Below are 44,923 nucleotides of genomic sequence, written 5' to 3'. Positions count from 1 at the left end.
TAATTAATAAATAAAAATTCTTCAATAAAAAAATAAAAATTAAGTTAATGTGTTTAACTTTCTACAATAATTCAAACTTTTTATTGTTTTTTTGCACTCACTGATTGTGTTAATTTTTTTATTTAATTTCAATTACTGTTCCATCATTAAGATCTTATTTGAATTCTCAATTTTTTCTATTATTAAAAAAATATATCCTTTTTTCTAACTATTACTCCCCTTTAAAATTCCTTCATGTGATTTCTCTCACAATAAGTGTTTTAATAAAAAACATCACGTTTAAGCGATGTTTTTTAAAGCTAGTTACTTATCGATCCGTTTCAGTATAAGTAATTCCTAAGTATCTTTCTGTTCTTGGTTCAAATTCTACATTTACATATACGCCGAATTCCCTGCTTCCATCTTTTAATCTTAACCATAACTTGAATTTTTCTACTGAGACTGTTGGTGTTTTTTGTTCTCTTCCTATGTGTAAATAATCTATTACATCCGATTGCGGGTATCTTTGGATTGTTTTTTCAACTGCAATTTTCCCCCATTTAGCATATGGAGGTTCATAAACAGGTTCTGCAGCAGCTGGGTTTACTTTGCAAAAAATACAAAATAAGAATGAGAAAATGAAAATGGCTCTAATTGTTCTTTTCATAATACCTCCTCCTTTATGCTCCTATCCTTACTATTCGACCCCTCTTCTCTATCTATCCGTTTCTGGTTTGTGTAATTTATATCAGTTTTTACGCTTTTTACTAATAAAAAGAAATTTTTTACAAATAGTAATCCTATATGTATTTGATTAAGGAGGATTTATTTTGCAAAAGAATTTTCACTTTAAAACTGCATTTATTATCTTATGCATAATATGTATTTCACTGATTACTTTAAATATTTACTTACCTAAAAAAGAAGTTGATGCTTTTAGTAGTCAAGTACTCAGCCGTGGTTCAACGGGCGACGATGTTAAGGAGCTTCAAGAGCGACTTATATTTATAGGGTTTCTAGACGATAAAGCTGATGGAGTTTTTGGCTGGAATACATACTGGGCTCTTCGTAATTTTCAAAAGGAATTTGGTATGAAAGTTGATGGTGTCGCAGGAACAAAATTAAAAGAAAAGTTAACAAAAGCAACTAAGAATTATAAAGGTAGTACAGCAAATAATAATACTTCCAATAATAACGGTTCAAATAATCCGCCGGCTAAACCGGATACAAATAAGCCTAATAATTCGAATTCAAAACCAAATAATAAACCAATTGCAAACGCACCAAATGGTTATACAGATAATGACATTAAATTAATGGCAAATGCAGTATATGGAGAATCACGTGGTGAGCCATATATTGGGCAAGTTGCAGTTGCTGCTGTTATTTTAAACCGTTTAACAAATGCATCTTTTCCAAATTCAATCGCTGGTGTCATATATCAACCAGGTGCTTTTACGGCAGTTGCTGACGGTCAAATTAATTTAACTCCTAATGCTCAGGCTAAAAAAGCAGTAATTGATGCAATAAATGGCTGGGATCCAACCACAGGATGTATTTATTACTACAATCCTAAAACAGCAACAAACCAATGGATTCGTGGCCGCCCTATTATTCTTACAATAGGACAACATATTTTTTGTAAATAATTGTAGTGAGGTGTAATTATGAAAGGTAGTTGGATTGTTGTAGGTGCTTTAACAGCCGCTCTAATCGGTACTGGCTATTGGGGATATACGCAAAATCGCGATCTGAAAGAAATGAATTTAAAAGCCGAAAATAATTATCAAAGAGCTTTTAATGAACTAACATTTGATATGGATTTATTACACGATAAAATCGGTACGACTTTAGCAATGAATTCAAGAACGTCTCTCTCCCCTGCTTTAGCAGATGTATGGCGTCTTTCCATTCAATCTAAATCGGATATTGCACAACTTCCACTAAAATTTGTGCCTTTTGATAAAACGCAGGCTTTTTTAACTGGAGTTGCAAACTTTAGCTATAAAACAGCGGTTCGAGATTTAAATAAAGAACCTTTAACTGCAAAGGAATATAATTCTTTACGTAATATTTATTCAACAGCTGAAAAAATTCAAGATGGTCTACGGAATGTACAAACAAACATCATGAATAAAAACTTAAGTTGGATTGACGTTGGTCAAATATCTGAAGAAAAAGAAGCACCTCGTGACAATAGTATCATAGATGGTTTTAAACATATTGAACAAGTAAAAGCGACTACAGACAATGATTTTGGTCCAACGTTTTCGAATGGTCAAGAGGAATCTAAAGGCTTAAAGAAACTAACTGGTAAAAAAATTGATGAAAATGAAGCTAAAAAAATTGCTGAAGACGCTGTACCGCTCAAAAATGTTACTAAAATTCAAGTTACTAGAAGTAAAACCGATAATGATCGATTTGAACCTTTTTACTCAGTTTCTATGGCTCACAATAACCCAGTAGCTGATACGTATATGGAAATAACTGAAACTGCTGGCTTGCCGATCTTCTTTATTACAAATAGACCAATAGCTAAACAGCAAATCAGTTTAGACGATGCAGTAAAAAAAGGTTTAAGTTATTTAAATTCAAAAAACTATAAGAACATGGAATTATATGATAGTTCACAATACGATACAATTGGTGTACTTCAAATGGTTAAATCAATTGATGACGTACGCATCTATCCAGAAGCAATTCAATTAAAAGTTGCATTAGATAACGGTCAAATAATTGGATTTAATGCTAAAAACTATATTACTTCAAACCATGTACGTAAAATCCCTACTCCTAAGCTTACACTTGAGCAAGCACGAGCAAAGCTTAATAAAAATGTTAAAGTTGAAGAAGAACGATTAGCTATCATTTTAAATGATTTTAATAAAGAAGTTCTCACTTATGAATTTTTAGGTACATATAATCACGATACATATGATATCTTTATAAATTCGACTACTGGTGATGAAGAAAAAGTTAAAAAACTTTGAGTAATAAAAAAGCACAGGATTATCACTCCTGTGCTTTTTTGTATACAAAACGATTAGTTATCATTTTGTATCAATTTTTATCGATTTACATTAAAATATCTTCAAATACTGAAGTACTACGATACTAACCCCTAAAAAAATAACATAATAGCCAAAAATATTCAGTGATTGTTTTTTTAATAAATTGATCATCCAACTGATTGCTAAATAACCGAATATAGCAGCAGCTAATGTTCCAAGAAATAGCGGGAAAAACGGAATTTGCTCCGTGTTTCCGCCAAGAAGATCTTTTCCTTGGAAGACGATTCCACCTAAAATTGCAGGAGTAGATAGTAAGAACGAAAAATAGGCAGCGCTTTTACGTTCCATTCCTTTAAATAATGCTGCAGCGATTGTTAATCCTGAACGAGAAACCGCTGGGAAAATGGCAAGTGCTTGAAATGAGCCGATGAATAAGGCATCAACCCACGTTAACTCCTCCATTGTTTTCTTACCTTGTCTCCGTTTATCAGCAATAAACAAAATAATACCAGTAAAAATGAACTCCCAACCGATCGTTTTACCTGAAACAGAGATTTCATCAAAAAAATCTTTAAATAATAAGCCTACAATTACAGCGGGTAATGTTCCTACAAATAGTAATAAAGTTAATTTTGAAAAAGGTTTTTTTATCAAACCTTTCCATTCTTTACTGTAAAAAACAAACACTGCTAATAAAGTACCAATATGCATTAACGTATCTAATAATAAGCCCGCCTCATCTAACCCGAATAAATGTCTACCAATATATAAATGACCAGTACTACTGATAGGGAGAAATTCAGTTAGCCCTTGAATGATGCCTAATATAATTGCTTCAATGTTAGACATAATCAATTCTCCTTTCATTCAAATTAGTAAATTATATGCAAAAATAATTCAATTCTTGTCCAAATTATTAAAAACAATATAAAAAAGCATCATGTTAGATGCTTTTTGGATGGTAATCTTGAAAATAATTTACTAGTAGGCTCTTCACTTAATTGGGTTGAAATATAGTTTGTAGCGTCTAGTAGTTTTACTTCATCAACATCAGTTGGAATCTCAAGTCGATGTAAAAATGAAATTAAATCTTCCGTTTCAATCATTCTATTTTGTTCATTAGATGGAAAACAGCCTCCGAATCCTCCATTTGCTGATTCAAACCGCTGAATCCCATACGAAAGTGAAGTATAGATGTTAGAAATGCCATTCCCAAAAGTATTATAAAATTGCATTGAACAACGTTCTTTCGGTATTTTTATTAATAAATCCTCCAAAAATAACTTAACTTGAAGAGGTGTTACTTTACCTATCGTATCAACAAATGATAAAGCCTCCACTCCATCATCTAATAATTGCAATGCCAGGTCGATTGCTTTTTGATGACTTACTTTTTCATCGTGACAGCCAAATACTGTCGTAATATAAGCACGCGTAAGCTTTTCATAATCTTTCGCTACTTTTGTCATCTCCTTTATATCTTTCAAAGATTGATTGATCGAGCAATTTTTAACTTTAACATTATATGACTCACTTGTTGAGATAAAAAAGTTAATTTCATCTGCATCTACAACAAATGCTCTCATTAAACTTCTTTTATTTGGCACTAATACTCCATATGTTATATGATGATCTCTTTTTAGCTTTAATACTAATTCGGTAGCTTCACTAAACTGTTGTTTATTCGGATAATTCATTAAAGTGGATACTTCGATATGATTTATTCCACTAGCAATCAGATGGTTAATCCATTGTAATTTTTGGTCAATAGATAATCGTGATCCATATTGAAAATTAATACGAGGTCCAATTTCTTTAATATATACAGACTGTGGCATGTTCAATATGATCGACTCCTATTCTACTTTTTATTTTTTTAAACAAGCTCCTCTGTAAATATCCTTGTATAAATTTTACTTGAGTCGAAAGTTATTTATGATAGATAGAGTAGAATCTTTAAAATAAAAAAGCTCTCGATAAAAATATCAAGAGCTTGTTTGAAATCATCGGCTTAAATTAATAACCAAAACAAATTTGTGAAACTTCCATTTTTTGCATAAATACCCATTTTAAAATATATAAACTCGGTATTTCCTGGAAGAATATACATTTATTTGGAAGTTTATACTTCTAAATCTTCGCCTTCTTCAATTACATGGAATAATAGATGAACTAAATGATGAATTGAACTAGTAGCATCCAGTTCAACTTCCTCTTCTTCAGAAGTTTCATCAACGAATTCTAAATCATTTAAATATAAAGCCATGAATTCATAAAAATCTTTCATTGCAAATGAATAGCATGCAACTGGTTCTTCATCTTCTTCATTATATTGTAGGACTAAATGAGATACATTACCTTCATTATCCTCTGAATCTAAAAACACAAAAAAGCCTATATTCGTATCGATTTCGAATAAATGTCTAGTTCCACCTTCAGTAGACTTATGGTATTCCTCATCATTCAATTTTTGGATTAACATATTATCTACATTATCTTCTTTGTGAAAAGTTACATTAAAAGATTTCATCATCATTCTCCTTTTAGTTCGATTAATCAACGCATGTCTTCATTATGTAACATTCCCTATTTTATAGCAATTATTTCCATAATTAAAAAAATCGATAAACGGGAAATCTACAACTAAAAGGAGTGGGTTTGATGAGTAGAAAAAATAAAATCTTAGTTCCTGAATCTAGAAAAGCACTAGATGCTTTAAAAGCTAAAGTCATGCATACATCTAATCCTGAAGATGCTAAATTCGAAGCTGCTGAGGAAGTTGGAGTTCCTTTAACGAAAGGATATAATGGCAATTTAACTTCCCATGAAAACGGTAAAGTAGGTGGACGGATTGGTGGGAATATGGTGAAGGAATTAGTTAGAATGGCGCAGGAGAATTTGAATAAACGTTGATGTAACGTGGTTTGATTAGTATTAAATTTTGTCATTCTCCCATAATATATAGTTTTACTATCTTATATTCGATCATTGGACTTTTCCTTATTGATAGATTTGATGACAAGATAAATAGAGCGAATATAAGAACTAAATAATGGGATTTTCATTTGTTTTGCATCGAAGAATTCATACCGTTTATTCATCACTATCTTATGAATAAAAGGCTAATTTAATAATTTTTTATTAAATTAGCCTTTTAATATAATGAACTTCATATTAAAACTAATGACTTATTCCTCACCAAGAATTTTAACTTCTGTTTCAATATCAATTTTATATTTTCTTTTCACTGTTTCTTGGATAGTTCGGATCAAATTGAGGTAATCCGTTGAAGTTGCATGGTCTATATTCACAATAAAACCTGCATGCTTTTTTGATACTTCAGCACCCCCGACTCTTTTACCCTGCAATCCGGAGTCAGAAATTAATTTTCCGGCAAAATGATTAATAGGTCGTTTAAAGACGCTACCACAAGAAGGGTATTCAAGAGGTTGCTTTTCTTGTCTAAGTGATGTATATCTATTCATTTTTTCTTGGATTAGTTCTTAACTAGCTTTCTCAAGTTGGAATTTTGCTTCCAACACAATATATTTTTCTTTCTCAAAAATACTTGTTCTGTATCCAAATTGAAAATCAGATTTATCAATTGTGAGTAAATCGCCAGACATCGTTAGGACTTTAGCTCTTTTTAGGACGAATGCAATTTCACCGCCATAGGCTCCCGCATTCATTATTAATGCTCCACCAACACTTCCAGGAATTCCGCAAGCAAATTCTAGCCCAGATAAATAATGAGTACGAGCAACTTTAGACACCTCGATGATACTTGCTCCACTTTCAGCAGTTATTTCATTTTCATGGACCTTTATTTTATTTAGTTCATCTAAATTTATTACAATTCCTCTAATACCGTTGTCTCGTATTATGACATTTGTTCCATAACCAAGAATCGTTAAACGAACTTTATTGTTAAATGCGTATCTGGTTATTTTTTGAAGTGCTTCTACATTTTCTGGCTTGATATAAATATCTGCAGTTCCACCTGTTTGGATGAAAGTATGATCTGCCATCGGTTCGTTAAGTCTAATAAATGTTTGAGGATAAATTGCTCTAATTTCATTTAGTAAAACCATTTCTTCCATAATAACTTTGGACTTCGAAAGTTTTTCACCAACAATGCCCATTTCTCCTCCTTATTTTAGAAAATGATTCTATTTTTATTAAAGAGTAGGTACTTAAATATCAGTCAAAATTATTTTATAAATTAAAATGTACATGCTACTTTAACAGCCTCTTCAAGGCCATTGGATATAATTTCATCTGCTTTATCTGGGAATTGGTTGTGACCTTCAATTACTACTTTGTCCAGAAATTTTACCCCAAAGAAATTCATCATTCTTGATACATATTTAACAGCCATTTCAACTTCAGCTGCTGGACCTTTAGAATATACACCACCACTTGCATTTAATAATGCAATTTTCTTGTCTCCAATTAGGCCTACTGGTCCTTCTGGTGTATATTTAAATGTTTTACCTACTCGATTTAAGTAATCAATATATGTGTGTAGTACTGCAGGGATCGTTAAATTCCATAAAGGAAAACCAAATACAACCTTATCTGCTTCAAGAAATTGATTTAAATATATATCAGAAATAGCAACTGCCTTAGCTTCATCTGATGTTAACTCATGTCCCCTACTACTTTTAAGAGTACCATTGATCATATCTACTCCTACATAGGGCAATTCTTCCTTATATAAATCAAGCTCTATTACTTTATCATTTGGATGTGATTCTTTGTAACTCGACAAAAATGCCTCATATAATTTTACACTAACCGATTGATCTGCCGGGCGATTGTTTGCTTTTACGAATAAAACTGTTGTCATTTTTATTTCCTCCAAGTGTTTCTTCTATTGTTGTTATCTATTTACTAATTAAAAAAGCCATCTTTTTTACTTTATCTTTTTAAAACTATATTCCATGTCTCCACCTAGAGCTTCAGGTGTATCACCAGTTTCTCTGAAGTCATGTATATGAAGTTGCTCAAACGGACCAAAATTTACTTGTTTATAAAATTCATAACAAGGGAATCCATCATGTCTACCTTCAATATCAACAATACCATCTTTTTTGACATGCACATTTAAATGATAGTCAACAGTAGGTGCATTTAAATTTAATGGGTTGCTCGCACTTGCACTCATTTGAAACTTGACGTCGCTAGAACCCCATTCAATATTAGTGCATACAATACGCTCTGTACTTGCTTTCCCTGTTCTCTTATTAACAGAACCATCTGGAGTTGTGACCCTTTCTTTTGAGATACCAGTATTTGCATATGTGAAAATTTCTTTCTTGTAAAAATCTACAAATACTTCTTGTTCAATTCTAGAACGCATAGTGTTTACACCATAAGGGGTAAATTCACGTGCATCCCCTTCAAATTCAATTAAGTTACCAGTTTGAAGATCTCTATTAGGTTCAGTCCAACCTATTGCAGTCCAAGACATTGGAATGAATACACTTGCTCTAATTTTTACGTTATTAGTCATGTGAAACACCTCTGTAATTTTAATTTTATTATGGATAATATATAGCTTTTATTTATAGAGCAAAACAGGTTATTTCTTTCGCATAATCAAATGCTTTTCGTTAAATAATTGCTCTATCTTGTCCAGCTAGTATTACGCTTCTGATTCAAATTAATATCTAAATTCTCTTATTAAAACTGTATTCCATTTCTCCAGCTAGCGCTTTTGGAGTGTCTCTTTATTCCATTTCTCCAGCTAGCGCTTTTGGAGTGTCTCTTGTTACTCTGTAATCATGTGTATATATTAATTCAAATGGACCAAAATCTGTTTGCTTATAAAATTCATAACAGGGGAACCCATCATGGGAGCCTTCAATTTGTGCAAAACCGCTATCACTAACTCGTACCTTTAATAAGTAGTCAGCTGAAGGTGCAGTTGTATCTAAAGGATTACTAGCACTTGCCTTCATTTCAAAAGAAACTACGTCTTCATCCCACACAATATTAGTACATACAATGTTTTCTGTACTTGTTATTCCTTTTTTAAGATCTATAAACCCATCTGGATTTGTAACTTTTACAGTTACGATACAAGCATCAGCATATGTGAAAATCTCTTTTTTATAGAAATCAATAATCACTTCTTGTTCTAGTCTTGATCGTTTTGTGTTTACAGCATATGGTGTAAATTCGCGTGCATCACCAGAATATTCCAAGACCCTTCCTGTTACAGAATCCTTAATAGGTTCTAACCAATAATACGGAGCAAATACACTTCCTCTAATTTTTACAATATTAGCCATGAGATACCTCCAAAATGTATTAAATTATTATTGTGAATCTTATTTATTTCAAAATCATAATATAGTCAACTTAATTAACTATATTATGCAAAGTAAAATGGGATTCAAAAATAAGTCAACCAAGTTGACTATATCACGAATAATACAATGAAAAACAAATAAAGTCAATCTGGTTGACTAAATTAAAGACCTTTAATAATCAAGCGCTTAAGAGAGGGTTTTGATATTCTATCGTGGCCATCTCTTTTAGTATTCGTTGATGACGATAATAATTATATGGAATGTATAGGAAACTTACCGGGGGAATTACTATTTACAGTTAAAAATAATGAGTTGCTTAAAGTGAGTTATATTTCTTTCAAAACAAAAAAACAACATAGTTAACTTGATTGATTATGTTCTTTGTAATACAATGGAATTCAAAAAAAGTCAACTTAATTGACTTTTTTTGAAGGAGGGTTATGTATGAATCATCAAGTATCTAGTAAATTAGATTTTACATCACTTTTGTCACTATCCTATAGTACATCGATTCATGAATTACATGACAGATTAAGTGAAATGGGATTTGCAGATATTAGACCAATTCATGGTTATCTGTTTAAAAGACTTACACCTAACGGAGCAACAGGAATAGAACTAGCTGAATATTTAGGTATTACAAAGCAAGCTGTAAGTAAAATGATCGATTATCTTGAGAAAAGTGATTATGTAATGCGTAAAAATCATCCCACTGATAAAAGAGGTAAAATAATTGTTTTGACTGAACGAGGTTGGTTAGTTGTGCAAGGAAAAGAGAAGATATTAGCTGAGATTGAGCAAGGATGGATTGAGACAATAGGTACTGAACGAATGCAAATGCTCAAAGAAGATTTAACAAAATTATTTTATGAAGCGGATACAGGTAATTTGTTATCAAGGATAAGACCCGTCTGGTAAATATAGAGGTTATAAAGTCGGTTTATACGCACTTTTATTTTCTTACTAATCATGCAGCGTTTAGTAATTCTAAAATAGAAGCAATGTTAGTGAATTATTAAGGGCGACATATATTATTATAGATCACCCTCTTTTATTTTGACTTATTCGTTTTATATCTTAATCAGTTGAACAGAAATTTTTATAAAAGTGAACTACTTTGAGTGTCATAACCTTGTATCCAACTAAGGTACAGGAATTTTATTTATAATAAACAACTTATAAAAAATTAATAGAAAAGTCCATGAACAATATATTTCACAAAATCAGTAAAACCTTCACCTACACCTGTAAAAACCATTTCGTGATAAGCGTTATTCATGCTTAATGCAACTGATATAATAATAAGGATGGGGACTATAATCATTACTTCCTTTTTCATATAAACAACACCCCTTAACGTATCATTTGAATTTGAATTTTCTAACTTATATAGAAATTGTATACAATGTGTACGTATTATTCAATTGTGAATTATTTCCAAAAAGAATCAAAAATAAAAAATAGGAGTGTGCATAGCACGCCCCTATTTCTACTGATTAAACATTTTGAAAATATCCTTTTACTTTATGCTAGTCGTTTTTCCATTTCCTCAAATTGCTTTTCTACTTTTGGATTTGAATTTGAAGTTAATAGACTAACTACAATAACTGCTAGTAAGCTGAAAAAGAAACCTGGAACCATTTCATATAAGTTAATCGCTTCTTTAATCGCATCAAAGCTAATCCAAATGATAACTGTTGCTGCCCCTACTACCATGCCTGCAAGTGCACCCCAGCTAGTCATTCTTTTCCAGAATAAACTTAATAATATAGCTGGTCCAAATGCTGCACCGAAGCCTGCCCAGGCATTACCAACAAGATTTAGAATCGTATCATTAGGTGTTAACGATAAAAGTAATGAAACAATCGCAACGATTAATACAGCTAGTCTACCAATACGAACAAGCTCTTTATCAGATGCATTCTTTTTACCAAAGATACGATAAAGATCTTCCGTTAAAGCACTTGCAGTTACTAAAAGTTGAGATGAAATAGTACTCATAATCGCTGCAAGTATAGCAGATAACAAGAATCCCGTAATTAGTGGATGAAATAATGTTTTTGAGAAAAAGATAAAAATTGTTTCTGGATCATCTAATCTTAAGTTGTTAACTGAAATGTATGCAATTCCAACTAGTCCTGTTAATGTTGCACCAACAATCGTAAAAATCATCCATCCCATTCCAATACGACGTGCTGGCTTTAATTCCTTTACAGTTGAAATCGCCATAAATCGAACGATAATATGAGGTTGTCCAAAATAACCTAATCCCCAAGCAAGTAAAGAAACAATTCCAATAAATGAAGTTCCAGTAAAGATATTTAATAACTTAGGGTCTATATTTTTAATTTCATCGAAAGCAGGCTTTACTCCACCTATATCTGTAAAAGCAACAAGTGGTACCAAAATTAATGCAATAAACATAATTAGACCTTGAACGAAATCTGTTAAACTTACAGCTAAGAACCCACCAAATAATGTATAGGCAATTACAACAGCAGCTGTAACAATTAATCCTACCTTATAATCGATTCCGAAAGCTGACTCAAATAATGTACCTCCAGATACAAAACCAGCTGAACAATAAAGTGTAAAGAAAATGATAATAACAACAGCTGAAGTAATTCTTAAAATTCGAGTTGAATCTTGGAATCTTTTTTCAAAAAAATTTGGTATTGTAATTGAATTATCGGCTACTTCAGTAAATACACGTAGTCGAGGTGCTAAAAGTAAATAGTTTAAATAGGCTCCAATCGTTAATCCAATAGCAATCCATGCAGATGAGATACCAGTCGCGTACATTGCACCAGGTAATCCCATTAGCATCCATCCGCTCATATCGGCTGCACCAGCTGAAAGAGCAGTAACTGCAGGTCCAAGACCACGATCACCAAGCATATACTCAGATAAACTATCAGTAGATTTATTGTAAGCGTAAAAACCTATAATTAACATAAAAATAAAGTAAATAGAAATTGATATCAGTACTTGTGTATCCATTTTATCCCCCCGTTATAGCAACCTCTTAAAATCTTTAGTCTTCGTCCTTTACATCTATGTCTTCAGGAATTGGTTCGTTATAGTAATCAGCAATCATTTTTTTTGCTTTTTCAATTTGTTCTAAGTGATTGTTAAATTGCTCTTTGTAGATTAAATATTGTTCACCGTCGTGGACTACTCTAATTTTTTGTTCTTGAATCAATTGTTTAATATAGGATTCATCAAGATCTAAGTATTCCGCTGTTTCTTTAATTGTTAAATACATTTTGTTCTCCTTACCTACTCATTCGTACATTATCTTACTATAAATTTGAACATGTTCTTTTGTTTGTTATTCTTATACAATTACCTAAAACTCTGTTGGTGTCCCCTGGTGAAAATACATTTTCCATTGACCGTCTTTAAACTTCCAAATTGAACTACGTAAGGAATGTTGTTTTTTTATTTCATTATATATTCGATAGGTCACTAATGTAATTTCGTCTGATAATGGATGTATTTCAAAATTACTTAATGTCATTTTTACGATTCCAATTCCATTTTCTAATTGATCATCTTTATATAAAACTCGACCTGAACTCCCGAATTCAAAAAATTCATCGGCTAGTAGATTTTTAAGTTCAATTTGTGAGGTGCGAATTTCTGGTTTAAGTAATTTTTCTTCTAACATACAAAGATGTTCTTTTAAAAAATGTAATCCTTCCATTATTCATTCACCTTCTTCGTTTTATTTAGATTGATATTAATTAGTAAGCTTTACCCCAATAGACCATTACATCCGTTTTCTTTCCACAGCATACACATGTATCAGCAAGTTGTTCTTGTTCAAATGGAATACATCTTGAAGTTAAGCCAGCTTCTTCTTTTATTTGTTCTTCGCAAGCTAGATCCTGACACCACATTGCTTTAATAAAGCCATGTTTTTCTTCACTGATTTGTTTTAGCTCTACCATGGAAGTAGCTTCATATGTTTTTTCTGTACGATTGTTTAATGCTTTTTCGTAAAGAGATGTTTGGATTTCTTCAAGTAATTTTGTCATATTTTCTTCTAAAGCATCTAATGAAACAATCGTTTTTTCTCGCGTGTCACGTCTTACTAAAACCGCTTGATTCTTTTCAATATCTTTTGGACCAATTTCAACACGAACCGGAATTCCTTTCATTTCATATTCGTTAAATTTCCAGCCTGGCATTTTGTCAGAAGTATCAATTTTTACTCGAGCAATCTTTGAAATACGGTTTTTTAATTCAGTTGCTTTTTCAATAACGCCTTCTTTATGTTGAGCAATTGGAATAACCATTACTTGGGTTGGAGCAACTTTTGGAGGTAACACTAATCCGCTGTTATCACCGTGAACCATAATTAAAGCACCGATTACTCTTGTTGTCATCCCCCAAGAAGTTTGGTGTACAAATTGTCTTTTAGAGTTTTTGTCTGTGTATTGAATATCAAATGCTCTTGCAAATCCATCTCCAAAGTTATGAGATGTACCACTTTGTAATGCTTTCCCATCGTGCATTAAGCTTTCAATTGTATAAGTAGCTTTTGCACCTGCAAATTTTTCTTTTTCTGTTTTTTGACCTTTAATAACAGGAATTGCTAAGAAGTCTTCTAAGAAATTAGCATAAACATTTAGCATTTGAATTGTTTCAGCTTGTGCTTCTTCAGCGGTTGCATGTGCTGTATGACCTTCTTGCCATAAGAATTCAGTCGTTCTTAAAAATGGTCTTGTTGTTTTTTCCCAACGAACAACTGAGCACCATTGATTATATAATTTTGGTAAGTCATTATAGCTTTCAACTGTTTTTGAAAAATGCTCACAAAATAGTGTTTCTGATGTAGGACGAACTGCTAATGGTTCAGCTAATTCATCATGACCACCATGTGTTACCCATGCAACTTCAGGTGCAAATCCTTCTACATGATCAGCTTCTTTTTGTAATAAAGATTTAGGGATAAATAATGGCATATATACATTTTCATGATCTGTTTGTTTAAATTGAAAATCTAATTCTTTTTGGATATTTTCCCATAGTGCATATCCATAAGGTCTTATAATCATACAACCTTTAACACTTGAGTAATCGACTAATTCTGCTTTTTTAACGATATCTGTGTACCATTGTGCAAAATCAACATCCATATCTGTAATTGCTTCAACAAATTTTTTTGTCGTCATTTTCTCTACTCCTAATCAATTTTTAGAAAATAAAAAACGCGCGAGAATAATCTATAAGGGACCATTCTCGGCGTTACCACCCTAATTACTATATAGAAAATACGAAATAAGCGAATGATAAACAAAAAACGCCATGAATGATCAAAAGGGACCATTCATGGCGTTACCACCCTACTTATTATGTAAAAGCTCTACATAATCTCTTAACATCTTTAACGGGAAAACCGCTGTAGCCTACTTTTATTTCGGTACAGAGACTCCAAGGCTGGTTCAGAATACTTGCTTTAGGAATTTGCACCGACCATTCCCTCTCTAAAAAGCTTATAAACTTACTATTCCTTTTCTAAGTCGTTTATTAATTTAAAGTTATAATACGTGAACAAATTGTATCTGTCAATGTGTATTATACCCATTTTTTTAAAATTTCTTACATTTCTTACTATATTGCCTCATTTTTTACTTCTTTTGTTCGTTTCTTTGGTAAAGGTACTTCAGATAGTAGCATGCCACCTACAATAAAAGTCCCACCGATAATTGTTTGGATCGATAAAGTTTCATTTGCAAAAAGTACTGCTGTAAATGCCGCAAAAACAGGTTCAAAAATAAAAATTAATGCTGCTTTCGTTGAAGAAATATGTTGTTGAGCAAACATTTGAACCCAAAATGCGATACTCGTACAGAATACTGCAGTGACAATCACTGCAAAAATGAATGTCGGGTTAACCCAAAGTTCTTTAGAAAATGAAATAGAAGTATCTTCAAAAATTAGAGAGAAAATCGTACTACTAATGCCAACTGTTGCTAGTTGAATCGTTGTAAAGGTGATTGGATCCATTTGCTTCGTATATTTTCCTGATAAAATAATATGGAATGCAAATGCAACCGACCCAATTAGTGTTAGTACATCTCCAAGATTTACAGAGAATGAGTCACCTAATGTTAAGAAACTTAGTCCTAGTAATGCAATTAAACACGCGATTACGGTAGACCAGTTAGATCGTTCTTTATAGACTAAATATAAAAGAACAGGTACTAATACAACACATAGACCAGTAATAAAACCTGATTTTGATGAAGTTGTATACTTCAATCCAAATGTTTGAAGTAAATACCCTAAAAACAACATGAATCCAATACCACTAGTAATAACGATTTGTTTAACCGTTAATTTAGTTTTTTGTTTTCTTTTAACTAAAAATGGCAAAAGGACTAAAGTTGCGAGGATAAATCGAAATGCGTTAAATGCAAACGGTTCAACGTATGCAATCGCATTTTGGACTACTACAAATGTTGTGCCCCAAAGTAATGTTACGATAATTAATGAGATGGTAGCTATTCTATCTATTCTCAGTTCTCTCATCCCCTCTCCATATTGTTGGTCCCATAAAATTGCAAGTAAAGAAAACTCGATGATTGACGAGCCTAATTGGCGACTACGTTGAATTTACTTCATTACTGCCAATTTATTCCTACTTAACGTAAAAAAAGATGTGAAATTACCACATCCAAGTACTTTAATTTTTATTGGTTCCACATTTAATTATATCTTTATTTTATCATAGTGTGTAATGAATTTGTCTCATAATTGTAAAATTTCTCTATCTAATGATAGATTTTATGGGGATTTTGTCCAAAACTTAATTAGTTCATGATTGACTCAACGAATCCTCATCCATATACTTAAATACAGAAAAATAGGAAAAGGTGATTGGATGGATTTTGAAATTACATATTTATCGTTTTATGTTGTTACTGTTGAAGGTAAAGGTGAACAATCCGATAAACGATATAAACATTTCCAAACATTAGATGAATCAATGTTTGAAGAAAGCGCATTGAAAGGCTTTTTAGAAGGTGAACTTGAACGTATTGTAAATCGAAAAGTTGAAAAACATCCAAAATCTGATTCTGTACCTACAAAATTAGGTCACTTTATCGTCGAAGAAGGCCACTCTTTAGACTCAAATCCAAATTATAATTTATTCCAGCGAATACGTGATGCTAAATCGATTGAAGATTTTAAAGCGGAAAATGAAACTTTAGTCATTAATTACATTGATACAAGTGCAGTTCGCGGTGGAGCATTTTTAGTGATTCAAGCAAAACTAAGAAAATATTTTGATGATCCATTCTTATTTGTACTAAAATGCGATTTTGAACCAAAAGTAGCCTCCATTTCAGATGAATCCACTCTCATTAAAACCGTTGAAATGGCGATTACAACGAAAAATATGAAATCAATTCAATATCCTTATATGGAAGAATTAGGTATGATCTCAGAGCATGAATTAAAAATCCATCAAGCATCTCACGCAAGATATTTTGAAGACTTTTTAAAATTTGTTTCCTATTCTGAATCAATGCCTGAAATTGTAAAATCACAAGTAATGGAAATGGTTTATGACAAAATTGAAGATGTATTTGAAGAGGAAAGTGTTGAAAGACAACAATTCGATGCTGCAATGGAAGTTTGGGCAGCAAGTCCTAAACGTGAAATTCAAGAGCATTTTACACCCAATGAAGTAATCGAAGCAGCGGCACAAATCGTGGAACATACACCAGAAATTGAATTATCATTTAAAGCGGATCACTTTTCTGTAAAAGGACTACTAGCTGATTTCGGTGATAACCTCCATATTGCGAAAGTAAACGGTCGATATGTCGTAATTTTAGAAGCTGATACATTGCAATTTGAAAAGGGATTTTCTCCGATTGAGTTTTTGAAGCCGGACGAATTGGATGATGTAATTGAGCGAATTGGTCAGAAAGTAAATATTCCAGGATATTGAGCGAGCTAATAACTCACTAAAAAATAATATAATAAAAACTTAAAAGACAGTTGGCTATTACTAGCTTGCTGTCTTTTCGATTTTAACTATATTACTTCAGAGAGTCGGCATCTAAAGTGAACGGCTTTAGAATGTGGGTAAAAACATTCTAGGTTATTTTCAATATAAATCATTTCTTTAAGCATCATATATATGTTAATCTTCCAATTCCTACTTACAACTTTAATTCTGTCTTCTTACATTTTTTGAGTTTTCTATCTTAATATAATATATGTTAACCGAAATAAATATTTAGTTGACATATAATTTAAGTTTCATTAATATGATAATAGTTATCAGAAAACTGACATTAGGAGAATTAAAATGAAAATCAAAGAAATTACATTTGTAGCAATGTTTGCAGCAGTTATGGGTGTCCTTGGACAAGTTCCTCCGATTATGTTATCCTTTACACCAGTTCCAATTACATTACAAACTCTTGGCGTTCTTCTTACTGGTGGTGTTTTAGGTGCAAGATTAGGTGCACTAAGCCAAACCATCTTTTTATTACTAGTTGCAGTTGGAATGCCGCTTCTATCCGGTGGTCGTGGTGGTTTTAGTGTATTTGCAGGACCAAGTGTTGGTTATTTAATTTCATGGCCTATTACGGCTTTTGTTATTGGGTATTTATTATCTCGTTTTAAAACGTTAAAATTAAAACATGTCTTATTGATTAACTTGACGGTTGGAATTCTATTAATCTACTTAATCGGAATCCCAATTCAAGCGGTTATGATGGGAATTCCAGTTATGACAGCGGTTAAATTAAGTTTAGTTTATATTCCAGGAGATGTATTAAAAGCGATTCTTGCTTCAATATTAGTATACAAACTAAGACAACAACCGGTTTTTTCAAGCTCATTGACAAAGAACTATTCAAAACAATCAACTGAAAATATGTAAATCTTTTGGGACACTCTTGTTGTGTCTCTTTTTTATAGAGGTGATTATAAATGGCAAATATTACAGAAACCTATCAGAAAAACGCTATATTGTCCCCTGACAAAATTGCGATCCATACGAGTAATCAACAAATCAGTTATAAGGAATGGAATCAATTAATAAATCAAACGGCTAATTGGCTACACTCTTTTCGATTAAATTCCAAAACAATTGGAATTCTTTTACCGAATGGTATTTCCTTCTTACAGATGTTTACAGGAGCGTCTAAAGCGGGTTGGATCGCTGTTCCGTATGATATGAAATGGAATCTAGCTGATTTGGAAAAAAGGGTAAAGCTTTCGAATCCTGCGATCATTGTTACAACAAAAGAAATGTACAATAAGATTCATTCAATCCATCCAAATGTGAAGATTTTAAATGATATCTTACTAGAAATTGCTCAATTTGATACCTTATCTTCAATGGAGATAATTGAGAACCTTCCTTTCTATGTGGGATTTACTTCAGGTACAACCGGGAGTCCGAAAGCATTTATCCGTTCTCAAGATTCATGGGTTGCTAGCTTTGATTGCAATCGCTTTGACTTTGGATTAGATGAAGCGGATCAAACTCTTATACCTGGAGCTTTAATCCATTCTCATTTTCTATATGGTGCCATCAGTACCTTATATTTAGGTGGAACAGTTATTCTTTTAGAAAAGTTTTCTCCTTTAAATGTAATATCACGAATCAATTCTGTTCCTATTACGACAGTTTATGTTGTTCCGACAATGATCGAAGCATTAATAAAAGAAGGTATTCAAGTCGATCAAGCGATGAAGATACTTTCGTCAGGTGCAAAGTGGACCGAAAAATCTAAAATTGAATTTCGTCATTTGTTTCCTGCTATGACGATCTACGAATTTTTTGGCGCTAGTGAGCTAAGCTTCATTACCGTTTTGTCGGATCGAGATGGTGTCGATAAGGCAAAAACGGTTGGGAAACCTTGTTATGGTGTGGAGTTGCAAATTCGTCGGCCAGACCAAGAGTTAGCAAAACCGAATGAAACTGGAAAAATATATGTGAAAAGTAAGTATTTAATAAATGGGTACTTTGAAGAAAATGAAAGAACCCTTTATTCAATTAAAGATAATGACGGCTGGGCTACTGTTCATGATATGGGTTTTATTGATGAAGACGGTTTTCTAACAATTAACGGACGAGAAAAAAACATGATTCTATACGGAGGTATTAATATATTTCCTGAAGAAATCGAAAAAGTTATTTCTCTTCATCCGGATGTTGAGGAAGTTGCAGTCGTTGGCCTTTCAAACCCGTATTGGGGTCAGATTGTTGCTGCAGTCATCAAAGGCAAATCTAATTCGTTTGAGTTAAAAAGATTTTGTAAGACACACTTATCAGCTTATAAAATACCTCGTAAATGGTTTTTTCAAAATGAAATGCCGTATACGACTAGCGGAAAGATCGCACGCGCAGAGCTAATTAAACAAATCGAAATGCAGGTGACTAACAATTAAAAGAGTTGTCATTGTCAAAGCAAAGCGAACACCTATTGGAAAAAAAGGTGGAATTTTACGTGATTTTCAACCACATGAGCTTGCTGCCCCGCTGCTCAAATATTTGGCAGATGGGTTAGATGAAAAAATTGATGACATCATTTTAGGAAATGTTGTTGGCCCAGGGGGAAATGTCGCTCGAGTTTCTGCATTGGAAGCGAATCTTTCTCTTACAGTCCCAGGAATCACAATTGATCGTCAATGTAGCGCAGGATTAGAAGCGATTCGAATGGCTTGTTATTTAGTCCAAGGTGGTGCTGGAAATTGTTATCTTGCTGGAGGAGTTGAAAGTACTAGTACCTCCCCATTTCCTGCTAGAGCTAGATTTTCACCTGACAAAATTGGTGATCCTGATATGGGGATTGCAGCGGAAAATGTGGCTGAAAAATACGATATCTCAAGAGAAGCTCAAGATCAATATGCATTATTAAGTTACACACGAAGCTGGGAATCTCATCATAATGGACACTTCAATGAAGAGATTATTCCAGTTGGTGATGTTGAACGAGATGAAGTATTTTTCAAAAATAGAAAGATGGAAGAACTTTTAAAAAGAGCAAAACCTGTTTTTAAAAAGAATGGTACTGTCACTGCAGCAAATAGTTGTGGAATCCATGATGGAGCCTCCGCTGTTCTAATTATGGAAGAAAATGAAGCGATAAAAAACGGTTTAAAACCAGTTTTACGATTTGTGGATAGTCAAGTTTCTGGTGTTCATCCTAATTATCCAGGTGCAGCACCGATCCCTGCTATTCAAGAATTATTAAGTAGAAACAAATTAACAGTTGCAGATATTGAACTTTATGAAATAAATGAGGCTTTTTCTTCAAAAGTTCTAGCCTGTTCTAAGGAACTTTCCATCCCCACTTCCAAGTTAAATAGTTGTGGTGGAGCATTAACGATTGGTCATCCGTATGGAGCATCAGGAAGTATCATGATCACGAGACTTTTCTATGAAGTACAAAGAAGAAAAAACTTAGTATCAAATTATGTAGTTGCTGCTATTGGAAGTGGTGGTGGAATCGGATTAGCTGTCTTATTCGAGGTCGTAAAACAAAATTAAAAAATCATGAATTAGTAAGAAGTATAAAGAGAGGTAAATATATGAAAGTAATCGGTTCAATCGATCTACATACACGCTGTAAACATTACCATACAGCAAGAGATATTATTGCCATCAAATTCAAGTGCTGTGATACGTACTATGGTTGTTATTATTGCCATGAGGAAAGTGCTAATCATGAACCAAAAGTCTGGGGCAAAGATGAATGGCAAACAAATGCAATTTTTTGTGGTAGCTGTCATGAGGAATTAACAATTCAAGAATATCAAGATTGTAATTACAAATGTCCAAAATGTGAATCAGATTTTAATCCCGGATGTAAAAACCATTATCATTTGTATTTTGAGTGAATATCAATTACCTTATATGTTTATGGAGCTGAATAGTCAGCTCCTAATTTATGTTTAATGTACTTTCTAGCTTTTTTTGTTCATTTCCCTTAATAATGAAGCTTCATCTACAAATTTTTCAAAATTAATCATTAGAACACATCTTTTCAAAAAAAATATACAAGAGTTTTCAACTAAAAAAATTGATATAACAAATATTACGTGCGAAAGAAAAAGGATGCCAGTCGGCCTCCTTTTTTTATAAATGATATTAAACTGTTATGATTGTGTTTGAAGAGCAACTCTTAAACCTAATCCAATATAGACTAAACCAATCGCTTTGCCCATCCATTTTGGTGCTTTTGTTTTATTACTAAAGAGTTTTTTACCGATTACACTTGATAAAAGCACTAGTAAAGTTGTGTACAAAATACTAAGTAATACAAATGTTAAACCAAGAGTTAAAAGTTGAATGAATACTGGATGACCATTATGTTCAACAAATTGAGGTAAAAGTGCTAAGAAAAATAGAGCAGTTTTAGGGTTTAATACTTCGATTAGCACTGCTTGACGAAAGGAAAGTTTATTATTTACTTCTTTTTGTTCAGTTGGTTTTTTACTGTTTTTCGATTTTTTAATGATTGCAGTGATTCCTAAATAAAATAAATAAGCTGCACCTAAATATTTAACGATTTCAAATGCAAATGCAGAAGTCATTAAAATTGCAGATAGTCCAAATACGGATGCACATGTATGAATTAAATCACCGACAGCAATCCCAACACCTGTTAAGATGCCATTCCATTTCCCACCTTTCATTGTTTGGGATAATGTTAAAAGTACAGCGGGTCCTGGTATTAAAAATAGCATTAATACAACAAAAATAAATGACAGCATGACGACCATCTCCTCTCGTTACCTTATATTTAGACTATTATACAACATAATTTTGCAGTAATTGCCTAAATTGTCATATATTTCAATAAAAAAATAAGCCGCTTTTCACATTTGGAAAACGACCTATACATTCAATAATTATACTATTTCAATATATCCTTCTGTACCATGAACGCGGATTTTTTGCCCGTCTTTTATCAGTTTGGTAGCATTCTCTACACCTACCACTGCTGGTAAACCATATTCTCTTGCGATGACCGCCCCATGTGTCATTAATCCACCAACTTCAGTGACCAGTCCTTTTATTGCAACAAATAATGGTGTCCAGCTTGGGTCAGTAAATGAAGTAACTAATATGTCACCATCTTCAAGGTTTGCATCTTCCATATTTAAAATAACACGTGCTCTTCCTTCGATGACACCTGAAGAAACAGCTAGACCTACAATCGCTTCAGGTGGAAGATCTTCCCGTTTGTATTCACCGACAATGATTTCACCATCAGATGTTAAAACTCGTGGAGGTGTTAGTTTTGTATATAATTTGTACTCGTCTTTTCGTTTGTTTATGATTTGGTAATCTAGTTTTTTTGTGCGAACGACTTCGTTAAGTTCTTCAAATGTAAGATAGAAGATATCTTCTACTTCAGAAATGACATTCGTTTTAACGAGCTGTTCAGCTTCCTTCAATAAAGCTAGCTTATACACAAAATAGCGACTAATCATTCCATACTTTGGATATTCACGATATCCAATGAAATTCCTGATTAGACTAATAACTTCCTTTATCTCTTCTGCTTTTTGTTTACCATCCGGTAATTGCAACAATCGTTCTACAAGCTCTTGTTCTTTTTGCAATGCTTTTTCTAGCCCTTGCTCAAATTTTCGTCTACTTTCATGCGGCTCAAAGTTCTTAATGTTACTAAGAATCATTGGTACGAGTGTAGAAGGTTTTTCGCTCCAACGAGTTCTAGTAAGATCAATTTCACCAGTACATCGCATTCCATATTTTCTCAGATAATCATCAATTGCGTCTTTAGATTCCTGTCCACCCTTAAATTTAATCAATTTATCCAAAAAGTTATCATCTTCTACATGTTGTAAATAATCGATTACTTCTGGATAAGGACGAATTACATCCGCGACATCCATTAGTGCTAGACCCATTTCTGAAGTAATATTATTTGGAACAGATTGCGAAAGCGTATCTCCTACATTCTTTTCATCTAACCACTCGTATATTTTTTCATTAATCCATTCTGTTGCATTCATAGCAGACATAAACACTGCCGAACTTCGCGGGTCAAATAATAACTCTCGTAATTTCTGAAGATCTTCTAAAATAAAATCCATTAAATCTGATCCTGATTTCATTCGTATGTTTTGTTTTAATTCCTTGATTGACGATTCGTTTTTCTTAATCAAATTAGATACTATTCTTGGATCGTTTTCGATCAGAGCTTTAAAACTCGACGACGGTTGTGATTGATCATTTTTAGTTGGGCTCGGTGCTTTCTCAGGTGATGATTCTGTAAAATCTTCTCGTGCTACAACCTTTAATAGAGCGTCTTTTAAGAGCGGATCGGATTTTCCTATAGCCTCTATAAACATTTTTCTTCTGTCAGGTGAAGCGAGATTTTGTGAGATATCAACAAATAATCTACCTCCAGCTTTCCGCATAGGTGCCCTAGATGTTAACATCCAAAACGACAATCCTAATGGTTTGATTGGATCAGTCATCATTTGTTGATGACCAACAGAAAGATAGACATGTCTTTCTTGATCATCCACTTCAGGAATCGGAAATAGAGTTGTGATTGGACGACTTTGGACAATATAAAATGTATCTTCTACTAAACACCATTCGATATCTTGTGGACAACAGAAATAAGCTTCTATTTGTCTACCAATTTGTGCTAGTTGCAAAATTTGTTGTTCAGTAAGTGTTTGAGTAGTTTGTTTTTGAGGCTCAATCTGCTGTGATTTTGTCCCGCCTTCTTTTCGACCATAAATAGCCAATTTTTTTGTTGCGATTCTCTTATCAATGATTTCATTATCTTGTACCTTATAACAATCGGCCGATACTAAACCAGATACTAGAGCTTCTCCAAGCCCAAAACTTGCATCGATTGATAGTACCTTTCGATTGGAAGTAACAGGATCAGCGGTAAATAATATCCCTGAAGCTTGTGGGAAAACCATTTTTTGAATAACAACGGATAAATATACTTGACTGTGGTCAAAATCATTTTGCATACGGTAGATAACCGCACGATCCGTAAATAAAGAAGCCCAACATTTACTGATATGTTGTAAGATATTTTCTTTACCAATAATATTTAAATAGGTGTCTTGTTGGCCAGCAAAAGAAGCATGTGGCAAATCTTCAGCAGTTGCACTAGAACGCACAGCGTATGCAAGTTCCTCGCCGAATTTGGAGAGATAGGTAGAAACTGAATTTACAACATCAGAAGGGATTGCTACTTCCAAAATAATGTCTCGAATCTTCCTGCTAATCTCACTAATTTGATCTCGATCTTTTACATTAAGCATTTTTAGTTGATCCAATAAAGCATGATAGGATTCGTTTTGTTCGATAGCTTTTTGAAACCCCGCTGTTGTAATACAAAATCCCTCTGGTACTTTTATATTTGGAATTTTTGATAATTCACCTAAATTTAACCCTTTTCCGCCAACGAGTAAAAGTTGGTTTTTATCAATCTCCTGGAAATCGAGAACTAAAGAATTCATTCCACATCTCTCCTAAAGTTTAATGTCTATTGATTTTATCAGTAGAAAATAAGAAGATAAAGTCTATTTTGGCCATTTTTTTTATGGTATAATTAAAGTAGGAAGTGTATGTAACAAAATCGAATCAACTAAAAATGAATTTAAATATATAAAAAAAGCACAGAAATAGATCTGTGCTTTTTTCTATTCAATTGATGCGATTGCTTTTCTACCAAATTGTTTATTATATAATTCTTTATATAATCCATTGTGCATAAGCAACTCTTCATGTTTGCCTTCCTCAACAATTTGACCATCCTTTAACACAATGATGTGATCCGCGGCCATAATGGTTGAAAGTCTATGAGCAATAACAATGGACGTTTTATTTTTTAATAATCCTTGTATAGCACTTTGAATATAAAATTCAGATAAAGTATCTAATGAAGAAGTTGCTTCATCAAGAATAATGATTTCAGGATTTTTCAATAATACACGAGCGATTGAAATTCTTTGTTTTTCGCCTCCTGAAAGTTTGATTCCTCGATTCCCTACAATTGTCTCATAACCATTTGGTAAGTCCATAATAAAATCATGAATATATGCAGCCTTACAAGCATTCGTAATTTCTTCATCTGATGCATCAGGGCTTGCATATAATAAATTTTCTTTAATCGTTCCATTAAATAAATAGCTATCCTGTGTAACAAGTCCAATATGAGACCGTAATGATTCAAGCGTGAATTCTCTAATATCACGACCCCCAATTTTGATTGAACCAGATGTAAAATCATACAAACGAGGAATTAAATTGGTAATGGTTGTTTTACCAGCACCACTAGGTCCAACTAAAGCAGTCATTGTACCGGATGGAGCAATAAAGGAAATATTTTGCAATGCCGTTTTATCTTTCTGATAAGAAAATGATACATCGTTAAATTCAATATCTAAATGAGTAACATTCATTTCGGTCGCATCATCACGATCTTTAATCGTTAATTTCATATCGAAATATTCAAAAATACGTTCGAATAAAGCGATCGAACTTGTAATATTTACATAGAGATTTGTTAATTGTCCAACTGGCCCATATAAACGACCAAGTAAAGCTACAAAGCTAATAATAGCCCCAATTGTAATCTGACCGTGAATAAATAAATATCCACCATATAAATAGATAAGCATTGGGCCGATGCTAGTAAAGGTTGATAAAATCATCATAAACCAGCGGCCTGCCATAGATTCCTTTATTTTAAGATTAGTAGCCTGTACATTAATATCATCAAAATTTTTAAATTCCTTTTGTTCCTTTGTAAAAAGCTTCATTAATAAATAACCACTTATATTTAATGTTTCTTGTATAATATGATTTTGCTCACTTGTTTTTTCCTGTGTTTGTTTTGCAATACTCCAACGAACACTCCCCATTTTACGAGTCGGTAGAATAAATAATGGTACAATGATTAATCCTAGTATTCCAAGCCTCCAGTTCACTATTAACAATGTGGTAGCGGTAGAAATAAGAATGAATAGATTATTTGCGAAACTCACAATCGTACTATCAAAAACAGCTTTAACACCAGAAATATCAGCCGTCATTCGGGTGATCACTTCACCTTGCTTAACGTTCGAATAAAATTGGTATGGCATTTGTTGTAAATGAAGATACATTTGATTTCTCATATCGTAAATAATTTTTTGGGCAACATATGCATTTAAATAATTTTGCCAAACACCCAATAACTCTGAAATAATCGTAGTACTAAGTGAGGCAAGTACGAGATACATTAGGAGACTTAAATCTTTATTTGGTAAGGCTGTATCAACAATATGTTGAATGATGATAGGCGGTAAAATGCCTAGTACTGAAGTAACTAATAAAATAAGCACGACAAGTGTTGTTTGCTTCCAATACGGAATAAAATATTTTGCAATTCTAAATAGTATTGCCTTTGATATATTTGGTTTTTGTGCGTTTTTATCATATTTCATTCGCCCAAAACCATGGGGACCCATCGGAGGTCCACCACCCCATCCTGACATAATTAAACGTCCTCCTTATTTCGAACAATTAGTTTGTTCATTTGATAAATCAGTTAAAATTTTTTTTTGCATGTCTATAAGTATATTAAGCTCATCCTGTGAAAATTGTTCCAGTGAATTTGCTAAACTCTTATATGCTTCTGATTCTTCACGATAACGTTGACATAATGCTTCACCATCGGGCGTTAAAAATAATTGAGTTTCTCGGCGATCAATAGCTGACGTTTCTCTTTTTACATAATTTTTCTTCTCCAACTCATCAATACTAAGACTTACTCTGCTTTTAGCAGTTCTAATTCGTTCAGTTAGTTCTTTTTGTGATAACCCTTCATTATTTCGAATTGAATTGAGGATAATTAACTGTTGAAAGGTTATCCCAAGTTTAGTTGCAGTTTGTAAGTTTATTCTTTTTAGTTGGCGCGCAATCGAAACAAATGAATTTGTTAAATCGATTGCTTGTTGAAAATCCGGCATCATATCACCTCTCATATTGGTTTACTATATTAACTGTTAACATTGTAAACTAATAATAAAACTTTATTGTTGATTTGTACAATTAAAAATTATTAATAAAAATTACAATAGGATATTTTCTACTGCATTTCTTAAATTATTCAGTCATTTGATTTATCTCAGATTGTGAAGTGTATTCTAAAGTTAATTGTGAAATAATTGAAGGTAAAGATTATCAGAATGAATGGAGGTAAATTAAGGATGACAGATAACACACCAATTAATGATTCAGTAAAGATGCACTTTATGCTAAAATCTATTCCCCCTAGAACAACCTTTCAACAGGACATGACAGATGAAGAACGGAATATTATGGGAAACCATATAGCTTACTGGACAGAAAAACAAAACCAGGGTATTGCTCTAGTGTTCGGACCGGTTCGAAATCCTTCTTCACCTCATGGAATTGCAATAATTGAAGTTATAAATGAGGCACAAGTCCCAAAACTAATCGAGGAAGATCCCGCCGTGATTGCTGGGATTATGACTACGGAATATTATCCGATGCTCGCAGTACTCCCTAAACAAAATTCATGACGTAGCTGTTAAAAAAATTGAACTAATTAAAAAAAAGCAATCGGATCAGAAGTGAACTGTCTAATTGCTTTTTTTTATTTCATTTATTGTTTATTTACTCTAGATAATTTTAGTCACTTAATTTAAATTAAGTATCATTAAAAAAGCCCTGCTTCTTTTGCTGCTTCAAAACTAACTCTTGTAAATTCAACTGGATCCAAATTAACATTCTCCCAATGCATATACATTAAATGTGGTTTATCAAACAGCCAATGGTTATGAACTGCTGTCACGATAATTCCTCTTTTTCGTAATGCTGACATTAATGGGTTAATCTCTTTCTGACGTACAACAGATAACCATTATCTTCAAAAGATAACATGAATGGAAGTGCTAATGGAGAACGAGTCCTACGACCTAAAAATAGTTGCATTAATATCACGAAGACGCATAATTACACATACAGGTGTAGCTTGAACAACTTCTCCTCCAATCATATCCGCAAGTCTTTGACAAGTTGACATATTCATCACTTTCTTCATACTTTTTAATTTTTACTCAGTATCTTATGAAGAAAATGAAGGGCGGGTGCCTATCTTAATCCTTAACTAATCATCGAAAATAGCTACTAATATCCAATGATTTCTAATTAAAAATTAAAGAGAATCCTTTAATTTCAAATTATATAAGTGAAAAGACCTATTTTTTTCGTAAGATAATTTGATTATCTTACATTAAATTGTTATTATATAAACATTAAATGTGTTTAAGCACATAAGGAGGAAACAAAAAATGGAACATGGTAAAGTAAAATGGTTTAATGCAGAAAAAGGTTTTGGATTCATCGAGCGTGAAAATGGTGATGATGTATTCGTTCACTTCTCAGCAATTCAATCTGAAGGATTCAAATCATTAGATGAAGGTCAAGCAGTTACATTTGATGTAGAACAAGGTCAACGCGGACCACAAGCTACTAACGTTAAAAAAGCATAATTAAAAAAGTTAAAAAGTCGGATTCTATTTATAGAATCTGACTTTTTTTTATCTAATAATAATAAAAACCCTCTATTCATTTAAGAATAGGGGGAAATTCAAACGTGGAGATCGGGTAAAGAAATGGTTTAAAGTGTTATAGCCTATAAAAAATGAATACATAAACATTCATTTTATACATTCATTAAGTTAATTTTTATTCACAATACAAGTGTGGTGCGTTATTCTGTTTTTTGAAGAATCGTGAATATAAATCTGCGAGGTTTTTCAGTGAGGATTGAAGAGCAATACTGTCAACTTCTTTGAGCCATACTAATTCTTTTTTCAACTTTGTTAATTCAGCAGAGCAAGAATTGTACGTTAATCCTTTGCCAGTTTCTTTGTTTGTGTCGTTCCATTGTCCTAAAAAGTGATTGAATACAAAACGACTACATCCAATCGTTTTGGCGATTAGAGTTTTCTGTTCATTAGTTGGATAGATACGGAATTTATATGCTTTATTGACTAGCATTGTTTTCACCTCACTTCATTGCTTGATTTTTAATCGTAGTTAGTAAGTAAAAACTTTTTAACCAGCAGGCAACAAAAAGCTTTTAGACATACGCACACCTAACCGACATTCATCTCCCACCTATTACTGGTGTTATCACACCTTCACGTAATTGAGGAAGGAGTCTTCTGTCGGAAAATGATAAAATAATCATCCTACAAATAATTTGTAATTTAATTGAATTTACAGGACAACACCTCTTCTGTGTCGAATTATATAATTTAGAAGGGAGATGTGAACATGAGTAAGGAAAATTTATTAAAGAACCTTCGACTTGCAACAAGAGGAAATTTCTTTATATTCGACATAAAAAATTCCTTGGAAAATGATACAAATATGATTGAAAAACTAGCTAAAGAACTAGAACTAGATGGATTAATCAAACTAAAAGAGTGCACACTGTTAGAAGATTCACTCTTTTTAAGCGGAATACTTAAATATGCATCCAAATAAATTGGATGCTTTTTTGTTGATGAACAAGTTGAATATGAAATAGATCCTCGATTTCAGTTATTCAATATATAATGGTTTAATTTTTAATTTAACAACATTATATTCAAAATGGAATTTAAAAGTAGGAACACTAGCATAGATTGAACGGGGCTAATGTCTTAAATAAGGGGTATCGTTTTATACACGATTTGAAAATTTGAAATTCTGTAATCTTTCTTTGTAAGTTGAAATAAAGATTTTTTACCCGAATAATAGTTCTTTGGCTTGACTTTCTGATAACCCTTTAACTAATTCAAGTTCGCTTATAAAAATTTTACTTGCGTTACCTAACATTTGTTTTTCACTTGAATTAAGAGATTTTTCTTTATCTATCCGCATTAAATCACGTACTACTTCTGCGCCTTCTTCAATATTACCTGTTTTCATTTTCTCAGTATTTAGCTTAAATCTTTGTTTGTATGATAGAGAACGATCAGATTCTCCATTATGAAAATTTATTAATATATTGTCGAGTGTATTTGAATCAACGACCATTCGAATTCTTGAATTACTCATTTTTGAAATTGGAATCATTACTTCCATCTTTTTAATTAGTAATCTTATAATAAAATACTGCTGTATTTCACCTTGTACTTCTTTTTCTTGAATGGAATCGATTACACCTGCTCCTTGCATTGGATAAAAGATGTTATCACCAACTTCAAACATTATCTACACCCCCATTTAATTATGAACCTATTAAGCATAACATTTATTATATTTTTGTCAAAATAAATATTTTACCAATAATAATTCAGTCATGTCAATAGGTAAATGAATTTTTTAGTTAGCGTTTTTATTTTAAAATTAATGACTAAGAATTAAGTAAAAATAGATCATAAAAAATATGTAATTTCACCAATATTTAGGTGAATTTGATTATCTTTGCATTTCATGTTAAGATTGATTTATTACAACGTGTGTAAAGCGCACTAGGAGGAAATAAAAATGGAACAAGGTAAAGTAAAATGGTTTAATGCAGAAAAAGGTTTTGGATTCATCGAGCGTGAAAATGGTGATGATGTGTTCGTTCACTTCTCAGCAATTCAAACTGACGGATTTAAATCATTAGATGAAGGTCAAGCAGTTACATTTGATGTAGAAAAAGGACAACGCGGACCACAAGCAACTAACGTTAAAAAAGCATAATTAAAAAAATTAAAAAGTCTGATTCTACTAGTAGAATCAGACTTTTTTTTTATCTAATAAAAATAAAAACCCCCTATTCATATGAGAATAGAGGGAAATTTAAACGTGGAGCTCAGGTAAAGAAATGGTTTAAAGTATTATAGCCTATAAAAAATGGATATACAAATTTTCATTAAACGGTCAATTAGGTACTTCCATATCCATCTCCAAATTATTTTGTTTCACAATCGGTTTCGCAGCTTTTGAAAGTAGCCCGGAGATCGTTACAGCAATAAGTACGAAAATTAAAGCACGAAGTAACCCTATATGTTCACCGATAATTCCTAAAAATGGTGGTCCTACTAGGAATGCTAGGTAACCAGCCGTTGATACTGCACTTACCCTTGCAGCTACTCTATGAGGATCGTCTCCTGCAGCGAACAGTCCAACTGGAAAACCAAATGCTGCTCCAAGTCCCCAAAAAACAATACCAATCGTTGCTACCTCGAAACTGTGGCTCATTATAACAATAATCAGTCCTACAACAGCCAAAATTGCTGATGCACGCAAAATGATAACTCGACCGAAACGGTCTAATATTTTATCACCTATTGCACGGCCAAAAGTCATTGAACCGACAAAAATGCCATATGCAATGGAGCCCATAGCTGGCGTAACATTGTAGCCATCAACCATAATAAGGGGTAGCCAGTCATTAGCAGAGCCTTCAACGAAAGCCATTCCAAGTACAATGATACCAATCATTACTGTACGTCGCTCTTTCCATACAGACATATATTCCTTGGTTCTGTTTACCTTAACAGCGTCACCAGCAAATTCTTTACCTGAGTTGGCAGGTATGAAACGGTATAAATATAAAACAGTCACAACGATAACTAAGGATGTCAGTGACAAGTGAATAGGTACAGAGATTCCTGACTTAGTCATTGTCGAACCAACTAATGCTCCAAGAAGCGTACCCAAACTGAACGTAGCATGAAAACCGGTTAAGAGAGACTTTTTAGCAGCTTTCTCAACTGCGGTTCCTTCAACATTCATCGCTACATCGCATATTCCTTGGCCGAAACCAAAAATGACAAGCCCTAAAAATACCATAATATTATTTGTTAGCCATGAACCACTGATTCCAACTATTAAAAGTCCAATAGAAACTACAGAAAGCCCAAAAACCATGACAAATCGTCCGCCTCTTTGAGCAATAAGCATACTGGCACTTGTCAATCCGATTATCGATCCTACGGAAAGCCCAAATATGATTACACCCATCTCTGCTGTTGTTGAACCAAGAGCATCCCTAATTGCAGGCGTGCGAGATACCCATGATGCGAATGCAAATCCGGTCAGTGCAAAAATGAAATAAATGGCGACCCGCCATAATTTAATTTGGCGACTATTTAAAGAAATATCCATACTTAACCTCCTAGTTATAGTGTTACAAAACTTTTTAAACGCATTTAAAAAGTGTGAAAAAAGCAAACTTATTTAACTTATTTAAAAAGTGCAAAATCAAATACTTATTTAACACCTTTAATAAGTATAAGTTAAACAGTCAACTCGATAAGATTTCCTTCAGGATCTTTTATAACACTCTCATAGTACCCATCACCAGTCATACGAGGACCATTAATAAGAGGATAACCGCTATTTTTAAATTTGGCACTCATCTGATTGACGGCATCTTCACTTCCCAAGGAGATTGCAATATGAGCCCAACCAATTTGATCATCGGTATTCGTATTAACAATCCCCTCTTTACGCATAATCTCTAACCGTGCGCCAGATTCAAAAGTAAGAAAATAAGATTCAAATTTCTTTTCGCTATTATAATATTTATTGTTTGACTTACAATTAAAAAAAGTTTCGTAAAACTCCTTCATACCTTCCAAATCCTTAACCCATATAGCAACATGTTCAACTTTCATTTATTTTTACTCCTCGATATTATTTTATCTAATTTTCAAGTATTAAATGAGACTCACCACCTTATATAACTACCTTTTAAATATTCAATCGATCATAAGTTTAAGACAAAGACTTTGTAATCCAAATAAATAATCTTGTTTCCAATCACTCGTTGTAAGCACTGGAAGATGTTCGGATGGAATATAATTTGAACTAGCAATCCTAATTTTTTCTAGTATTACGTTTTCAACTTCATTCTTACAAAAAATGATGATATGAGGGTTAATGATGGCTACAAATGAGGCAACTAATCTGCTGATTGCATCAATTTCATAGTCCTCACTTATTTTTAGGTTTTTAAGTCCTCTTCTATTTTCTAATGCCTGCCCAAAATTTCTTTTATCATATTGAGGTACAAATGAAACCTCACCTGAGAAGAATGTACTTCCTCTTACCACATCACCGTTTACCATAATTCCCGCACCCGGACCGTTTTGACCTGAATACAAATAAACAAGGGATTGTTTATCTTTTAATCCTCTATTATTGTGAAACCCTAAAACAGCTGCATTCATATCGTTCTCTACTATGACAGGAATCGAAAAATTTTCTTCATAATATTCTTTTAAATTAATGTTTTGAAACTGTTCGTATCCTGGAATATAAATGATTTTTCCATTATCAACCGCCGCTGGAACTCCAATCGACATTGAACTGATTTTTGGATATTTAGTTATGATATTTTCAATAGTCATCGTTAAAAAGTGCAAACTATTATCTATTAATGCACTCGGCGCTTTGCCTTGTTCTTTAATTTCACCAACACAATTTAAAATGATATAGTTCGTTTCAGTTCCCTCTAAAAATATTACTAAACCTAACATATGTTCAGGATTGTAAGAATATCTTTTTGCCCTTCTTCCGCCACTAGAATGGTCTAATCCGACTAAAAGAACTTCTCCTTTTTTTTCCATTTCTGTTAGAAACTTACTAATTGTCGGAAAACTAATTTCTAACCTTTGACTTAATTCAACTTTAGTTGCACTGCCTAATTTTAAGAGCGTTGTACGAATACCGCGAAGAACCATTTTCTTCATATTGCTTGGAGTTGCTAAAAATTCATTCACTAAATTCACCACCTTTAAAAACTTATTAAACATCTTTAATAAGTTAATGACCTTAATTTACCATATACTCTTTATTTAAACAATTGAAAATGAATTAAATAGAGATATTTAGATTTATTTTTTGAGTAGTACAAATCATACATTTTATTATTTTATTCTTTCTCATTATAGCAGGATACACATATGGAGCAGCATGGTTATTTTTAAATTTATTACTACTTGAAATACTTCGTCTCATACAACAATATAAGACATTTCCAAACAAACGTACCATTTAGACATTTATATATTTAAAATCAATGAAAAAGTAAAATTAAGACATATAAGTGAGACGGTATGGAAATGATAGTATCTTAACTCTAAAAGAATATGATTTAATTGTTTGCTAGTAAAATTCAATAACAACTTTGTAAATTTGAGGTATTTTTAAATGAATTTAAAGTATTCTTTGTCCATTGCTTTTTTAATAAGTCTTTTGTCACTTTTTGGTTTCGGACTCATGGCATTACTAGTGAGCAATCATAGTATATATCATTTTGATAGTACAGTTATTAACTTTATACAAGGACTTGAATCACCGGTCATAACATCTTTAATGAAAATAATAACTTTTTTAGGTTCAAGCGTATTTATTATTTTACTTTCTATTAGTATTCTATATTTTCTTTATAAAGTTTTAAATCACCGTTCTGAGTTAATATTATTTATTGCTGCTCTTATTGGCTCAAATATTCTATGTGTTTTATTAAAACTCTTTTTTCATAGGGCGAGACCTGATTTACACCGTTTAATTGAAATAAGTGGATATAGTTTTCCAAGTGGGCATGCAACTAACGCAATGACAGTTTATGGAATCTTAACATTTATATTGTGGAGAAATATTAGTACAAAATCTGGGCGTTCTCTTTTGATAATAACAAGTTTAATAATGATTCTTTTAATTGGCATAAGCAGAATTTATTTAGGTGTTCATTTTCCAAGCGATGTAATTGCTGGCTACTTTACTGGAGGATTTTGGATTAGTACTGCAATTTGGTATTATCAGCGTTATAAAGAAAAGCAATATGAACGAAAACAATGCGCTTGAAGGTTTTATTACTTATAGTAAAATAAGGAATTTTATATTTGTTCGGATTGATGAGAAAAGCCTTTCATTAAATAAACAAAAAAGAGAGAGTACCATTACTCTCTCTTTTTTGTTTGCTTAATATTATGATATTCCTTCAATCAGCAACAACTAATATTCGATTATATTTGTTTGGTGCTCGTCCAATATAAATTTACTCCTTTCAATTTTTCTAAATTCGTCTCTATGGGTATGCCACTTACTATCACTATTTCCGAAACTAGAAGTAACTACAAGTATTTTTGGTTGCTGCATTATTTTTAATGATCCACCCTTCTTTTTGTTACACAATTTATAAAGCTTATTATGGGATCATTATATATTTCGTAAATTAAATTTCGCAGATTCTATTATGAATATTCACTTTAAATTTGATTAAAACAATTTAATTTTTAAACACTTATACATATCAAAAAAATGCCTGAAAATAAACAATAATGAATTTTACAGCCAATCATTAAATTATAGTGAAATTGATTAAAAAAAATTAATCTTTTTTGCTTTTTTACTGTGCTATTATATAGCAATGCTATACATTTCACGTACTCATAAACAAATTAAACATTCAATTTTAAACTTAGAAATTAAAGGGAGAATTAACTATGAAAGAAAAGAAAACAAATCTAGTTTATAAAAATGCAATGATTTTTCAATGGTTTTTAAAAACTAGTTATTATTTGATGATCATCATATTGCTAATCTATTTTTACATTTGTAATTCCTCTGGCTCATCTACATTTATTTATAATGAATTTTAATTTTATTAACTAATATTTATAGAGGTATTCAAATGACACCATACGCAAATTTACTATATTTTTTATTATTGATGTTATTATTCTTACCAATTGTTATTTATGGGTTAAGAGGAAAAAAGATAACATTTTACAACACGCTTGTTGGCTGGACACTTATTTTACTTATTTTTAAAGACGATATAAAACAGTTGTTATTTTTTATATGTTTTACTATTTTCCAATCAGTATTGGTCATTAACTATAGAAAATATCGTGAGAAATACAATAATCCTCGTGTTTTTTATTTTTTAATAGTATTAACGTTATTTCCGTTAGTTTTAACTAAGGTTCAGCCACTTTTTATTCCAAATTCAATAATTGGATTTTTGGGTATTTCCTATGTAACTTTCAAATCAATCCAATTACTAATCGAAATAAGGGATGGATTAATCAAATCGTTAACAGTATTTGAGTTTCTACAGTTCTTTTTATTCTTCCCAACTTTTACGTCTGGTCCGATTGATCGATATCGTAGATTTGAGAAGGATTTCAAGAATAGCTTTGAAGCTGAAGAATATAAGAAGTTTTTATTTAATGGTATCAACTTAATTTTTAGAGGGTTTCTTTATAAGTATATTATTGCTCATGCTATCAATTTGTATATTATTTCAAATGTCTACTTACATGAAGACCTATTTGTCTTAAAGCTTCTATACATGTATGCATATAGTTTTTACTTGTTCTTTGATTTTGCAGGGTATAGTGCTTTTGCAGTCGGAATTAGCTTTTTATTAGGTGTTCAAACGCCACAGAACTTTAATAAACCATTTTTAAGTAGAAATATTAAAGATTTTTGGAATCGTTGGCATATGACATTGTCATTTTGGTTTAGAGATTATGTTTATATGAGGCTAGTTTTTTTCTTACAAAAAAAGAAATTAATAAAAAATCGATATGTCATTTCGTATATATCTTACTTTACCTTATTTTTTTTAATGGGTCTTTGGCATGGATTAGCGTTGCATTTCATTGTTTATGGTATTTACCATGCTATTTTAATTATTTGTTACGATCTATTTGAAAGGAAAAATAAAGAAAAGAAATTAATTCCTCGAACAAAATTTACTGATATACTTTCAATAATTATTACATTTCACTTTATTTGTTTTGGCTTTTTAATTTTTTCAGGAACATTATTCTAAAACAAATAATTAGACATCAAATGAGGGATTAGATATGAAAAAAACTACTTTCGGTCCAATGTTTTTGGCTGTTATAGTTGTTATATTAATAATTACCATTCCAAATCAATGGTTAACGCCACTAGTTACAAATCGAACAGCTAAGCATCAATCTAGCTCACTTAGTCCTGCTATCTTCCAAGGTATTACAGTACAAAGACAAGTTATGAAAGATCCTACCATTATACCAATCTATGGTTCGTCTGAACTTTCAAGATTTGATCAGTTTCATCCTTCAAATTATTTTAAGGCATATGATCCAAAATATACACCTTTCCTAATAGGAAGAGGAGGAACTCAATCTTTAATACATTTCCTTAGTTTATCTGTTAACTATTCAAGTTTAAAGGGGAAACAGATAATTTTTATAATTTCACCACAATGGTTTAATAAAAGAGGATTAGATGAACAACGTTTTGACCCAAATTTTTCGAAGTTACAAGCAATTGAATTTGCAAAAAATAATAAAATCCCTACGGATATAAAAAAAAGAGCAATTAATCGATTACTTGATTATTCAATAGTTAGAAATGATAAAATGCTTACGACTTTGATGAGGCAAGCACTTGGAATGAAAACAGAAAAACTGACTAATAAACTAATTACTAATAATTTAGTCAATCCTTATTTATCAATTATAAATAAACAAGATGTACTTACATCAAAATTTAATTTTATCAGTAATCTTAAAATAAATAATTACGAAACTTCAAAAAATAAATCATTTAAAGAGCTGATGGCAATTGCAGAAAAAGAAGGAAAGAAAACAGCAACCAATAATCCATTTTATATTAGAAACAGTATTTATACATTGCATTTTGCTAATAAAATTAAACAATTAAAAAACTCTAAGTCTACACTTTCCTATAAAGAATCACCTGAATATAAGGACCTACAACTGGAATTAGATTTATTAAAAAGTGCTGGCGCAAAACCACTTTTCATATCTATTCCAGTAAATGGGTACTTTTATGATTACATTGGTTTTAAAAAAGAAGAGCGTACTTTATATTATAAAAAAGTATCTAAAGAAATTCGTGATTCTGGATTTGAAGTTGAAGACTTATCGAACCATGAATATGATAAATATTTTTTCAGCGATTCGCTTCATTTAAGCTTAAAGGGTTGGGTTTATGTGGATCAAGCAATGGAATCTTTCTTGCACAGTAAAGAAAAAGTTTAGAATTAATCTCAAAACTTTGTGGTTAGCTGATTGAGAATGAATAAAATGTGTATATGAAATTAAGTATAGTCCAAAGAAAAAGCTTCCGAACACAAAATTTGAGTGTTCGGAAGCTTTTTCTAAAATTCATTATTTTAAGCGGCCATAGTTTCTAAAATTGATATAATTTTATTTGGTGTAGACCACTCATCGCGATCAAAATCAGAAATTGTTACATATATACCTAATTTATCTTCTATCTCAACTAGTAAGCTAACAGTTCCAAATGAATCTAACAAACCTTCTTCAAATAAAAGTACTTCCGGATTTTCTACTATTTCTTCTGTATTACATAAATCAGTCAAAATAGCTAATACTTGTGCTCGAATATTTTTCATTATATTATCCTCTTTTGTTATATTTTCTAATAATTTTCTACTTGAGTTGATCAATATTTATAACCTGGGCAATTTCATCCGTCGTATTTTTATATGCAACTGTATAAGGTGGTTAACTGCCCAATTATTAATCGTGTCTATTACATTTTTCATACAATCACACCCTATTTATTGGATAAAATTAAAACCGAATTTAAAGATTAAATCCACTCCCCTTTTTTCTTAGCCCTATAAAATAGAATTATAGAGGAGATGCCTTAAAGAAAAATAAAAATAAATTTAAACTTAAATGAAAATAATTTGATACTAAATTAAAGTTTCTTAATATGAATTAGCATGAATTAAAGAACTGTTACTTTTAATAATTTGAATTTTTTAGAGGTGAACGACAATACATTGTCAAAAAACAGATAAACTTTAACCTGATAATAAATATAGAAAGATTATTGGAGAAGAGCATCAAGTATAAGTAATTTTTAATAAAAAAAACAGGGAATTTTAATATTGGATAACGTTGTTTATGATAGAGTTCTACTTAGTTAAGATTTTTACGGCGGTTAGACAACATCGGGTATTTATTCAAATGAATTTGCAAAAGCAGAAATACCGGTGTACAAGCTTGATTTCCTTAAGAAAATAACTAAAGGATGAAAGGAATGAAAGAAGGTTATGAAAGATCGACGCTGGATAGGAATATTGACAATTTGGGTTGGTATTATAGCAGGTACATTACTTATCGGCACTTTGCTGGAGGGTCAGGGGTTTCCTTCGCCCCATTTATTTGCTGCACTTCTTGTTGGGATAATAGTGGCGTTCACTCCATTTAATCGTTTTAGTAACATAATTCCATCCGGTGTATTTACAGTAGCTCAAGCGATTACAGGTGTACTTTTAGGTACTTACTTTAACCCATCTTCAATTGCCTCTCTTGAAAATGCCTGGCCGATCGTACTTATTGTAACAGGAGCCACTTTAGTGCTAAGTGTCATAACTGGACTTGTTTTTGCTCGTGTGACCAACACTGATTTAGCAACTTCTACCCTGGGGATGATTGCAGGTGGTTCGGCAGGAGTCATAGCTACGAGTGATGACGGAATTAGCAAAATACTTAAAGAACCTAAATAAAAGAGTCTGTTGATAAAATGTGTTGAGACATAAGGGTTCCGTTTTGAAGTGCTCTTCAGATATTTAAAACCATAATTACAAACGTTTTGACATAGCAATTTGCATATGAAAATGAAGAAAATTCGCTACAATATTGGCGAGTTTTCTTCATTTTGCAATCTTTATCTGTAATTTGAGTAAAATCAATTCGGCAGTTATTTCAATATCCTTCATATTACCAAAAATAACACTACTAAACATAATAATAATCAACATTTTCATTAAATTTGTTTAAGAAATTATTTTTTTGGACCACCAACATAATCAGTGTATCCATTCCAAAAATCTTCTAAGTCATTCCACCACTTTAAAGACACAGTATGTAAATACTTCTTCATACCATTTGGGTTTGGGTTTATACCAAGATTTTGAAAGTCTTCCAATAACCCGATTGTTGCTGCTTCTTGCACGTATTCGTCTCTGTCTGTATGTAATCGTTCGATAACATCAAATACTCTAGCGAATTCTTTAAAATTTCCTTTAGAATACAAATCCGCCAAATGACGAGCAAAATCTGATAAATCATTATATAATAATTGATCTTCATTTTCCTCATAATTGTCTTTAAAGTAATCTTCCCATCTTTTTTATAAGAAGGACATGCATGGATTAATAAATTCATAACTTCATATTTCTTTATTTCTTTACACATTCAATCACCTACTTAAAATGGCTAAGAAATTTTCTCTTAGACTTGAAACGAAGTAGATACTTTAAAGGTTTTATTTTAAAAATGTGCTAGGCATTACAACAAGTACTACCTCTCCACGAGCACAAAGAATATCATTTGCGAATAATTCTGTATGAACTTTCCATTTTTTAGGATGGATTTCTTCAACAGTTCCGACTGCTTTTAGTGGAACATCTTGTGGGGTTGGTTTAAGATATTCCACATTGAGGGCAGCGGTTACAAATCTAGGTGGTACTGATCCATCTCCAATTTCGTTCCCATTCTTACGGTGTAAAGCAAGTGAGGCAGAACCTGTCCCATGACAATCAATTAACGAAGCTATTAATCCACCATAAATAAAACCTGGAATTCCCATGTACTTTGATTCCGGTGTAAAGATCGTAACAGTTTTATCACCTTGCCAACCAGTGCGAAGATGATGACCATCTTTATTTAATCGACCACATCCATAACACCAAGCGAAATCATCTGGGTAGATATCTTGAATTGCTTTTTCAATTACGTCTTCCATCATTCATCCTCCTTAATAACTTTTTAAATAAAACCATCATACATATGAGCAATCGTTCGGCCATATTGTACTTTAAATATATACAAGGTTTTTCTAATCCACAATAGTTTCCTGATAATTCCGTTAATATTACCTATACTTTATAAAAGTAAAATATGTTTTGTTTACAAGAAACGAACTTTCGATAATAAAAATTATGTATACAAACTAACTCTCCTTATTTCACTATCCTGTGCCATATAAAAAAACCGACTATACAGACTATCAGGTTATTCATCTAAAATATGCTATAGTTCAAAAAGAATAAATTTATTAACCAAATATTTTGTTAATTAACGGAATGATAATGCCGAATATTATTGGAAGAACTAAGAAACCAAAACTCAATGCAACTAATTTACCAACAGAGGATAGCCCTTTTATTTGTTCAACTTTTAATTTATCAATTTTTTCATTTATTTCTTTTAATTCTTTTAGAATCTCATTATTAAATTCATTAGACATTATTTTAAATCTCTTTACTAGATTTTTAGAACTAATTCGTAATTATGTATTCATTACGCTTATTCGACTATCCTGCTATTTAATAAATAGAGGATGATCGTCCTCTATCTGTTGTTAAACTAATGTATATTTCTATAATTTCAATAACATCTTGACAATTGTTCTTTGTAAAATGGGGGAATTACTCCTTTTTTCCTAGAAAATGTAATTCTTCTTATGTAACTAACCTGACATTTACTTCAATAAAAAATGAGCCACTCAGTGACTCATTTTGTTCAACTAGTCGAGTAGAATTAATCGATTAATTTTCTATTGATAAATAAGTACACCATTATTAATAAAATCAACATTATTATTATAAGAACCGTTACTTCATAAGGATAGTCGATAAAACTGTTAAAAATTATTAACAAGCTGAGAGGAAGAAAAAAAACTCCACCTACTACTTTACCTAACAAGGACTTATTTTTAATCATTTTCTCATTAAAACCAGCTAACAACCAAGTTTGTTTTTTTACAGCGACTAGGTAAGACACAAGTAAAAGTGCTATACCGATAATCAATAATCCATAATCTATCAACATATACATCTCCTCTAATCCTGTTCTCATTTTCCATAATATGTTAATTCTTGCTCTTAAATGATATTCCCTTCTCTAGGCATTAAACGAAGTTATAAAATTAATCCTTATTGAACTAATCTGCCATTTAGCACAAATCGAGTAGGAGGGGGCGGCTAGCCCCCGACCTCTCACACCACCGTACGTACGGTTCCGTATACGGCGGTTCAAATCAAGTTTTGACGCAAGAAAATATATCTTTGATATAGACTTTTGAGACCTTGGTTTTGCCAAAATCTGTTCCCTAGGCTTTTATTTAGAATATGACTTTGTGAGATTCTCCAATAGCCTTTTCTTGTATTTCCCCATTCATAAGCTGTTTGTTTATTTATGCCAAGACTGATTAATTTCCTAATCCTCGTTCGAGGATTTTTCCATTGCTTCCAAACACACATTCTCAATCTTCTTCGAATCCACTTATCTATACGTTGTAATTCACCTGGTGAATCTGCTAACGCGTAATATCCACACCAACCAACCAGGTAAGTATTTAGCTTTTTAATTCGCTTAACCATTTGTATAGAGTTCTTTCTTGAGGTTAATTCTTTGATTTTCTGTTTTAATCTCAATAGACTCTGATTAGAGATTGTGATTTTAATATCCTTAAAATTTGTAAAACTAAAGCCTAAGAATTTTCTGTTCCATGGTTGGTCTACTGAAGACTTTTCCATATTTACCTTAAGCTTTAAGTTCTTTTCAATAAAGGAAACAATAGAGGACATTGTTCGTAATCCTGCCTTCTTTGATTTAACATAAATATTACAATCATCGGCGTATCTTACAAACTTACATTCTCTTCTTTCCAACTCTTTATCTAAATGGTCTAAAATAATATTTGAGAGTAGTGGACTTAATGGTCCTCCTTGTGGAGTACCTTCGGTACTTTCAGAAAATATTCCTCCAATCATGACTCCTGCACTCAGATAGCTCCGTATTAGTTTTAAGAGTTTCTTGTCTGGAATTCGCTTCGCTAAAATGCCCATCAACTTATCATGGTTAACCTTGTCAAAGAACTTTTCTAAATCAATATCTACTACCCACTCGAATCCTTCCTTTATATAACCTTTTGCTTTTCTCACTGCGTCATGTCCTCTTTTCTTTGGACGAAAACCGTAGCTATTCTCCGAGAAACTTGGGTCAAATATTGGTGTTAATACTTGGGTAATTGCTTGTTGGATGAATCGGTCTAACACGGTTGGTATTCCTAGTAATCTCATGCCACCGTTCGGTTTCGGGATTTCGACTCGACGGACTGGATGAGGTTGGTAGGTACCATTTTGAAGGGATTGTTTTAGTTCATCCCAGTGATTGACGATGTACGAACGCAGGTCTTTGGTCGACATATTGTCTACACCATGACTCACCTTATTCCTTTCAACTCTTTTCAGAGCGCTTAAAAGATTATCCCGTGTTAGGATCTTTTCAATCAACATTTTATATTTCCTTTCTACGTGAACACGATTGTCTATTTGTGCCTAATTCTACTCCACCCTCTTGAAGTCTCCCACGTATTCACCGTTTCTTCCTTCAAGTAAGTCTCTTGATAGAGATTGTCTGCTTCTTTATAGAATTCGAACGCTTAGTATCTGTTCTCCTTAATTTGTTCAGTCCTTCCCTTTTTCGTTCTCGAGTTTTAGAAAAGGTACTATGACGTCTGCTGACTTCAGACAGTTCAGTTATCTATCACTAGATAAGTTACCACATGAGTGTGGCGTTTCTGTCAGACCTCCCCAGGTAAGTGCATATTCTTTCTTTCCATGTACCTACTTTATTTACTCTGTAACATCTTTGGCAGTAAGGACTTTGTTTTGTTTAGCAAACTCATCCAATGTTACCTAGCCTTCTATGAAGTTCGTGTTCCTTAGGTCGGGAATTTGCCGCCGACTTCCTTCAGATTCCGCGTCGCCACGGACACCCTTGTCTTGAGCTAACCACTACTACTGCCTTCATGGCTCGGGACTTACACCCTATAGATTATGTACATGCTGGGCGCACTAAAAAAATCGACTTTTCAACCGATCATGTTGTTCAACATAAGCATGCGTTAGTCGAAGAAGAATTATATAATCTTGTTTCAATTTTTTAATTGATTGAATAAAAAATCTTTTTGCAACTTGAACGTAAAAAATCTCCTTCTACAGGAGATTTTTTATTTCGTATTATTAGTTAAAGAGTTAATGCTACATGAAAGTACTAATTTATTTGAAACTAATTTAATTTTTTTATGACAATAGAAGCGTTTACGTTCGCTTGGGTTCCTCCAATTACAGTTGCAAGTCCAACAGCTGCAGCAGAAGAATGATTTCTAAGAGTAAGCACATCAGCAGCTGCAAAAGCTATTATAGCTTGCCCGTTGTTTTGCTGAGTACCAGCACCTGAACCATAGATTGTACCTGCAACCGGCAAGCCATTTACAAATAGTGCAAATTGGTTCGATTCTGTACCTGATACGGAGAAAGTAACTTCGTAAATCCCCGGAGTAATAATTGCAATTTGAGACGTACTAGGGGTATGTGTAATTCCACTTGTCATTATTCCATTTGAATCAAAAATGACATCTGCCTCTACTGCAACCGTCTGAGGAGTTAGATTGAAGATGTATGCGAATTCTGATAAGCCACCTCCTGTTGCTCCTGCTGGACCTGTTGCTCCTACTGGGCCTGTCGCTCCTGCTAGACCTGTTGCTCCTGCTGG

At 32.3% G+C, this 44,923-nt stretch carries 45 protein-coding genes, 4 pseudogenes and 1 other annotated feature; of the genes and pseudogenes, 18 read left to right on the top strand and 31 right to left on the bottom strand.

Annotation, left to right across the window (positions count from 1 at the left end; all coding sequences use genetic code 11):
• Window positions 1-307: 307 nt before the first annotated feature.
• A complete protein-coding gene (locus COI44_RS08415) occupies window positions 308-646 on the bottom strand; it encodes a DUF3889 domain-containing protein (RefSeq protein WP_098427531.1) in 339 nt (112 codons plus the stop codon).
• 163 nt (window positions 647-809) lie between these two features.
• On the opposite strand from COI44_RS08415, the gene sleB reads away from it, so the two are divergent.
• Window positions 810-1,628 carry a spore cortex-lytic enzyme gene (sleB, locus tag COI44_RS08410; RefSeq protein WP_098427530.1) on the top strand — a complete coding sequence of 273 codons (819 nt, stop codon included), beginning with the start codon at window positions 810-812 and terminating at the stop codon, window positions 1,626-1,628.
• Window positions 1,629-1,643: 15 nt separating this feature from the next.
• Window positions 1,644-2,969 carry a germination protein YpeB gene (gene ypeB / locus COI44_RS08405; protein WP_098427529.1) on the top strand — a complete coding sequence of 442 codons (1,326 nt, stop codon included), beginning with the start codon at window positions 1,644-1,646 and terminating at the stop codon, window positions 2,967-2,969.
• Window positions 2,970-3,059: 90 nt separating this feature from the next.
• Here ypeB and COI44_RS08400 read toward each other — a convergent pair whose 3' ends face one another.
• The 3 genes from COI44_RS08400 to COI44_RS08390 form a co-directional block, all read right to left on the bottom strand.
• Window positions 3,060-3,839 carry an undecaprenyl-diphosphate phosphatase gene (locus COI44_RS08400; protein WP_098427528.1) on the bottom strand — a complete coding sequence of 260 codons (780 nt, stop codon included), beginning with the start codon at window positions 3,837-3,839 and terminating at the stop codon, window positions 3,060-3,062.
• A gap of 89 nt (window positions 3,840-3,928) precedes the next feature.
• A complete protein-coding gene (locus COI44_RS08395) occupies window positions 3,929-4,828 on the bottom strand; it encodes a beta/alpha barrel domain-containing protein (RefSeq protein WP_286163829.1) in 900 nt (299 codons plus the stop codon).
• 284 nt (window positions 4,829-5,112) lie between these two features.
• Window positions 5,113-5,520, bottom strand: a complete 408-nt coding sequence (locus tag COI44_RS08390) for a cytosolic protein (protein WP_098427526.1) — start codon at window positions 5,518-5,520, stop codon at window positions 5,113-5,115.
• A gap of 131 nt (window positions 5,521-5,651) precedes the next feature.
• Here COI44_RS08390 and COI44_RS08385 point away from each other — a divergent pair, with 131 nt between their 5' ends.
• Window positions 5,652-5,903, top strand: coding sequence for an alpha/beta-type small acid-soluble spore protein (locus COI44_RS08385; protein ID WP_097977309.1), 252 nt, complete (start codon window positions 5,652-5,654; stop codon window positions 5,901-5,903).
• A 275-nt stretch (window positions 5,904-6,178) separates the two neighbouring features.
• On the opposite strand, the pseudogene murB reads toward COI44_RS08385, so the two are convergent.
• From murB to COI44_RS08365, 4 genes and pseudogenes are all read right to left on the bottom strand, one after another.
• Window positions 6,179-7,090 (bottom strand): annotated as a pseudogene (gene murB / locus COI44_RS08380) (UDP-N-acetylmuramate dehydrogenase).
• 122 nt (window positions 7,091-7,212) lie between these two features.
• Window positions 7,213-7,839, bottom strand: coding sequence for an FMN-dependent NADH-azoreductase (locus tag COI44_RS08375; protein WP_098427525.1), 627 nt, complete (start codon window positions 7,837-7,839; stop codon window positions 7,213-7,215).
• Window positions 7,840-7,905: 66 nt separating this feature from the next.
• Window positions 7,906-8,505, bottom strand: a complete 600-nt coding sequence (locus COI44_RS08370; protein WP_098427524.1) for a DUF3238 domain-containing protein — start codon at window positions 8,503-8,505, stop codon at window positions 7,906-7,908.
• 217 nt (window positions 8,506-8,722) lie between these two features.
• Complete coding sequence (locus COI44_RS08365) at window positions 8,723-9,286, bottom strand: DUF3238 domain-containing protein (protein ID WP_098427523.1); 564 nt, start codon at window positions 9,284-9,286, stop codon at window positions 8,723-8,725.
• Window positions 9,287-9,751: 465 nt separating this feature from the next.
• On the opposite strand from COI44_RS08365, the gene COI44_RS08360 reads away from it, so the two are divergent.
• A complete protein-coding gene (locus COI44_RS08360) occupies window positions 9,752-10,225 on the top strand; it encodes a MarR family winged helix-turn-helix transcriptional regulator (RefSeq protein ID WP_098427522.1) in 474 nt (157 codons plus the stop codon).
• 268 nt (window positions 10,226-10,493) lie between these two features.
• On the opposite strand, the gene COI44_RS24080 is transcribed toward COI44_RS08360, so the two are convergent.
• From COI44_RS24080 to COI44_RS08335, 6 genes are all read right to left on the bottom strand, one after another.
• Window positions 10,494-10,646 carry a hypothetical protein gene (locus COI44_RS24080; RefSeq protein ID WP_179887048.1) on the bottom strand — a complete coding sequence of 51 codons (153 nt, stop codon included), beginning with the start codon at window positions 10,644-10,646 and terminating at the stop codon, window positions 10,494-10,496.
• Between the two features lie 185 nt (window positions 10,647-10,831).
• Window positions 10,832-12,307 (bottom strand): sodium/proline symporter PutP, encoded by a 1,476-nt coding sequence (gene putP, locus COI44_RS08355; protein WP_098427521.1) that lies wholly within the window; start codon window positions 12,305-12,307, stop codon window positions 10,832-10,834.
• A 34-nt stretch (window positions 12,308-12,341) separates the two neighbouring features.
• On the bottom strand, window positions 12,342-12,572 hold the full coding sequence (locus COI44_RS08350; RefSeq protein WP_098427520.1) for an excisionase family DNA-binding protein: 231 nt from the start codon (window positions 12,570-12,572) through the stop codon (window positions 12,342-12,344).
• 84 nt (window positions 12,573-12,656) lie between these two features.
• Window positions 12,657-13,013, bottom strand: coding sequence for a nuclear transport factor 2 family protein (locus COI44_RS08345; protein ID WP_098427519.1), 357 nt, complete (start codon window positions 13,011-13,013; stop codon window positions 12,657-12,659).
• 40 nt (window positions 13,014-13,053) lie between these two features.
• Window positions 13,054-14,487 carry a proline--tRNA ligase gene (gene proS / locus COI44_RS08340; RefSeq protein WP_098427518.1) on the bottom strand — a complete coding sequence of 478 codons (1,434 nt, stop codon included), beginning with the start codon at window positions 14,485-14,487 and terminating at the stop codon, window positions 13,054-13,056.
• Window positions 14,488-14,630: 143 nt separating this feature from the next.
• Window positions 14,631-14,842: a binding site (T-box leader), on the bottom strand.
• Window positions 14,843-14,926: 84 nt separating this feature from the next.
• Entirely contained in the window at window positions 14,927-15,847 is a 921-nt protein-coding gene (locus COI44_RS08335; protein ID WP_098427517.1) for a DMT family transporter, read from the bottom strand.
• Window positions 15,848-16,199: 352 nt separating this feature from the next.
• Between COI44_RS08335 and COI44_RS08330 the strand changes: the two genes are divergently transcribed.
• The 5 genes from COI44_RS08330 to COI44_RS08310 all read left to right on the top strand — a co-directional run bounded on the left by COI44_RS08330 (window position 16,200) and on the right by COI44_RS08310 (window position 21,187).
• Entirely contained in the window at window positions 16,200-17,276 is a 1,077-nt protein-coding gene (locus COI44_RS08330) for a DUF3900 domain-containing protein (RefSeq protein WP_098427516.1), read from the top strand.
• A gap of 363 nt (window positions 17,277-17,639) precedes the next feature.
• The gene (locus COI44_RS08325; protein WP_098427515.1) at window positions 17,640-18,218 is read left to right on the top strand and encodes a biotin transporter BioY; all 579 of its coding nucleotides are present in this window, start codon (window positions 17,640-17,642) and stop codon (window positions 18,216-18,218) included.
• Window positions 18,219-18,268: 50 nt separating this feature from the next.
• Entirely contained in the window at window positions 18,269-19,735 is a 1,467-nt protein-coding gene (locus COI44_RS08320) for an AMP-binding protein (protein ID WP_098427514.1), read from the top strand.
• The gene (locus tag COI44_RS08315) at window positions 19,731-20,837 is read left to right on the top strand and encodes an acetyl-CoA C-acyltransferase (protein WP_098427513.1); all 1,107 of its coding nucleotides are present in this window, start codon (window positions 19,731-19,733) and stop codon (window positions 20,835-20,837) included. Before COI44_RS08320 ends, COI44_RS08315 begins: the two co-directional genes overlap by 5 nt.
• Window positions 20,838-20,878: 41 nt before the next feature.
• Window positions 20,879-21,187, top strand: coding sequence for a CHY zinc finger protein (locus tag COI44_RS08310; RefSeq protein ID WP_098427512.1), 309 nt, complete (start codon window positions 20,879-20,881; stop codon window positions 21,185-21,187).
• A gap of 258 nt (window positions 21,188-21,445) precedes the next feature.
• On the opposite strand, the gene COI44_RS08305 is transcribed toward COI44_RS08310, so the two are convergent.
• From COI44_RS08305 to COI44_RS08290, 4 genes are all read right to left on the bottom strand, one after another.
• Complete coding sequence (locus COI44_RS08305; protein WP_098427511.1) at window positions 21,446-22,063, bottom strand: LysE family translocator; 618 nt, start codon at window positions 22,061-22,063, stop codon at window positions 21,446-21,448.
• Window positions 22,064-22,201: 138 nt separating this feature from the next.
• On the bottom strand, window positions 22,202-24,811 hold the full coding sequence (gene ppsA / locus COI44_RS08300) for a phosphoenolpyruvate synthase (protein WP_098427510.1): 2,610 nt from the start codon (window positions 24,809-24,811) through the stop codon (window positions 22,202-22,204).
• A 183-nt stretch (window positions 24,812-24,994) separates the two neighbouring features.
• A complete protein-coding gene (locus COI44_RS08295; RefSeq protein ID WP_286163828.1) occupies window positions 24,995-26,833 on the bottom strand; it encodes an ABC transporter ATP-binding protein in 1,839 nt (612 codons plus the stop codon).
• 15 nt (window positions 26,834-26,848) lie between these two features.
• Complete coding sequence (locus COI44_RS08290) at window positions 26,849-27,307, bottom strand: MarR family winged helix-turn-helix transcriptional regulator (protein WP_179887047.1); 459 nt, start codon at window positions 27,305-27,307, stop codon at window positions 26,849-26,851.
• Between the two features lie 240 nt (window positions 27,308-27,547).
• Here COI44_RS08290 and COI44_RS08285 point away from each other — a divergent pair, with 240 nt between their 5' ends.
• A complete protein-coding gene (locus tag COI44_RS08285; RefSeq protein ID WP_098427508.1) occupies window positions 27,548-27,883 on the top strand; it encodes a YciI family protein in 336 nt (111 codons plus the stop codon).
• Between the two features lie 137 nt (window positions 27,884-28,020).
• On the opposite strand, the pseudogene COI44_RS24555 reads toward COI44_RS08285, so the two are convergent.
• Window positions 28,021-28,203, bottom strand: a pseudogene (locus COI44_RS24555) (DUF1259 domain-containing protein); the annotation flags it as partial.
• Window positions 28,204-28,654: 451 nt separating this feature from the next.
• Here COI44_RS24555 and COI44_RS08275 point away from each other — a divergent pair.
• A complete protein-coding gene (locus tag COI44_RS08275; protein ID WP_025568372.1) occupies window positions 28,655-28,855 on the top strand; it encodes a cold-shock protein in 201 nt (66 codons plus the stop codon).
• A gap of 214 nt (window positions 28,856-29,069) precedes the next feature.
• Here the strand turns inward: COI44_RS08275 and COI44_RS08270 are convergent.
• A pseudogene (locus tag COI44_RS08270) lies at window positions 29,070-29,366 on the bottom strand (helix-turn-helix domain-containing protein); the annotation flags it as partial.
• A 279-nt stretch (window positions 29,367-29,645) separates the two neighbouring features.
• Here COI44_RS08270 and COI44_RS08265 point away from each other — a divergent pair.
• Window positions 29,646-29,858: a hypothetical protein gene (locus tag COI44_RS08265; RefSeq protein ID WP_098427507.1), complete on the top strand. Its 213-nt coding sequence runs from the start codon at window positions 29,646-29,648 to the stop codon at window positions 29,856-29,858.
• 240 nt (window positions 29,859-30,098) lie between these two features.
• Here the strand turns inward: COI44_RS08265 and COI44_RS08260 are convergent, their stop codons facing one another.
• Complete coding sequence (locus tag COI44_RS08260) at window positions 30,099-30,566, bottom strand: CarD family transcriptional regulator (RefSeq protein ID WP_098427506.1); 468 nt, start codon at window positions 30,564-30,566, stop codon at window positions 30,099-30,101.
• A gap of 279 nt (window positions 30,567-30,845) precedes the next feature.
• Between COI44_RS08260 and COI44_RS08255 the strand changes: the two genes are divergently transcribed.
• Window positions 30,846-31,046 (top strand): cold-shock protein, encoded by a 201-nt coding sequence (locus COI44_RS08255; protein WP_098427505.1) that lies wholly within the window; start codon window positions 30,846-30,848, stop codon window positions 31,044-31,046.
• A gap of 180 nt (window positions 31,047-31,226) precedes the next feature.
• Here the strand turns inward: COI44_RS08255 and COI44_RS08250 are convergent, their stop codons facing one another.
• From COI44_RS08250 to COI44_RS08240, 3 genes are all read right to left on the bottom strand, one after another.
• Entirely contained in the window at window positions 31,227-32,456 is a 1,230-nt protein-coding gene (locus COI44_RS08250) for an MFS transporter (RefSeq protein ID WP_098427504.1), read from the bottom strand.
• A gap of 131 nt (window positions 32,457-32,587) precedes the next feature.
• Entirely contained in the window at window positions 32,588-32,968 is a 381-nt protein-coding gene (locus COI44_RS08245) for a VOC family protein (protein ID WP_098427503.1), read from the bottom strand.
• An 84-nt stretch (window positions 32,969-33,052) separates the two neighbouring features.
• Complete coding sequence (locus tag COI44_RS08240) at window positions 33,053-34,075, bottom strand: ROK family transcriptional regulator (protein WP_483295476.1); 1,023 nt, start codon at window positions 34,073-34,075, stop codon at window positions 33,053-33,055.
• A 430-nt stretch (window positions 34,076-34,505) separates the two neighbouring features.
• Here COI44_RS08240 and COI44_RS08235 point away from each other — a divergent pair, with 430 nt between their 5' ends.
• From COI44_RS08235 to dltD, 4 genes are all read left to right on the top strand, one after another.
• Window positions 34,506-35,162, top strand: a complete 657-nt coding sequence (locus COI44_RS08235) for a phosphatase PAP2 family protein (RefSeq protein WP_098427501.1) — start codon at window positions 34,506-34,508, stop codon at window positions 35,160-35,162.
• 641 nt (window positions 35,163-35,803) lie between these two features.
• On the top strand, window positions 35,804-35,959 hold the full coding sequence (dltX, locus tag COI44_RS08230; RefSeq protein WP_082459304.1) for a teichoic acid D-Ala incorporation-associated protein DltX: 156 nt from the start codon (window positions 35,804-35,806) through the stop codon (window positions 35,957-35,959).
• Window positions 35,960-35,991: 32 nt separating this feature from the next.
• On the top strand, window positions 35,992-37,140 hold the full coding sequence (gene dltB / locus COI44_RS08225; RefSeq protein ID WP_098427500.1) for a D-alanyl-lipoteichoic acid biosynthesis protein DltB: 1,149 nt from the start codon (window positions 35,992-35,994) through the stop codon (window positions 37,138-37,140).
• Between the two features lie 34 nt (window positions 37,141-37,174).
• Window positions 37,175-38,362 carry a D-alanyl-lipoteichoic acid biosynthesis protein DltD gene (gene dltD / locus COI44_RS08220; protein ID WP_098427499.1) on the top strand — a complete coding sequence of 396 codons (1,188 nt, stop codon included), beginning with the start codon at window positions 37,175-37,177 and terminating at the stop codon, window positions 38,360-38,362.
• A gap of 134 nt (window positions 38,363-38,496) precedes the next feature.
• On the opposite strand, the gene dltC is transcribed toward dltD, so the two are convergent.
• Window positions 38,497-38,739, bottom strand: a complete 243-nt coding sequence (gene dltC / locus COI44_RS08215) for a D-alanine--poly(phosphoribitol) ligase subunit 2 (RefSeq protein WP_098427498.1) — start codon at window positions 38,737-38,739, stop codon at window positions 38,497-38,499.
• A gap of 669 nt (window positions 38,740-39,408) precedes the next feature.
• Here dltC and COI44_RS08210 point away from each other — a divergent pair.
• The gene (locus tag COI44_RS08210; RefSeq protein ID WP_098427497.1) at window positions 39,409-39,864 is read left to right on the top strand and encodes an AbrB family transcriptional regulator; all 456 of its coding nucleotides are present in this window, start codon (window positions 39,409-39,411) and stop codon (window positions 39,862-39,864) included.
• 278 nt (window positions 39,865-40,142) lie between these two features.
• Here COI44_RS08210 and COI44_RS08205 read toward each other — a convergent pair.
• The 6 genes and pseudogenes from COI44_RS08205 to COI44_RS08175 form a co-directional block, all read right to left on the bottom strand.
• Window positions 40,143-40,457, bottom strand: a pseudogene (locus tag COI44_RS08205) (DUF7674 family protein); the annotation flags it as partial.
• Window positions 40,458-40,625: 168 nt separating this feature from the next.
• Complete coding sequence (locus tag COI44_RS08200; RefSeq protein WP_098427495.1) at window positions 40,626-41,105, bottom strand: PaaI family thioesterase; 480 nt, start codon at window positions 41,103-41,105, stop codon at window positions 40,626-40,628.
• Window positions 41,106-41,417: 312 nt separating this feature from the next.
• The gene (locus tag COI44_RS08195) at window positions 41,418-41,609 is read right to left on the bottom strand and encodes a hypothetical protein (protein WP_098427494.1); all 192 of its coding nucleotides are present in this window, start codon (window positions 41,607-41,609) and stop codon (window positions 41,418-41,420) included.
• 293 nt (window positions 41,610-41,902) lie between these two features.
• A complete protein-coding gene (locus COI44_RS08190) occupies window positions 41,903-42,190 on the bottom strand; it encodes a DUF3784 domain-containing protein (RefSeq protein WP_286163827.1) in 288 nt (95 codons plus the stop codon).
• A gap of 206 nt (window positions 42,191-42,396) precedes the next feature.
• Window positions 42,397-43,662, bottom strand: coding sequence for a group II intron reverse transcriptase/maturase (ltrA, locus tag COI44_RS08185; protein WP_098427493.1), 1,266 nt, complete (start codon window positions 43,660-43,662; stop codon window positions 42,397-42,399).
• A 775-nt stretch (window positions 43,663-44,437) separates the two neighbouring features.
• A partial coding sequence (locus tag COI44_RS08175) for a BclA C-terminal domain-containing protein (protein ID WP_098427492.1) occupies window positions 44,438-44,923 on the bottom strand: 486 nt, incomplete at its 5' end.

The organism is Bacillus sp. AFS088145, assembly GCF_002564465.1.
Taxonomy (GTDB): domain Bacteria; phylum Bacillota; class Bacilli; order Bacillales; family Bacillaceae_G; genus Gottfriedia.
This window is presented reverse-complemented; position numbering and strand designations above follow the sequence as displayed.

Coding starts and splice junctions, on each gene's coding strand:
- COI44_RS08415 (WP_098427531.1), bottom strand. CDS start 646: ATGAAAAGAACAATTAGAGCCATTTTCATTTTCTCATTCTTATTTTGT.
- COI44_RS08400 (WP_098427528.1), bottom strand. CDS start 3,839: ATGTCTAACATTGAAGCAATTATATTAGGCATCATTCAAGGGCTAACT.
- COI44_RS08395 (WP_286163829.1), bottom strand. CDS start 4,828: ATGCCACAGTCTGTATATATTAAAGAAATTGGACCTCGTATTAATTTT.
- COI44_RS08390 (WP_098427526.1), bottom strand. CDS start 5,520: ATGAAATCTTTTAATGTAACTTTTCACAAAGAAGATAATGTAGATAAT.
- COI44_RS08385 (WP_097977309.1), top strand. CDS start 5,652: ATGAGTAGAAAAAATAAAATCTTAGTTCCTGAATCTAGAAAAGCACTA.
- COI44_RS08375 (WP_098427525.1), bottom strand. CDS start 7,839: ATGACAACAGTTTTATTCGTAAAAGCAAACAATCGCCCGGCAGATCAA.
- COI44_RS08370 (WP_098427524.1), bottom strand. CDS start 8,505: ATGACTAATAACGTAAAAATTAGAGCAAGTGTATTCATTCCAATGTCT.
- COI44_RS08365 (WP_098427523.1), bottom strand. CDS start 9,286: ATGGCTAATATTGTAAAAATTAGAGGAAGTGTATTTGCTCCGTATTAT.
- COI44_RS08360 (WP_098427522.1), top strand. CDS start 9,752: ATGAATCATCAAGTATCTAGTAAATTAGATTTTACATCACTTTTGTCA.
- COI44_RS24080 (WP_179887048.1), bottom strand. CDS start 10,646: ATGAAAAAGGAAGTAATGATTATAGTCCCCATCCTTATTATTATATCA.
- putP (WP_098427521.1), bottom strand. CDS start 12,307: ATGGATACACAAGTACTGATATCAATTTCTATTTACTTTATTTTTATG.
- COI44_RS08350 (WP_098427520.1), bottom strand. CDS start 12,572: ATGTATTTAACAATTAAAGAAACAGCGGAATACTTAGATCTTGATGAA.
- COI44_RS08345 (WP_098427519.1), bottom strand. CDS start 13,013: ATGGAAGGATTACATTTTTTAAAAGAACATCTTTGTATGTTAGAAGAA.
- proS (WP_098427518.1), bottom strand. CDS start 14,487: ATGACGACAAAAAAATTTGTTGAAGCAATTACAGATATGGATGTTGAT.
- COI44_RS08335 (WP_098427517.1), bottom strand. CDS start 15,847: ATGAGAGAACTGAGAATAGATAGAATAGCTACCATCTCATTAATTATC.
- COI44_RS08330 (WP_098427516.1), top strand. CDS start 16,200: ATGGATTTTGAAATTACATATTTATCGTTTTATGTTGTTACTGTTGAA.
- COI44_RS08325 (WP_098427515.1), top strand. CDS start 17,640: ATGAAAATCAAAGAAATTACATTTGTAGCAATGTTTGCAGCAGTTATG.
- COI44_RS08320 (WP_098427514.1), top strand. CDS start 18,269: ATGGCAAATATTACAGAAACCTATCAGAAAAACGCTATATTGTCCCCT.
- COI44_RS08310 (WP_098427512.1), top strand. CDS start 20,879: ATGAAAGTAATCGGTTCAATCGATCTACATACACGCTGTAAACATTAC.
- COI44_RS08305 (WP_098427511.1), bottom strand. CDS start 22,063: ATGCTGTCATTTATTTTTGTTGTATTAATGCTATTTTTAATACCAGGA.
- ppsA (WP_098427510.1), bottom strand. CDS start 24,811: ATGAATTCTTTAGTTCTCGATTTCCAGGAGATTGATAAAAACCAACTT.
- COI44_RS08295 (WP_286163828.1), bottom strand. CDS start 26,833: ATGTCAGGATGGGGTGGTGGACCTCCGATGGGTCCCCATGGTTTTGGG.
- COI44_RS08290 (WP_179887047.1), bottom strand. CDS start 27,307: ATGCCGGATTTTCAACAAGCAATCGATTTAACAAATTCATTTGTTTCG.
- COI44_RS08285 (WP_098427508.1), top strand. CDS start 27,548: ATGACAGATAACACACCAATTAATGATTCAGTAAAGATGCACTTTATG.
- COI44_RS08275 (WP_025568372.1), top strand. CDS start 28,655: ATGGAACATGGTAAAGTAAAATGGTTTAATGCAGAAAAAGGTTTTGGA.
- COI44_RS08265 (WP_098427507.1), top strand. CDS start 29,646: ATGAGTAAGGAAAATTTATTAAAGAACCTTCGACTTGCAACAAGAGGA.
- COI44_RS08260 (WP_098427506.1), bottom strand. CDS start 30,566: ATGTTTGAAGTTGGTGATAACATCTTTTATCCAATGCAAGGAGCAGGT.
- COI44_RS08255 (WP_098427505.1), top strand. CDS start 30,846: ATGGAACAAGGTAAAGTAAAATGGTTTAATGCAGAAAAAGGTTTTGGA.
- COI44_RS08250 (WP_098427504.1), bottom strand. CDS start 32,456: ATGGATATTTCTTTAAATAGTCGCCAAATTAAATTATGGCGGGTCGCC.
- COI44_RS08245 (WP_098427503.1), bottom strand. CDS start 32,968: ATGAAAGTTGAACATGTTGCTATATGGGTTAAGGATTTGGAAGGTATG.
- COI44_RS08235 (WP_098427501.1), top strand. CDS start 34,506: ATGAATTTAAAGTATTCTTTGTCCATTGCTTTTTTAATAAGTCTTTTG.
- dltX (WP_082459304.1), top strand. CDS start 35,804: ATGAAAGAAAAGAAAACAAATCTAGTTTATAAAAATGCAATGATTTTT.
- dltB (WP_098427500.1), top strand. CDS start 35,992: ATGACACCATACGCAAATTTACTATATTTTTTATTATTGATGTTATTA.
- dltD (WP_098427499.1), top strand. CDS start 37,175: ATGAAAAAAACTACTTTCGGTCCAATGTTTTTGGCTGTTATAGTTGTT.
- dltC (WP_098427498.1), bottom strand. CDS start 38,739: ATGAAAAATATTCGAGCACAAGTATTAGCTATTTTGACTGATTTATGT.
- COI44_RS08210 (WP_098427497.1), top strand. CDS start 39,409: ATGAAAGATCGACGCTGGATAGGAATATTGACAATTTGGGTTGGTATT.
- COI44_RS08200 (WP_098427495.1), bottom strand. CDS start 41,105: ATGGAAGACGTAATTGAAAAAGCAATTCAAGATATCTACCCAGATGAT.
- COI44_RS08195 (WP_098427494.1), bottom strand. CDS start 41,609: ATGTCTAATGAATTTAATAATGAGATTCTAAAAGAATTAAAAGAAATA.
- ltrA (WP_098427493.1), bottom strand. CDS start 43,662: ATGTTGATTGAAAAGATCCTAACACGGGATAATCTTTTAAGCGCTCTG.